Consider the following 48,364-nt stretch of genomic DNA (forward strand, 5'->3'; position numbering starts at 1 on the left):
GCCTAAAGGACAGATGCAACCCTGCGGCAGACCAACCCATCCCAACATCCAAACACGCTAAATAAGACCTCACCACCAAACCCGCAACCAAAACCAAAAAACTCAATCAAGCCAATACCGCAATTGAACGGCTAATGGTTCAGCAGGTTCTTGAGGTATTCGCCGTAGTCGTTTTTGCCGAATCTTTGGGCGCGGGCTTCGAGGTCCTGGTCGCTGATCCAGCCCAGCGTATGGGCGATTTCGTCGGGTGATCCGGTTTGCAGGCCTTGCCTGTCCTGAAGCGTGCGCACGAAGTTTCCGGCGTCCAGCAGGCTTGCATGGGTTCCGGTATCCAGCCAGGCATAACCGCGTCCCATGCGGTTGACGCTGAGCAACCCGGCCTCAAGGTACATTTCAAGCAAGGTGACAATCTCAAGCTCGCCGCGTGCAGACGGTTTTACGGCGCGGGCCCGTTCAGGGGCAGAGCCGTCCAGAAAGTACAGCCCGGTCACGGCGTAGTTCGATGGCGGCACTTGAGGTTTCTCGACAATCTGGGTGACGGCGCCAGCCTCGTCATAGGCCACGACCCCGTAGCGTTCGGGATCAGCGACCCGATAGCCGAAAACGGTGCCTCCCGTCTCTTTGGCGTCTGCCGATTGCAGGATCTCGGGCAGGCCGTGCCCGAAGAAAATGTTGTCGCCCAGCACCATGGCCGAGGGGGCACCATCCAGAAAGTCTTCTGCCAGAATATAGGCTTGCGCTAACCCGTCAGGAGAAGGTTGAACAATCCAGGTCAGGGACAGGCCCCATTGGCTTCCGTCACCCAACAGGCGCTGAAACTGCTCCTGGTCCTGCGGCGTCGTGATCATCGCGATGTCGCGGATCCCGGCCAGCATCAGCACCGAAAGGGGGTAATAGATCATCGGCTTGTCATAGATGGGCAAAAGCTGTTTCGAGACGCCCATCGTGATCGGATAAAGTCGGGTGCCTGACCCGCCTGCCAGAATGATACCTTTGCGTTTCTTGCCGTTCCGGGTCGTCATGTGCCGAGTTCTCCAAGGTCTTCAAGTATGCTATGCAGGCCCGCCTTCCAATCCGGACGGGGCACGCCCAGTTCCGTTGTCAGTGTCGTGCAGTCCAGGCGGCTGTTCAGGGGGCGTTTCGCGGGGGTCGGGTATGCGCTGGACGGGATGTCTTCGACATTGCAGTCAATACCGGCCTGATCGAAGATCTCGCGCGCAAAATCGGCCCAGCTGATATCAGGGCCACCGCTGCAATGGTAAATTCCGGTCTTTTCATCCGGGTTTGTCAAAAGGGCACGGGCCGCGCCGATACAGGCCCCGGCCAGTGCCGATGCCGGGGTTGGACCGCCAATCTGGTCTGCGACGATCGTCAGGTGGTCACGCTCTTTGCCGAGGCGCAGCATGGTTTTGACGAAGTTATGTCCATGTGACGACACCACCCAAGAGGTTCGTATGATGGCATGGGGTCCGCCCGCCGCAATCACACCGGCCTCACCCGCCAGCTTGGTGCGTCCATAGGCGCCCAGCGGGCCGGTCGCGTGGTTGGGTAAGAACGGGGCCGTGCCCGCCCCGTCAAACACATAATCTGTCGAGACCTGAACAAACGGCAATCCGCGCCCGGCCGCAGCTTTGGCCAGCGCCGTGGGCGTGGTTCCGTTGATCAGCAGGGCAAGGTCTTCCTCCGCTTCGGCCTTGTCGACGGCGGTATATGCGGCGGCGTTGATCACCGCATCCGCGTCGGTGTTGCGAACCAGGGCCGCGCACCCTTCAGGATCGGCAAAATCCGCCTTGTCGCGCCCAAGCGCTTCAACCGAGATATCCCCGCCACACCGGGTCAGTTCCCGGCCCAGCTGACCGGTCGCCCCGAAGACCAGAAGTTTCACGCGCTGACCCCCAGCCGTTCGCCAACACCGGACCGGTTCTGTAAAGACCGCCACCAGTCTTCATTGTTCAGGTACCATTCAACCGTTCTGCGCAGACCTTCCTCTACCGTCACGGACGGGCGCCAGTTCATTTCGCTGCGCATCCGCGAGGGATCGATGGCGTAACGCGCATCATGCCCGGGGCGGTCTGTGACAAAGGTGATCTGGTCCGCATAGACCCCCTGCGGTTTCGGGCGCAGGTCGTCCAGGATCGCGCACAGCGTCTGCACCAGTTCCAGGTTGCTGCGCTCGTTCTCGCCACCGATGTTATAGGACCGGCCGACAGTCCCCTTTTGCACCACCAGCAAAAGTGCGTCGGCGTGATCCTCGACATACAGCCAGTCGCGGACATTCGAGCCGTCGCCATAGATCGGCAGCGCCTTGCCCGCGATTGCGTTCAGGATCACAACAGGGATCAGCTTTTCAGGGAAATGATAGGGCCCGTAATTGTTCGAACAGTTGGTCAGCACCACCGGCAGGCCATAGGTCTCGTGCCAGGCCCGGACCAGATGATCGCTGGAGGCTTTCGACGCGGAATAGGGTGACCGCGGATCATAGGGGGTATCCTCGGTGAACTGTCCGGTGGGTCCCAGGCTGCCAAAGACTTCATCGGTCGAGATATGGTGGAACCTGAAAGTGTCCGGTTTTCCTTGTCCGGCCCAATAGCTGCGCGCCGCCTCCAGCATGTTGTATGTGCCCAGGACATTGGTTTCGATGAAAGCCCCCGGCCCGTCGATGGACCGGTCAACATGGGATTCCGCCGCCAGGTGCATCACCGCATCAGGCGCATGTTGGGCAAACACCGCCTTCAGGGCTGCAGGGTCGCGGATATCTGCGTGAACAAAGGCATAGTTCGGGTTCTCTGCAACCTCGGCAACATTGTCGAGGCAGGCCGCATAGGTCAGCGCATCAAGGTTCACGACCTGATGTCCGTCCGCAATGGCACGCCGCACGACCGCGGACCCGATGAAACCCGCACCACCTGTCACCAACAATTTCATATTCTATCCTTCGTAAACAAACGGGCTGTCAAAATCGGCCAGCGCAGGCGCAATCCTGTCCTTGTCGCTCAGCACTGGGTTCCCCTGCAAGGGCCAATCAATACCACAGCTGTCCCAGCGCACACCCCCATCGGCATCCGCATTGTAAGAGCTGGTGCATTTGTAGCAGATTTCGGTGTCGGGCTCTAACGTCACAAAACCATGGGCAAATCCCGCCGGCACCCAAAGCTGCCGCCCGTTCTCAAAGCTGAGCTCGATGCCGAAAGATTGCCCATAAGTTGGCGATCCCTTGCGGATATCGACGGCGACATCATAAAGCGCGCCCCGGCCCGCGCGCACCAATTTGCCCTGCGCATGCGGAGGCGCCTGAAAATGCAGGCCGCGCAATGTCCCCACCGCGGACGACAGCGAATGGTTGTCCTGCACAAATTCCGGCAACACAACCCCAGCCTCCTCCAGCCGCGCCTTGTTCCAGCTTTCGGAAAAAAACCCGCGCAAATCCCCATGCCGCTGCGGGCGAATAACCAACACACCCGACAACCCCGTCTGCTCAATCTCCATAACACCTAACCTCAACAACCTGTTGCCTGTGTTGGGCGAGTATTGTCAGGCTGGGTTTCAATGCAAGGGTGTTGCGCAATTTGCTGCTTAGATGACCGCAGCCGGAGATGGCGGCTCGCTGCCTTCCTGCTCCCTCACCCCACTACGTCACCTGCTGGTCCAGCATCTCAAGCACGGCGTCGCGTTCCGACAGAACCAGCAGCAGTGCTAGATCGCCCGGTTCCACCTGTTTCAGGATCATCGCGGCAGCCTCGGACGGGGATGCGGCCCTTTGGATCTGGGTCTTGTCATACCCTTGTTTCAGGGCCGACTTTTCAATCAGGTCCGGTATCTCTCCCAAAGCGCGGCCCCGTAGATACCCTTCCAGTTCAGCAGCAACGACCACGTCGGGTTGGAAATTCAAGGCGGTTGCGGTGACATCGCGAATGTCCTGGTCCGAGCGGTCTCCGGCATGGCTGAGCATGATGAACCGCCGTTTTGCCGGCAGGGCCGACAGCGCATCGCACACGGCAGAAATCGAATGCGGATTATGCGCGAAATCCACGAAAACCTGAGCGCCGTTGTGCTGGAATTCGTTGCAGCGACCCGGATTGTCCTTGGCATCCGGTTTGAACCCGGCCAACCCATGCCGCACTGCTTCAAGCGGCAGTTTCAAAGCCAGCGCAAGGCACATAGCCGCCAGAGCGTTCAGGATGTTGTATTTCGCGACCCCGCCCATGGTCAGGGGCACGTCGGACACGGCAATGACCGTATGCTCGGACCGGCCGTCAAAGAAGACGATGTTGCCCTGCGAGACATAAGCGCAGCATGTTTCCGCGTCGCGCGCCCGACGGATCAGATCATTCCCGGCATCCAGTGAAAACCACCAGATATTCGCCGCCGTGTTTTCGGCTTCGGCACGGACAAAAGGATCATCGGCATTCAGGGCCAGAACGCCGCCCTTGGTCAGTGTCCGGTGCACGGCGAATTTCGCCTGAGCCAGCTCGGGCACCGTGTTGACGCCGTATTGCCCCAGATGATCGTTCGCCACGTTAGTGACAGTGGCGGCCATGGCGGCACGCGTCGGCAGGCCGCGGCGCAGGATACCCCCACGGGCCACTTCAAGGCATCCGATTTCAAGCCGCTTGTCGCGCAGCAACATCCGCCCTCCGCCGGGGCCGGAATAGTCGCCGCGATCCAGAATATCGTCGCCCACCCGCACAAACTCGGTCGAGGTCAGCCCTGCGACCTTGCCCGAGGCGCGGGCGATCGCCTCCAGCAACCGGGTCGTGGTGGTCTTGCCATTGGTTCCGGTGATGAAGGCGACGGGGATGTTGTGAAAGGCGGGCCAGTCCACGTCATCCGGGGCGGGCAACGCGTCGACAGGCCAGGTTTGGCTGCCGGTTCCATGCCCGATGGAAATCTCATCATCGTCGCACAGGATATCCACACCATGCGCGTTGGCTGCCGCGATCAGGGCGATCAGCGCAGGATTGGCCTCCTTCGCCATGACGCCTTTGACATCCCGGATCATCTGATCAAAATCGCCCGGTGTGGCCTCCAGCAACTCTGCCGCACAGAAATGCCAGGCGGTCTGAGCCGCAAAGATCGCGGAATAAAGCTGATCCATCGGTGCCGAGATCGCCAGATTGACACCACCGGTGAAGGTTCGGTGGGTCAGTGCCTGATCCTGCCAGCCAAGCGCATCCAGAACGCACCGGGCATGTTTTTCCCACAGTGCAATGACTTGCGCGGGGTCGATATCAGTGAAAAACACATCCATCACCGCGCCGGGGTGATCCCATAACAGGCCGGGGCCGGTCAGTCGCCGCGCGTCATCCACCTGAATATGATCAGCGGTCGCGCTTTCGATGGTCAGCGCGGTTTCAAGCTCTTCGATCCGGTCCATTCCGGTGCCTCCGCTCAATCCGCGTCTTCGCTGATTTCACGCGCCAGTCTTACGCCGCGTTCGTCCCGGATCAGGTTCTGGTCGCTGTCGAACATGTCCTCGAACGTGGTATCGGCGGGGCTGGTTTTGGGTGTCGCCTCGGTTTCAGAGGTTTCGCCATCGGAATTGAAGTAGATGATCTGTTTCCAGCAGCGTGTGGTGTCATCTCCGAAGATCACCAGCAGATCGCCCGGTGCCGCCATCTCCAGCGCTGTGGTTACGGCCTCAACCTCATCCGGGATGATCGAGATTGCCTCATCCGGCGTCCCGCAATCGATCAGGGCCTGCCGCATCATTTGCGGCACCTCGTCATGCCCGCGACCCCGGCGGCGGTCGTCTGCCTTGCAGATGAAGTGGTCAAAATGCCCGGCCAGCGCTGCGGCCCCATCAACAATGTCTTCATCGCGCCGATCACCGGGCATCGCAACAACGCACAGCCTGCGGCCCTTGACCTCCAACTGATCGGCCAAAGCGGCCATCGCCTTCAGCGCGGCCGGGTTGTGGCCGTAATCAAGGATCACCTTGAAGGGATGTTCATCATAGACATTCATCCGCCCAGGTGCCTGGAAATAACTGGTGTCGAAAGTGCGCAGTCCATGCCGGATATTGTCCAGATCGACCCCAAAGCTATAGGCCATTGCAGCTGCGACCATGGCGTTTTGCACGTTGAATATCGCCTTGCCTTCAAGCGTGGCGGGGATCAGATGCGACCACAGAACCGGGATGTGAAGCCCTTTGTCATAGATGGTCAGCATGTCGCCATTCATGCCTTTTTCCAGCACGATGGCCTTGCCGCCTGTCTTGATATGTTCCTTGACCAGACTGTGACCGGGGTTGGTCGTGACATAGAAGATCTGATCCGCCCCGGCGTAATCGGCCATCTTCAGACAATTGATGTCGTCAGCGTTCAGCACGGCCGTATCGGTTGCGCTTTCCACCACCACCCGTTTGACGACGGCCAGCTCCTCGACCGTATTGATCCCGCCCAGACCCAGATGATCTGCCGAGACGTTCAGACAGGCCGCCACGTTCGAGCGTTGATAGCCCAGACCCGAGCGAACCAGCCCGCCCCGCGCGGTTTCCATCACTGCAAAATCGACCATCGGATCACGCAGGACGATCTGTGCCGATTTCGGGCCGGTCATGTCCCCCTTGACGCTCAGCTTGCCATCCACATAGACGCCGTCGGTCGAGGTCATGCCAACGATCTTGCCACTGGTTTTCATGATATGACCCAGCATCCGCGACGTTGTCGTCTTGCCGTTGGTGCCGGTGATGGCTGCAATCGGGATGCGGGTCTGTTCATTGGCAGGGAACAGCATGTCGATGACCTTGCCCGCCACATCGCGCGGCTGACCTTCGGACGGGGCCACATGCATCCGGAAACCGGGGGCCGCATTTACTTCGACAATCGCGCCACCGATATCCTTGTAGGATTTGGTGATATCGTCGATCAGGAAATCGACACCGCCCACATCCAGCCCGACCGCCATGATGGCGCGTTCGGCCATGTCGCGGTTGTCGGGATGCACCACGTCGGTCAGATCGATGGCGGTGCCACCGGTTGACAGGTTCGCGGTCGAGCGCAGATAGAAAACCTCACCCTCGGGCAGGACAGTGTCTTCCGTCACGCCCGCATTCTCCATCAGGCGGTTAGCCTGATTGTCCAACTCGAGCCTGGTCAGCACTTTTTCGTGCCCGATGCCCCGGCGTGGGTCCTGGTTCACGATGTCGACCAGTTCGGCAATCGTATGGGTTCCGTCGCCTATTACATGGCCGGGGACGCGTTTGGCCACCGCAACCAGCTTGTCGTTCACGACCAGCATCCGGTGATCAAAGCCGGTGATGAAGCTCTCGACCAGAATGGCGCGGCTGCGCGAATGCTCCTTGGCCTCGGCAAAGCCCGCCTCGACCTCGGCATCGGAATTCAGATTGATCGAAACGCCGCGCCCATGGTTGGCGTCCAACGGTTTGACCACCACGGGAAACCCGATCCGCGTGGCTGCGCGTACGGCCTCGCGGGCCGAATAGACCATGTGCTGCTGCGGAACCGGCAGGCCAAGATCGTTCAGCAGATTATGGGTGTCTTCCTTGTCACAGGAGATCTCGACCGAGATATGCTTGGTCTCGGACGTAATTGTCGCCTGAATGCGTTTCTGAAACTTGCCGTGTCCAAATTGCACAAGCGAGCCGGAATTCAGCCTGATCCAAGGAATGTCGCGTTCCTGCGCCGCCTTGACCAGCGATCCGGTCGATGGGCCAAATTCCTTGCGTTGCGCCCGCAGAACAAAGCTGCGCAGTTCTTCATCCCAGTTGAAGTCCGGGTCGAATTCGTAATCCACCTGATCCTTCAGGGATTGCGGCAGCAGATGCATCAGCAACCGCATCGCCAGATTGCCCGCATCCAGACCGACGTCGCGCTGGCGGTATTCATAGACCATATTGTACTGGCCCGGCTCACCTGTACCACGCGTCCGGCCAAAGGTCACGTCGGACCCAGCCACGTTCTGCACTTCGATGGCACAATGTTCCAGCACATGTCCCAGCCAGGTGCCTTCATCCTCGCGCAGGCGGCGGATGAAGCCGCCGGGTTCGCGATAAGAGCAGCCATGTTCCGCCAGACCGGGAAGCGCCTTGATCAAAGCGTCAATAAACTCGGAACCAATCCTTGCCGAGGGCCACGCTTCCAGAACACCCAGATCGATGACATGGCGAATGACCGGAAAACTTGCCCAGACATTCGGGCCGACAAAGACATTGGTCGAGATTATTTTCATGAGGCTCCCCGCTGGTTAGCTTTTTGTTATCTCCCCGCTGGCGACCTCTTGCCCGGACATGTCCGGCAATGTGCAGAACGCCATATGCTCATCCGGCGGAAAAGCCTGGCGAGCCGTCAGATCATAACGGCACCCTTCGCCCAGAACGTCAAGCCGAAGCCCAAGCAGGCTCAGCGCTTCGCCGCGGCGCGCGTCCCACATCGATGAATGGGTCAGATGACTGGCATCCACGACGGTAACCGATCCGCTGCCCACGACTTCAAGGACATTATCGGGCCCGATGAAGGCTGCCGTGTCTTCGTCGATACCCAGCCCGATCAAAAAAGGGTTGAAAGATGAAGCAGTTAGCAAGCGACCCAGCCGATTGCGCTGTGTGAAGTGCTGGTCGATGATGACGGCGTTGGTCAAACCCATGCCCGGAGCCAGCGTGATATTGCCCTCAGCCGGGGCCGAGTTGCTGCTGCCCCCGGCCACCATATGTTCGGACATGATCGACGCCCCGGCTGAAGTGCCGGCAACCGGCACACCGGCCGCGTTCCGGCGGCGAATTTTCTGCGCCACAAGTGTGCCACCCAGAATCGCCGACAGCCGCAGCTGGTTGCCGCCGGTCATGAATATCCCTGTAGCGCGGTCCAGCATCTCGGCAAAATCAGGATTGTCGCAATCGGCACGCCGCGAGATGGGCAGAAATTCGACCTTGCCCGCACCCAGCTCGGAAAAGATGCGATTGTAATCCGGTCCGGTCTCTTCCAACATCGAGGCCGTCGGGATCACGACAATATCGGCATCAGGACCACCAGACAGCTCAACGAACTTGCGGTGAATCTGCATTTCCTTGACGCGGTCTTCGCCGCCGCCGATCGGGATGATGAACCCGCGCGGGGTCTCTGCATCAACGGGTGCAGGGCACATATCTTACTTACCTTCCGGTATAAAAGCGGCCAGCCGTCGGGGCCGCTCGGACGCTTAACCTGTTCATACATGCCGTGTCGGGCCATCTGACCTTATCGGACATGCCGTTCCCCCCCAGCGACATCACATGCCGCACGGCAGGGATTTCGTCAAGAACCACCGGTTTTGTGCCTGCTTCAGCCTGCCAGTGCCAAACCCTGCACGACAAAAGCGATCCCCCCGAAACATCAAAGCTCCGGGGGGATCAGATTGCCCGTCAGTTTGCGCGCTGGTTCAGATGTCGAATTTGACACCCTGCGCCAGCGGGAGCTCTGCCGAGTAGTTCACTGTGTTGGTCTGGCGGCGCATATAGGCTTTCCACGCGTCCGAGCCGCTTTCGCGTCCGCCACCGGTTTCTTTCTCGCCTCCGAATGCGCCACCAATCTCGGCGCCCGAGGGACCGATGTTGACGTTGGCAATACCGCAATCCGACCCCGCCGCAGTCAGGAATTGCTCGGCCTCGCGCATGTTCAGCGTGAACACACAGGATGACAGCCCTTGCGGCACATCGTTTTGAATCTGGATCGCATCGTCAAAATCGTCATAGCCCATGACATAAAGGATCGGTGCGAATGTCTCGGTTTTCACGACCGCACTTTGGCCGGGCATTTCGACGATTGCGGGCTGCATATAGACACCCGCAGGAAGCCCTTCGGTCACGCGTTCACCGCCAAACACGGTGCCGCCTTCGGCCCTTGCGGCCTCCAGTGCGGATTTCATGGCGGCACCCGATGCCTCATCCACCAGTGGTCCGATCAACGTGCCCTCAGACAGCGGATTGCCGATGGCCAGACCGGCATAAGCCTTTTTCAGGCGGCCCACCAGTTCCTCACGGATCGAGTTGTGCACGATCAGACGGCGCAGCGTGGTGCAACGCTGACCGGCGGTCCCAACGGCCGAGAAGACAATGGCGCGCACGGCCATTTCCAGATCCGCCGAAGGGCCGACGATCATCGCGTTGTTTCCGCCCAGTTCCAGAATGCACTTGCCAAAGCGTGCCGCAACAATGGGCGCAACCGCACGACCCATACGTGTCGAACCCGTGGCCGAGATGATCGGAACATCTTCGCTGGCCACCAGCGCCTCGCCCAACTCCGCGCCACCGATCAGGACCTGAAGCAACCCTTCGGGGGCATCGCCAAACCGCACCAGCGCGCGTTCAAAGATCTTCTGGCAGGCCATCGCTGTCAGCGGGGTCTTCTCGGACGGTTTCCAGATCACCGGATCGCCACAGACCAGTGCCAAAGCGGCATTCCACGACCAGACCGCAACCGGGAAATTGAAGGCCGAGATCACCCCGACCGGACCCGCCGGATGCCAGGTTTCCATCATCCGGTGACCTGGGCGTTCCGACGCGATGGTCAGACCATAAAGCTGACGCGACAGACCAACGGCAAAGTCGCAGATGTCGATCATCTCCTGCACTTCGCCCAGACCTTCGGAGGTGATCTTGCCGGCCTCCCAGCTGACAAGCGCGCCCAGTTCGTCCTTGGCCGCGCGCAGCTCTTCGCCCAGCAGGCGGATCAATTCGCCCCGACGCGGGGCCGGCACAACGCGCCACGCCTTGAACGCGTTTTTGGCGCGGGCAATGATCGCGTCCATTTCGGTGGCCCGAGTTTCGTGCACTTCGGCCAGCAGGCTGCCGTCAATCGGCGACGTCACCTTCAGAGTGCCGCCCTTCAATGCAGCATCCGTCAGATCCAGATTTGCAAGCGTGGTTTGGGCTGTCATTACGATGTCTTTCATATCTCAGGCCGCCTTGTTCTGCCGGGTCACGTCACCAGCACGATACAGCTGGCCAAATTCCGTATTCAGGAAGTCGTTCAGTTTAACCTGTTCCTGCCGGACGAACCCTTTCGAAGGCAGCGTGCCGGTGCGCATCAGGTCAACAACGCCCAGAATACCCGCAGCTGTGGTGACCTGAATGGCACTCCAGACCTGTCCGTTGATGGTGCGGGAAAAGCTCTTGTTGATCAGAGATTTCTCGCGCAGAACGCCGTTGATCATGCCCTTGGCCGTGCAATAGACCAGCACAACGTCCTGATCGGTGCGGGGCAGGGCGGTCTCGAAGATCTCTTTCAGCAGATCGCGGCGGCGTTCCAGTCCCAGATCGTGCAGCAACAGTTTCAGGATTTCACAATGGCCGGGATACCGGATCGTGCGATAAGACACGGCCCGCGCCTTGCCTTCCAGTGTTTCCGGCAGCGTGCCCAACCCGCCCGAGGTGTTGAAGCATTCGTATTCCACGCCATCGTGACCCAGAATCTCGTAATCTTCCAGCGGCGCGGTCTTGACCAGTTTGCCGTTCACAATGGCGTCGCAGGGATTGCAGTACTCGTTGATTAACCCATCGGTCGACCAGGTCAGATTGTACTTCAGTGCATTGGTCGGATAAAGCGGCAGCGCGCCCACCCGCATATGCAGGCTGTCCAGTTCATCAAACTCTGCGGCAAGCGCGGCTCCGGAGATACCCACAAAACCAGGTGCCAGACCACATTGCGGCATGAAAGCCGTCTCACTGCCTTCGGCCAGCTGGCGTACGGCCTCGGTGGCCGCGACGTCTTCGGTTAGGTCAAAATAATGCGCGCCCGCCTCTTTGGCGGCCTTGGCAATGTTTGGGGTAAGAAAGAACGGTGCCGCTGAAACCACGGCGTTAAACCCGGTCAGTTCCTTTGCCAGACTGTCCGCATCCCGGGCATCAATCTGCTTCGTGCTAATACCAAGCCTTGTGATTTCACCCAATGCTTTCAGGTCATGGTCGGCCACAGTCACTGTATAGTTTGGCGAGGCCCTCAGCAGCGTCGCGATCATCTGACCGATCTTGCCAGCCCCGATTACGCAAATATTCCAGGACATCAACGTCTCCGTAAATTTCTGTTCCTGATATTATGGTGCAAGGCTGGCCAGACATTTCATAGGCCGCAATTTGACGAAGTGATCGACTTATCCGACATTATGCCGGAATAATTGTCATTATGGCGTGACCGCCATCAGGGGTTGAAATCGGCCGGCACCCCGAAAGGAGGAGAGCCAACGCCGGTGCCCGTCAAGGAATGCAGAAATGCGACCAGGGCGGCGATTTCCACATCCGACAGCGTCACTGGCACAATGTCGATCCTGCTGCGCTGGCGTTCCATCTCGAACCGGTCGTCCCACACCACGAAATCCACCTCTTGCAACCAGGGGACCTTGGGCAACGCAGCCATGTCGGGTTTCCATTTGGCAAGGCTGGTCTGTGGGTCAAGATGGTGACGGATCATGCTTTCGAGATCCGCAAAAGCGCCGTTATGTCCATAAGGCGCAGTCAGGGCGACATTGCGCAGCATCGGCGTGCGAAAGCGATAGGCGTCTTCCACACGGTTGCTTTCCGCCATCCGCCCAACGTCCCGCGCATATGGATCCCATTGCCGGGTCCGACCCGGCCCGAATGGCGGCAAACCCAGCGCGTGAAACTTTTGGTCCGACATCAACGGACCCGCATGGCATGTCGCACATCGCGCTTTGCCATAAAACAGGTTCATCCCGTCTTTCTGGACGTCTGACAGCGCATCCATGTCCCCGGCCAAGTACTGGTCGAACGGGCTGTCGGTGCTGCGCCATTCAATGGCCATGAAGGCCGCCAGCGCGTTGGCGATCTGGGTGATTGTGATTTCTTCGGTGGTCTCGATATCGTCAAAAGCCGCGACTATGGCAGGGCCATAGCGCGGATCGGTCCGCACGCGTTTGGCAAGGATCGGCCAGCCCTTGTCAATCCTGTCGTGAACCGCGCCGGTCACCTGATTTTCAGCGACATTACCGGCCATCTCGAATTGCGCGGTCAGCGGGAATAAAGCCTGCGCCGCCAGAAGCGAGTTCAATCCGCCGGGCAGCCATTCCTGTGCTGGCGAATTGAACCCGTTGCCATAGAGGTCCGAGATGCTCAGGCGGCCATCGTGGAAAACGGTATGGATGTCCTTGGCCCCGAGGTTCCACAACCCCGGCGCATTTCGGGGAATGCGTTTGCGGATCCTGTCCGCCCCGGTGCCCGGCGTGCGCTCCGGGCCAAGACCCTGTCCGCCTTCGCCGATCCCCAGGGACAACCCGTCAGAGGTGCCGAAATCGGGGTGATGGCAATGGGCGCATGAAATGTTCAGATTGCCTGACAGGATCGGATCGTAAAACAGTTGATGACCGATAGCGGCCTGTTCCATATCAAATGGGATAAAGTCATCATCTGTCAGCGGGCGCGGCAGGTCCTGCGCCACCGCGGCCCCCGCCCAAACGAGGACAATCGCCCAATGCGCCAGTTTCTCTTTACCCTTTGTTTTCTTGCGACCCCGGCTCTGGCTGAGCTGGAACAGGCCCGTGACATGATGGAGGCCGGAGAGTTTGAAGCCGCGCGCGCGGAACTGCTGCCCGCCGCCCGGTCGGGCAATGCCGAGGCCGAGGAACTGATTGGTGTGATGTACGGGCTGGGTCTTGGGGTCGAGCAGGACCATGAAAGGGCGTTTGAATGGTATCTGCGTGCCTCGATGAAGGGGCATCCGGGGGCGCAGTCGGGGGTCGGCTGGTACTATGAACTGGGTCTGGGAATGCCCGCGCCCGATTTGGTGCGGGCCTATATGTGGTACACGCTCAGCGCCATTGGCGGCGATCCCGATGCGGCGATCAGCCTTGAGGAAGTGATCAAGAAAATGTCGCCGGAGCAGATCGAGAAGGCGCATGTTCTGGTCAACGACTACAAAGGGTGGATGTACCCGTTTCGATAAGGGCCGGGCCACAAGGCCCGACCCATCCGTTTAGTTCAGGTCCGCATTGCGCGAGGCGTTCACGTCCGCCTCAGCCGCCGCGACCGCTTCGGTCAGCGCGGCAAAGATTTCATCACCACGGGCAACATTGGTCTGGAACCAGTCATAGACAGGCGAAGCCGCAGCTTTGAACGCTGCCTTCTGCTCGGGCGTCGGGACATAAAGGTCGCCGCCACCTGCGACGAAGTCCTCATATGCCTGGATCGACTTGCGCTTGGGCGAGGCAAAGGTGGCCTGTTGCAGGGCGTAGAACCCATCGACAACGACCCGACGCATATCTTCCGGCATCGCCTGGAACTTGGCGTTGTTCATCCACCACAGCGCACCCATATAGGCGTGCCCGTCCAGGGTGACATACTGCAGGCCGGCATCCGGGAACTTCATGCCCATGATGTCGGTGATGCCGTTCTTTGACCCCTCGACAACGCCGGTCTGGAAGCTGGTGAAGAGTTCCGGCCACGGGATCGGTGTAGGTGACGCGCCCAGGGCCTTGACCAGTTCCTGCGGCAGGTCGGCAACGACGGTGCGGATTTTCAGACCTTCCATGTCGGCAGGCTCGGCGACGCGGTGTTTTGTGTTGGCGAAGTTGCGCCAGCCACCGGTGTTGCCGATGGTCATCAGGCGGATCGCGCCACCGGAATCCTCAAGCGCCATGTCGCGCATGGTGCGGGTGAAATCGCCCGACAGAACATGCTCGGCGATCCGGTCATCGGCCATCAGATAGGGCAGGTCCAGAACCTGCACATAGGGGAAGATGCCCGAGGCCCCGCCCGAGGTAGAGATATAGATATCGATGGTGCCATCCGCCACGCCTTGCAGGCATTCTGCACCGTTCGAACACAGCTGGGTGCCGATGAACAGCTCAACCTCGATGGCGCCGTTCGACGCCGCCTCGACATAGTTCTTGAAAACGATCAGACCGTCGTAATCCTCGTCATTTTCGTTCGAATTGGCTGTGGCGCGCAGCGTATAGTCAGCGGCCGTCGCCGCGACCACAGACGCGGCCACAAGCGATGTGGCAATCGCCGCTGTTTTTATGAAGTTTCCGAGCATGCGTTTCCTCCCTGTGATACTCAGTCAGTTTGCAAATCCCGTTATCCTCGGGATCGTCATGGATAGTGCGGGGATGTAGGTGATCAGAAAGATCACGATGATTTCGACAGCCAGGAATGGCAGGATCGCCTTGGCGATTGTTTCGACCCGCTCCCGCGACACGGCGGCGGCCACGAACAGCACCAGCCCCATGGGGGGCGTGGCAAGGCCGACGGTCAGATTGACGCTCATGATGATGGCGAAATGGATCGGGTCTACACCGAGACTGGTGAAAATCGGGCCAAGGATGGGCCCAAGGATGATGATCGCAGGGCCTGCATCCAGAAACATGCCAACGATGAACAACAACAGGTTAATCAGGAACAACAGGATCAGTGGATTTTCCGACAGGCTGAGGATCAACGAGGCCAATTGTTCCGGGGCGTGGCTCAGGCTGACGACGGTCTTGAACGCCATTGCTGCGCCAACCAGCAGCAGCACCACAGCCGACGTCATACCTGCATTGCTCAGAACATCCGGAATTTCCCTCAGGGTCAGTGTACGCAGAACGAAAAATCCGATGATAAAGGCGTAGCCCACAGCAACAGCGGCGGCCTCGGTCGGAGTAAAGATGCCCCCCAGAATGCCGCCCAGAATGATCACAGGCGTCATCAGCGGGAAGAACGCCTTGAGGCTGGCTTTGCGCCGCTCATCCCATGTGTATTTCCGGCTGGCGACGGGAAAATCGTACTTGTCGGCCATGAACTTGATCATCACCATCAGGCCGACACCCACCATGATTCCGGGCACGATCCCCGCAAGGAACAAGGCGGCCACGCTTTCACCCATGACATAGGCATAGATGATCATAATGCCCGAGGGCGGGATGATCGGCCCGATCACCGAACTTGCGGCTGTGATGGCGGCGGCGAATTTTCGGGTGTAGCCCTGTTTTTCCATCGCCGGGATCAGCATCGACCCCAGGGCGGACGTGTCAGCCACCGCAGATCCCGAAAGGCCCGCGAACAGGATCGAGCTCAGCACATTTACATGCGCCAGCCCGCCGCGCAGATGGCCCATCAGGGCCTGGCTGAATTCGACAAGGCGGATGGTTATGCCGCCACGGTTCATCATTTCCCCGGCCAGCATGAAGAACGGGATGGCCATCAGCGGAAAGCTGTCCATGCCGTTGTAGACATTGCGATAAAGCAGGGTGATGTCATTCGTCTGTCCGTTCAGCCACAGCAGGATGCCGGGCGCCGCCAGAAGCGCGAAAAAGACCGGCAGGCCAATCAGCAGGAAAATCAGGAACGTAGGCAGGAACCAGATCAGCATCTATTCGGCCCCCATCGCTGCGTCGGGAATGTCCGGCAAAAGATGCGCGCCGCCAAGCAAGGTGACCACGGAACGCAGGATAAGCTCGATATTGACCGAGATCAGCAGAATGATGCCCACCAGCAGCGAAGCCATCATCCAGCTGCGCGGAATGCGATACCACTCGTCAAACCCAAGCGATGTCGGCAGGTACAGGGCGGCGGTGGCGAACCTGCCGCCAAAGCCCGTGACCTCGGACCAGCCGATATTGACCGCAACCAAAAGCACGGCCAGCGAGATCAGCAGGAGGAACAGATTGAGCGACAGGCCGAGCATACGCGGCAGAAACCGTTGCAGCATGTCGATAGCTACAAAACCGCCGCGCCGAAAGGCCGTCGGTGCCATCAACCCGGTCATCCACAACATGCAGAACCGCGCGGCCTCATCCGGCCAAGGCAGGGCGTTGCCCAGAACGTATCGGAAGAACACCTGAATCAGGATTGCGATGACCATGAATGCAATCGCAACAACGCCAACCGCGCGGCCCAGACGCAGCACGGTTTCGTTTACAAATGCAATCGGCGCAAGCACCGATGCCAGTCCGCCCATGCGGATCCTCCCTTGTTCAGCCGCAGGTGTGTCCCGCGGTCGTCAGATCGCGCTTAGTGCTGCGCGAATTGGCCCATTTTCCCGGCATAGAACGTCAGCGCGTCGCCGTCGCTCATGCTGGCCTTCAGGACTTTGCCCACCACGATCACGTGATCGCCCGCGTCGTGATAGGCATGTTGTTCGCATTCAAACCGTGCCAGACAATCCGACAGCAGCGGGGTGCCGTTTGCACAGCGCTCGTGCCGGATGTCGCGCAGGGCATGGGCATCTTTCGAGCAGCCAAAACACAGCTCAGCCTGCGCAGACGATAACACATGCACCGTGAAATGCGGTGCCGCGCGAAAATAGGGGAACCGGCGCGAGTTGCGGTCGCCGGCCCACATGATCAGTGGCGGGTCCAGCGACAGCGACGAAAAGCTGTTGGCTGTGATGCAGATCGGGCCATCACCGCTGTCGCATGTCACGATGGTAACGCCGGTTGCAAACCGACCAAAAGCATCCCGCAGGGTCCGGGTGTCGTCCTTATGTGGCACAAAGGTGTGGGTCATGTTTCTTGAGATTGCGTTCATCATGCTACCTCATGCCCCAGCGCCGCCTCGTACAGGCGGAACCAGGTTTCGCGATCAATTGTGACTTTCAGCGCGTCCGAGATGCGTTTGATACGGTTCAGGTTGTTGGTGCCCAGAACCGGCAGAATGCCCGCCGGATGAGCCAGCAGGAAGGCGACGGCCACAGCGGCCCGGTCTACACCGAACTCCTCCGCGATTTCATCAGCAACAACCCCGACGGGCGGGTTTCCGGCCATCAGCAGCCCACCCCCCAGCGGCGACCACGCCATAAGGTGGTGCCCATGCTGCTGGTGAAACGCCAGATCGCCATTGGTGAAAGGGGCGATCGCGCCCGGTGAGATCTCGATCTGGTTGGTGACCAGCCGGGTTTTCATCGCCGATTGCAGCAGGGTCCAGTCCCACGGGCGGAAGTTCGAAACACCAACCGCGCCCACCTTGCCACTGGCGACAGCCTCATCCAGCGCAGCCCCGGTTTCGTGGTGGTCCATGAACGGATCAGGACGGTGGATCAGCAGCAGATCGATGTGGTCGATGGCCATTTCCGACAGGGACATGTCGATGGATTTCAGGATATGCGCGCGTGAGGTGTCATAGTATTTGACCTTCGCATCGGAATGCCGCCCCACAGGTGCGACGATGTCACATTTGGTGACGATCTCCATCTTCTGGCGCAGGCCGGGATTGGCGCGCAAGGCGTTGCCCAGAACGGCTTCGGCCGCGTAACCGCCATAAATATCGGCCTGATCGAAGGTGGTGATGCCCTGATCAAGACAGGCCTGAATCTTGGCCTCGACATGCCCTGCCGAGGTGTCGCTATCGTCACCCAGCCGCCACATGCCATAGACAAGGCGGCTCATTTCCAGCGTCGGGGATAGTTTCACGCGTTGCATCAGCGGCGCACTCCGTTGCCCAGCGGTGTGGCCGGGGGTGTCTTGGGCACACGCCCGTAGGCTTCGGGAAGCGAGCAGGTTTTCAGATGCGGCATCACACGAGCACCGAAATGCATGGCCTCATCCATGTGCGGATAGCCTGAGAAGATGAACGCGCGAATGCCCATCTTCCGGTAATCTTCGATCTTTGACATGACCTGATCGGTTGATCCAACCAGTGCCGCACCACAGCCCGAGCGGGCGCGGCCGACGCCGGTCCACAGACCGGGTTCCACATACCCGTACTTATCCGCCAGATCACGATTCCTGGCCTGATGCGCTACGCCAAGCGACGTTGCATCCAACGCCCGTTCGCGGATCGCGCGGCCATAGTCGTCATCCAGTTTTGAAACGATGTAATCCGCGTATTCCTGCGCCTCGGCTTCGGTATCGCGAACGATCATGTGAACCCGCAAGCCATAGTCGAGCGTACGGTCATAATTTTCGGCCACTGCATGAACAGCTTTCATCCGCTCGGCCAGTTGATCCTTGGTTTCCGGCCACATCAGGTACACATCGCAATGCTCGCCGCACAGCTCCAGCGCCGAGGGCGAATAACCGCCGAAATACAGCAGCGGCCCGCCAGTCTGATAGGGTCGCGCCGGGTCGGTTGTCAGACCTGTAAAGTTGTAGACCTCGCCCGCATGGTTGATTTCCTCCTGCGTCCAGGCCTGTTTCAGGATCTCGACCACTTCGCGCGACCGTTGATAACGATAGGCACTGTCGGCCTTTTCGCCGGGAAAATCGGATGAAATGATGTTGACGGTCAGCCGCCCCTTCAACATGTGATCCAAAGTCGCGATCGTGCGGGCCAGCATGATCGGCTGCATCTCGCCGCAGCGCACAGCGGCCAACAGGTTGATCTTCTGCGTGATCGGCGCGCAACCGGCGACAAAGCTCAGCGTGTCCTGCCCAACCTGATACGATGACGGGCACAGGATGTTGCGGAACCCCTGCGCCTCGGCCTCCTTCACGATGGCCGAGCAATGCTCCCAGCTGGACCGCAGATCACCATCAGGCACACCCAGGAACTGATAATCGTCCGAACATAAGGCGGCGAACCACGAAACCTCGGCCGCATCCAGATCAGGGGATGTGATGGGGACGATGGTCATTTGATTCACGCTCCGTGCATCTTTTACTTTCCTCTTGCGTAGCAATCACATTGATGTAGATCAATAGTGTATCAATTTTTCCTGCGACCGAATGAAGCGCCTGAAATGCCCCCCAACACCCGAAACCCCAATGCCCTGCCTATCTACGTTCAGATTGCCGAGCTGCTGATCCGCGATGTCGCTGCGGGCCGCTTGATCGATGGTGAGCGTCTGCCCCCGGAACGCGATATGGCGGCCGAGCTGAACGTGTCGGTCGGCACGCTGCGAAAATCTCTCGCAGAGCTTGAGAAAAAAGGCATGTTGGAGCGTATTCAGGGGTCAGGAAATTACATCCGCGAGACCGGAACTCAGAACAGCGTCTACGCGATGTTCCGGCTGGAATTGCCCCAAGGGGGCGGGTTGCCGCGTGCGGATATCCTGTCCGTCGATCATCTGAAGAAACCTTCCGATCTGCCGGATTTTGGCACTTCAGACACCGGATCGCGCGTACGTCGGATGCGCTATCTGAATGACACAATCATCGCGGTCGAGGAAATCTGGCTGGACGAATCAGCCGGCCTGATCAAGCGAAGCCTGCTGTCGGACTCGCTCTACCGCTATTATCAGCACCAGCTGGGTTTCTGGATATCACGGGCCGAAGATCGCGTATCGATTGGCCAGTTGCCCGATTGGACGCCCGCGGTGTTCACCAAAGCCGCCGGTGAAACGGTGGGCTATATCGAACGGTTCAGCTGGTCGGACAAGGCCGAACCTGTCGAATTTTCCAAGACCTGGTTCGACCCGGACCGGGCCACCTATGTCCAACGTCTGAAGTAAAAGGAAACGCGCATGACCCGGACCATCAATTACGGGCTGATCGGATGTGGCATGATGGGGCAGGAACACCTGCACAACATCGCCCTGCTGGACGGCACGCGTGTCGCAGCGATATTCGAACCCGATCCCGGGATGGCAAAAGCCGCGCAGGCGATTGCGCCGGGTGCGGTTATGGCACGCTCGGTGCAAGAGGTGTTGGATATCGAAGACCTGGACTGCTTGGTCATCGCCAGCCCAAACCACATGCATGTCGACCAGATCTGTGAAATCGCGCAAACGCGCCCCTTGCCGCTATTGGTGGAAAAGCCCCTGTTCACCAACCCCCAGGACGCCGCAAGGCTAGAGAAGGTTCAGCGCGACTATCCACACCCGATCTGGGTCGCAATGGAATACCGCTATATGCCGCCCATCGCGACCCTGATCGACAAGATCGGGGACACTGGCGGGGTCCGGATGCTGTCGATCCGGGAACATCGCTTTCCGTTTCTGCGCAAAGTCGGCGACTGGAACCGGTTCAACCGCAACACCGGCGGCACTTTTGTTGAAAAATGTTGCCACTTCTTCGATCTGATGCGGCTGATCCTGCAATCCGACCCGGTGCGAATCACCGCAAGCGGCGGGCAGGCAGTGAACCATCTGGACGAAACCTACGGGGGTGAAACACCCGATATACTGGATCATGGCTATGTTCTGGTCGATTTCGCCAATGGCGCGCGCGCGATGCTCGAGCTGTGCATGTTCGCCGAAGGCGCCCGTTATCAGGAAGAGATTTCGGCCATCGGACCCAACGCCAAGGTCGAGGCTCTGGTGCCGGGGCCGGGGCGGTTCTGGCCCGACCATCTGGGAACGCCGCCAGTGCCGCAGGTCATCGTCAGCCCGCGGGACCCCAAGGGGCCAATGTCGCAGGATATCCCTGTCGATCCCCGTTTGCTGGCTGCCGGAGATCACAACGGCTCGACCTATTATCAGCACAAGGGGTTTCTGGATCTGGTGCGCGGGCACAAGGCCGAACCGGATGTGACAGTGCATGACGGTTTGTGGGCGGTGCGAATGGGATTGGCAGCGCAGCAGGCCCTGCAAACCGGCGAAACGGTTCACCTAAAGCACCCTTAGACTGACCCCGGGCAAGTTCAGTGTAGACAGGTCTGCGGCGACAAATGTGTCGCTTGCGGGCCAATCTGTCGTAAATCAGCTAGTGAAGCGGGGCGCAGTAGGGGACAAAACTGTATGACCTGTCAGTGTATTCCCACCCGCCTTGATCGCCGTGCGACCGGCTGTGATCTGGTCACAACGCGCCGGTAACCGCCCTGCGGGGCCGTTCTGCCTGCCTGCTTTCAGACGACAACGGAATACCTCATGACAACCGCTCTGCGCCTCGCCATCGATATTGGCGGCACTTTTACCGACACGGTCCTCGTCTCGGGTGATGAGACGATACTGGCCTCCACCAAAACCCTGACCACCCACCAGAACCCGGCAGAAGGCGCACTGGAAGGCGCGCGGCGCGTCATGGCGCAGACTGGCCGGTCGCTGAAGGATGTCACCGGATTCATTCACGGAACAACTCTGGCAACCAACGCGCTGATTGAACGGCGCGGAGCGGTCGTGACCACGGTCTGCACCGAAGGGTTCCGCGATATTCTCGATATCGGGTACGAGCGTCGGTATTCCCAATACGACATCAACCTTGAAAAGCCGGACATGCTGGTGCCGCGCGAATGCTCGTTGACCATAGGCGAACGCATGTCGGCAGAAGGCAAGGTGCTGATTGAACTGGATGAAGGGAAAGTAGACCGGTTGCTGGCCGAGATTGACGCCAGCGGGGCCGAGGCGGTGGCCATCTGCCTGATGCACTCTTACGCCAACCCGACCCACGAACGGCGCTTGCGCGATCTTCTGGCGCGACACCGCCCAGGTTTGACCGTCTCGATCTCGTCCGATGTCAGCCCCGAAGCGCGTGAGTTTGACCGGCTCTGCACCACTGTGGCCAACGCCTATATTCAGCCGCTGATGGAAAACTATCTGACCCGGTTCGTGGATCAGTTCACGGCCGAGGGCGTAACCTGTCCGATCCTGATGATGACGGCAGGCGGCGGTATGTGCACGATCGGCACCGCAACGCGTTTCCCCATTCGTCTGGTGGAATCCGGCCCCGCCGGAGGGGCCATTCTAGCCGCTCGCATCGCGGCGCGTGCCGGGTTGGACCAGGTCCTGTCCTTTGACGTCGGTGGCACCACGGCCAAGCTCTGCCTGATCGACAAGGCGCGCCCCCAGACCTCGCGCTCATTCGAAATCGCCCGCGCGGCACGGTTCATTAAGGGGTCGGGAATGCCGGTGCGCATTCCGGTGATCGAGATGATTGAAATCGGCGCTGGCGGCGGTTCGATCGCGGGTGTTGACCGTCTCGGGCGTCTGACGGTCGGGCCAAAATCGGCAGGCTCGGAGCCCGGGCCGGTCGCTTTCATGCGCGGCGGAACCGATCCGACCGTGACCGACAGCGACATCACTCTGGGCTATATCGTGCCCGACACCTTTGCCGAGGGGCATATCCAGCTGGACCCCGATAGCGCAAAGGCCGCCCTGAGACGTGTGATCGGGGAAAAACTGGGGCTGGATGCAACAGGTGCGGCAGATGGGGTCAGCCGCATCGTTGTCGAAAGCATGGCCAGCGCCGGGCGAATGCACGCGGTCGAAAGCGGCAAGGACCTTGGCCCGCGCACCATGATTGCCTTTGGTGGCAACGGGCCGCTGCATGCCACCCGAGTCGCCCGGTCCGCCGGGATGTCGCGTATCGTGATCCCGCCCAATCCCGGTGTCGGTTCGGCGGTTGGGTTCCTGTTTGCCCCGGTGTCCTTCGAAATCGTCCGCTCGCGCTATTCCCTGCTCGACAGCATGGACATGGACGGGATGAACGCCCTGTTCGATACGATGATTGCCGAAGCAAAAGAGGTCGTCGCCCAAGGGGTAGGGGACGCACCCACCGAAACCCTGCGCACCGCCTTCATGCGCTATAGCGGGCAGGGGCATGAGATTGAGATTACCTTGCCGGACCGCGCCCTGACACGCCAGGATATCGCCCCGCTGACGGCTGCATTCGAAAGGGAATACCGCAAACAATTCTCACGCCCCGTGCCGGGGATGAAGATCGAGGTTCTCAACTGGGCGGTTCGCGTTGCCACCCCGGACAAGGCGGTGCCCGCGGTGTCGGAAACACCCGCCCAAACCGCATTTCAGGTCACGCAGACACGCCCCATCACCTGTGATCTGGATGGCATAGTAAAACAGGCCGCCTTTGTCGCCCGCGCCGATATGCGCCCCGGAGACTATGTGGCAGGCCCCGCGCTGATCCATGAACCACAAACAACCACACTCGTATCCGCCGATTTCTCGGTTCAGATGGACGCAATCGGCAACCTTGTCCTGATACAGGATCAGAAAGGAGGCGCATGATGACCGCTGATCTGTCCCCCGCCCGTCTGCAAGTGATGTGGAACCGTCTGCTGGCTGTGGTCGAAGAACAGGGCCAGACCCTGATCCGCGCAGCTTTTTCGCCCATCGTGCGTGAATGCGGTGACATTTCCGCCGGGATATTCGACGTGAATGGCCGGATGCTGGCGCAGGCCGTGACCGGAACACCTGGCCATATCAACACCATGGCCGAGGCCGTGCTGCACCTGCGCGCCCGTTTCGCGGTGCAGGACATGCGCCCCGGCGACATCTACATGACAAACGACCCGTGGCTGGCCTCGGGGCATCTGAACGACTTCCTGTTGATGATGCCCGCGTTCAAGGACGGCAAGGTGGTGGGCTTTACCTCCTGCACCTCGCATCTGGTGGATCTGGGCGGTCTGGGTATGGGACCTGAAGGCTCGGACATCTATGACGAAGGCCTGCTGATCCCGCCTTGCAAACTGGTCGAGGCCGGAACGCCCAATGCGCTGCTGATGGATATCATCCGCGCCAACTCGCGCGAGCCTGTGGCCAATGAGGGCGACATCTACGCCCTGATCGCCTGTTGCGAGGCCGGGGTGAACCGCCTTGTTGCGATGATGGAGGAGTTCGGGATCGATGATCTGGACAGGCTTGGCACATATATCATCGACACCTCGCGTAAAGGTGCGTTGCAGGCCATCGCCGAGGTGCCCGAAGGCGTGTACAAAAACGTGCTGCGCATGGACGGCTATGAGGCCGAGCTGGAGCTGCACGCGACACTCACCGTCACCAAAGAGGGGATGCATGTCGATTTCACGGGCACGTCCGGGTGTTCTAAAAAGGGCATCAACGTGCCTTTGAACTATGCCACCGCCTATACGGTCTTTGCCCTGCGTTGCATCGTCGGGCCGGATATCCCGAACAACGCGGGCTCGCTGGAACCTTTCACGGTGGACGGCCCCAAGGGTTGCATCCTGAACGCCCAGCATCCGGTGCCAGTGGCCATGCGGCATACGCTGGGGCAGGTCACACCGGATCTGGTTCTGGGCTGCCTGCATCAGGCGCTGCCCGATCAGGTGCCCGCCGAAGGGGCGTCGTGCATGTTCGACCTGCCAATGCGCCACGCGCCCGAAGTGGCGGCGAATGGCGGGCGCGAATTTGCCATCGAACCCGTTCACAATGGCGGTACCGGGGCGCGGCCCCACGCGGATGGCCTGTCTGCGACAGCCTACCCTTCGGGGGTGTTCGGCTCGCAGGTCGAAATAACCGAAAGTGTCGCACCGGTGATCATGTGGCGACGCGAATTGTTGCCCGACTCGGGCGGCGCAGGCCAGTTCAGGGGCGGATTGGGTCAGCGGATCGAGATGACGTCTGCCAACGATGCCCCCTTCATCGTCTTCCTGTCGGTCGAACGTCTGAAATTCCCGGCTCTGGGTCGTATGGGCGGCCTGCCCGGCGCGCCGGGACGTATCCGGTTTCGCGATGGCGGCGGCGACATTCCGGGCAAGGGCGAGCTACGTGTGGAAAGCGGCGATTACCTGATCTTTGACACCCCCGGCGGCGGCGGCTTTGGCGATCCGGCCGTGCGCGACCCAAAGGCGCTGGCGCTGGACCTCAGGCGCGGGCTGGTCACAGAAGAAGGGGCCAAAGCCTATGGAGGTGCCTCATGATCCGCGCAGTTGATCACATTCGTGCCATGGCGGCCTATGCGCTGGCCGATCTGGGCGCGTCGGACACTGTATCTCTGGCCCAGAATGAAAGCGCTTTCCCGGTCAGCCCTGCCGCAATTGCGGCGGGGCAGGCGGCACTGCACCGGATGCCGCTTTATCCTGATCCCGACTGGTCGGACCTGCGCGCGGCCATCGCTCAGGCGCACGGGGTACCAGCCGACAACATCCTGTGCGGTGCCGGATCGATGGAGTTGATCGGCTGCCTGATCCGCGCCTATTCAGGGCCGGGCGACCATGTATTGGGCACGGATTACGGCTATGCCTATGTGGCCTCAGCCACGGCGCAGGTGCGGGCAGACTATGTAAAAGCGCGCGAGGTTGATCTGACCGTCTCGGTCGATGACATTCTGGCCGCTGTCACGCCTGAAACCCGGATCGTCTTTGTCTGCAACCCCGGCAACCCGACCGGCACCCTGATCCCGAATGCCGAGATCATCCGCCTGCGCAACACCCTGCCCGGGAACGTGCTGCTGGTGGTCGATCAGGCCTATGCCGAATTCGCCGATCGCGATCACGACCCGGCTGAAATCTTTGCCCTCGTTGCACGTGGGGATACCGTGGTCATACGCACCTTCTCAAAGGCTTACGGTCTGGCGGGCGCACGCGTGGGATGGGGTCTTTTCCCGTCAGAGGTCGCGATTGAGCTGCGAAAGCTGCTCAACCCCAACAACGTATCGACCCTCTCTCAGGCCATGGCAACGGCAGCGATGCAGGATCAGCCCCACATGCGCGACACGGTTGCCAGAACCGCCGCCATCCGGGATGGCTTTGCCGATGGGTGCCGGGCGCTGGGATTATCTGTTCCGCGCAGCCACACCAATTTTGTCCTGATCCGCTTTGCCGATGCCGCGACGGCGCAAGAAGCGGATGCCGCGTTGCGCAAAGCGGGTTTGCTCATTCGCGGAATGGGCGGCTATGGCCTCGCGGATTGCCTGCGCGCCACGATCTGCGACACGGCAGTGATGGAGCGCTGCCTGACTGTTCTGAAAGAGGTTACGTCATGACCTTTGAAACCCGGACACGGGCCAAAATCGGGGTGCTTGTGCCCTTTACCAACACCAATCTCGAAGCTGACATGATGCTGATGCGCTGCCCGGACACGACGGTGCATTTTCAGCGAATGGGTGGCTATGACGTGGATGAGATCCCCGGATCGGATCAGATGGCGGGTCTGGGGGCCTCGGATATCAGCCACGACCTCAAGATGATCTCGGGCGTTCGGCCCGATGTGGTGCTCTATGGCTGTACCTCGGCCACGCTGACCCATGGCCCGTCCTTTGACCACCAGCTGGCGCAGGACATCAGGGCCGCGTCGGGGGCCGTGTGTATTACCGCCGCAGGGGCGCTTGTTGCTGCGATCCATGCGCTCGGCGTGTCCCGGGTCGGTTTTTCTTCGCCCTATCTGGGCGAGATCAACACGCAGGCCATGGATTTTCTGACGCAGAACCGGATCACAACGGTGAATTGCGCCGATATCGGCCGCGAGCTGGGCAATTACGGGCAGGGCGAGCTGACCCCGGACGAGGTTTTCGACCTTGCCATGCAGGCCGACCACCCAAAGGCCGAGGCCATCATACTCAGCTGCACCGACATGCGCGCAGTCGAGGCCATAGACCGGATCGAAGCGGCCCTTGATAAACCTGTTGTGACGTCCAATCAGGCCGTGATGTTTGCCCTGATGCGGGCGCTTGACCTGCCAAGGCACGGGACTGTTCCGGGGCGGTTGTTTGATCTGCTATAGCCTTGGGTTAGGCAAAAGCATGGAACCCGCCCCGGTCGGCTGCCCGCATCAAAGGCGGGAGCGCACCGGCATATGGGGCGGGTATTCCAGCCCACCCAACGCGCCGTGTCGCAGACGTGACTGTATTTACGTCGCAAAAGAACAAGATACCGCGCCTTCTACGCCATAGTCGGAATAAGGACCGCTCGGGATTGAAGCACATGTTGAACCAGCCGCAAAGTCACGGGAAATTTGGCCTGCCCCGCGGGGAAACCATCTTAGGCTTGTCTGAAACATCATACGTTCACAAAATACAAAGGTGCCTCTTTTCATGAGCCAAATTTCGGAAAATCTGCTGAACCAGATCCGCGACCGTTTTGCCCAGATCGATCACTGCCCCGAACAGGGCGAGCGGATATTTTTCGAAAACGCCGGCGGGGCTTTGACACTGAAATCCGTGCTGGACAGCTCGGCACGTCACGCCGCAATCCCCGACAATCAGGGGCGCGACAATCCGGGGTCTCATGCGCTGGTTGCCACGATCAACGCTGCCAAGGCTGATATGCGGGATTTCATGAATGCACCCGGTGGTCAGTTCTTTGTCGGTGAAAGCGGCACCGAACTTCTGTTCCGGCTGATCATGAACGCCTGTCTGGGAACCGGTCCGGGGATTGTGCTGGGGTCGACACTGGAACACCCCGCCACACGGTCAGCCTGTGATCGTTGGGCTCGCATCGCCGGGCAGACCCATGTGCTGGTGCCCCACGATGACGATACCGGCACCGTGACAGCCGACGCCTATGCTGCGGCCGTCACCCCCGACACCAAAGTGGCGACAATCCTGCACACCTCACCGGTGACGGGCATGGGCGTCGATGTGGCCGCTGTTTCGCAGGCGATCCGCGCCGTGGCGCCAGACTGTTTCATCATTGTCGATGGCATCCAGCACGCCGCCCATGGCCAGATCGACCTCAGCGCGTATGACGTCGACGGCTACGTGATCTCGCCCTACAAGGTGTTTTCGCGCCATGGCTACGGCGTTGCGTGGATTTCCGACCGGCTGACGCGGCTTGAACACAATGCCCTGTTGGACGGTCCGGCAGATAACTGGGAAATGGGCACGCGCGATACAGGGGCCTATGCGACCATGTCCGACGTTGTGTCTTACTTCGAATGGCTTGGCAGTCAGGTCAGCGACGCCACCGACCGGCGTGCCAGATTTCTGGCAGCGGGCGAAGCCATCCACGCGCAGGAAAAGGCACTGACCGACGCGATGATCCACGGCACCGGCAACCTGAGCGGTCTGGCCGAGATGGAGAAGGTCACGATTCTGGGCGGTGCCGACAACCCCGCTCGCGAAGGGCTGGTGTCGCTGCGCGTTCAGGGTGTGGCCTCGGCGGATGTCGTCAAACGGCTGAACGATGAGGGTATTCGCACCCATTTGCGCAAGGCCGACCATTACTCTGGCAACATATTGACACCGCTGGGTTATGACGCCTGCGTCCGGGTCTCAATGTGCCACTACAACTCAATCGGCGAAGTCGCCAGATTTCTGGCTGTCATGAAAGAAATCGCCGCCTGAGCTACGGCGGACCAAGGGACATGCACTCATGAAAACTCATGCACAAGCTGTCGTGATCGGAGGGGGCCTTGCGGGCTGTTCGATCCTGTACCATCTGGCCAAGCTTGGCTGGACCGACGTTGTCTTGCTGGAACGGAACGAGTTGACCTCCGGCTCGACCTGGCACGCAGCGGCGAATATCCACGGGTTGCACGACAACAACAACATCACCCGCATCCAGCACTATACGATGAATCTGTATAAACAGCTGGAACAGGAAACCGGCCAAAGCTGCGGCGTATTCCAGCCCGGCTCGCTCTATCTGGCCCAGACCGAAGAGCGTGAGCACCAGCTGCGCCTGCAAGAGGCGAAAGCCCGGTTTTATGGTCTGAACTTCTACGAAGTCAGCCGTGAAGAAGCCAAGGAACTGCACCCGCTGGCGCAGTTCGATGACATCCGCTGCATCATGTACGAACCCGATGGCGGCAATGTCGACCCGTCGGGCGTGCCGCATGCCTATGCCGCCGGGGCCCGTGCGATGGGGGCCACTATTGAACGGTTCTGCCCGGTGACAGCGACCGAAAAACAGCCCGACGGCAGCTGGATCGTGCGCACGCCCAAAGGCGACATTCACACGCAATGGGTTGTCAACGCCGCCGGTCTCTGGGGCCGCGAGGTAGCGGCGCTGGCGGGTCTGACCCTGCCGCTGCAACCGACCGAGCATCAGTATTTCGTGACCGAAAGCATCGACGAGGTCGCCAGTCTGGGCCGTCGTTTGCCCTCGATCGCTGACCGCGACGGCGAATATTACTTCCGGCAGGAAGGCAACGGCCTTCTGATCGGGGCCTATGAGAAAGATATGAAGTTCTGGGCCGAGGACGGCACGCCGCTCGACTTCGCGCATGATTTGTTCCCCGACGATCTGGACCGGATCATGGAAAACGTCATCCGCGCCACCGAACGCGTGCCAGTTGCGGCCACTGCCGGGGTGAAACGCGTGATCAACGGCCCGATGATCTGGTCGCCCGACGCCAACATGCTCTGGGGGCCGGTGCCCGAGCTGAAGAACTATTTCCTCTGCGGCGGTCTGATCCCCGGCTTCTCGCAATCCGGGGGCTTGGGTCTGCTGGCGGCGCAATGGATGATCGAGGGCGAGCCGCAATACGACATGTTCGCCTGGGATCTGGCCCGGTTTGGCGACTGGGCCGACAAGAAATTCACCAAGGCCCGCGTTCGGGATGCCTACACCCACCGCTTCAAGATCCATTTCCCCAACGAGGAACGCAGCGCAGGCCGCCCGGCCCGTATACGCCCCGCCTATGAGATGCAGAAGCAGATGGGCTGCGTCTTTGGCCTTAATTGCGGCTGGGAACATCCGCTCTGGTTCGCCGATGAGCCCGAGGTGGAAGAGACCACCGGCTTTACCCGCCAGAACTGGTGGAAGCCCGTGGGCCGAGAGGTGCAGATGCTGCGCGACAGCGTGGGCCTGATCGACATTTCGAACTTCGCCAATTACGTGATCAAGGGCCCCGGTGCCCATGACTGGCTGGACCGTCTGGTGGCCAATCGGGTGCCTGCCGAAGTGGGGCGCAGCTGTCTGACGCCGTTGATCTCGGTTCGCGGTGGCGTGGCGGGCGATTTCACCATCACCAAGCTGGCCGAGGATGAATACATGATGATCGGGTCAGGCATGGCCGAACGCTATCATCAGCGCTTCTTTCAAATGGTGGAAATGCCCGAGGGCACAACTCTTGAGGTCGCCACCGACCGCATCGCAGGGTTCAACATCGCAGGCCCCAGGTCACGCGAAGCGCTGGCACGCCTGACCAATACCGATCTGTCGAACGAGGCGTTCCGCTTCATGCGGTCGCAGAAAATCACGGTTGCTGGTGTCGAATGCGTGGCCATCCGGGTCAGCTTTACCGGCGATCTGGGCTGGGAACTGCACTGCGCCGAGGGGGATCAGGTGGCGCTCTACACCGCCCTGCTTGAGGCTGCCAAAGACTGTGGTGGCGGTCCGGTGGGCGGGCGCGCGCTGGGGGCGCTGCGGATCGAAAAGGGCTATGGCTCGTGGGGGCGCGAGTATTCTCAGGAATACTGGCCGCAAGAGGTCAGGCTGGCAGGTCTGATCAAGCTGGACAAGGATTTCCTGCACAAAGACGCCTATCTGTCCGTCAAGGACAACCCCGCGCGCGAGGTGCTGTCCGTCTTCGAACTGGATGTGACCGAAGATGCCGACGCAACCGGGGGTGAGCCGATCTTTACCCCCGACGGCGCGCCCGTGGGTCGTGTCACGTCGGGGGCGTTCGGCTATTCGGTCGGGAAATCGCTGGCGCTGGGGTTCCGCAATCCAAACAGGGCACAGCCGGGCGATGAGGTGGTCATTCAGGTCATCGGTAAACCGCACAAGGCGCGCGTACTGGCCGAGGCACCGTTTGACCCGACAGGCGCCAGACTGCGGTGTTAACGCTCAAAACCCGTCTACAGGCAGGCAAGGCCAATAAGACGCTCCTAAAGATGTCTCGTCTCGGCCCTTCAGGCGACTTCATCTTTTTCCAAATACTCCCGCCGGAGGCGCCCGAACTCACCCACCAGCGCATTGCGGGCGCCACTCTTGCGCCACCGGGTCACAAATGCGCAGGCAGTCCACCGCGCGTGCAGCGATCTGGGACACGATATCCATCAGGGTGTCGGGCTTCAGATAAAACGCAGGAACCGGGGGCAGGATGATGGCCCCCATTTCTGCCGCCGCCGTCATGTTGCGCAAATGGGCCAGCGTCAGCGGTGCTTCGCGTGTCAGTAAAACCAACGGCCTGCGTTCCTTGAGCTGAACACTGGCGGCGCGCGTCAGCAGGTTATCGTCCAGCCCATGCGCAATCGCGGCAAGCGTTCGCATGGAACAGGGCGCAACGATCATGCCGGATACTGGAACCGACCCGGACGCAATGCTGGCACCGATATCGGCGCTCGGGTGATGCCGCGTCACCAGTTGCCGCAGGTTTTGCAAAGCGTCCGGGCCGCATTCCTGCGCAAGGGTTCGCATCCCGGCTGCGCTGACCACAAGATCGGTCTCGATATCCGATGACGCCAGACACCGGGCCACGGCAAGGCCCAACGCCGCGCCCGACGCACCGGATACCCCCAAAACAACACGGGCGTTTGTCATGCTCTCAGCTCCGGCATCAATCGGTTTACAAGGTCTTCCGCAAAGGTGTGATCGGCATCCGCAGTGCGTATCACCGTCCCCCATTCCCGCAGCGTTTCACTGCCCAGTTTCGTCGTGGCGTCGATGCCGATTTTTCCGGCCAGACCGGGTTCGGGCGATGCAAAATCCAGATAATCCATAGGTGTCCTGTCCAGCACCATCACATCCCGGCCCGGGTCCATGCGTGTGGCAAGCGCCCAGGCTATATCCTCCCAGTTTCGCGGATCGATATCGGCATCGACTGCGATGATCATTTTCGTATAGCTGAATTGCGGCAGCATTCCCCACAGGGCCATCATCACGCGCCGGGCCTGCCCCGGATATCGTTTGTCGATGGCAACGATTGCCATACGATAGGAACAGGCGGCGGGCGGCAGCCAAAGATCGTGGATTTCGGGGATCTGCGCACGGATGGTCGGCAGGGCCAGGCGGTTGAACACCTCCCCAATGATTGACGGTTCGTCCGGTGGCCGCCCGGTATAGGTCGAAAGATACAGCGGCGCGTCCCGATGGGTGACAGCGCTGACCTGCATCACCGGAAAGGGTTCAGCCGGATTGTAATAGCCGGTGTGATCCCCAAAAGGCCCCTCGGGGGCGGTCTCGCTTGGTGAAACCCAACCTTCCAGCACAATCTCGGCGTCGGCAGGGACCAACAAGGGGATGGTTCTGGCCGGGATCAGAGGTGGGCGCTTCTGGTTCAGGGCACCGGCAAATGTCAGCTCGGATACCGTTTCTGGCAAGGGCAAGGCCGCCGATAACAAAGTCGCGGGGTTTGCGCCCAGTACAATGGCGACGGGCATCTTTTCGGCGCACCTCGCCCAGCTTCTGTGATGCGCCGCGCCGCCGCGATGAGGCAGCCAGCGCATGATGACACGGTTCCGGTCCAGCACCTGAACACGGTAAACCCCCGCGTTATAGCCTTGCGCCGCGTTTGCATCGCTGCCGTAGGGCCGGGTAAGGACCACGGGCCATGTGATCAGCGGCCCCACATCACCGGGCCAGTGGGTCTGGACCGGCAGTGCGGTCAGGTCCACATCCACCCCGCTGTGGCAGTGGCTTTGAACCGGGGCCGTTCTGACCAGTTTCGGCCGGGTCGACAGGGCCGCCTTCAGCATCGGCCATCTGGCCAGCGCATCCCGCACCCCGTCCGGCGGCGTCGGGGCTCGCAGCGCGGCCAGAAAGGCGCCCAGATCGTCCAGCCCGTCGGGTGTGACACCCAGCCCGGCAGCAACCCGCTCTGCCGTTCCGAACAGGTTGACGACGACCGGCGTATCGAGCCGATCAGTGGACACGTCTGTCGGGTGGTCAAATTGCAGAACCGGTCCGCCCGCCTCAAGCACGGCGCGGTGAACAGCGGTCATCTGGTGGCGTACGGAAACCGGATCTGGGATGCGCCTGAACTGTCCGGTGTCCTCGCACCATTTCAGAAAATGCCGAAGGCTGGGATATTGCGGCAGGGTGCGAATGGGGTTGCTCCGACGGTGGTGTCCACCCTCTAGCAACGAAAGCGAGGGGTCGAATTGACAACCGTCAAGTCACCCCTATCGCGATCGTCCTAGGAAGGCATCCAAGGTCACAATGTTGAGACAGCAGGAGGTCTTATTGCCCGTTCCTGAGAACACGATACCGCGCTGCCCGGCGGCTTTGGCGGCGATGCTTCGGATAGCGCCGCTTGCCCCCTTGTCACTGTCGCTGACGGTCTTCACGCGCCAGTTGGCAAAGAAAAACCCGGAAATGTTTCAACGGCTTGGCCCATACGGAAGATCAGTTTTCGTTCTTGATCCGACGGATTTGCCTGTTGTCCTGCTGCTTGATCCGAATGGCGGTGCCCCAAAGGTGACACTGACCCGGCGCGGCGGGACAGGGGTTGCGCGTATTTCCGGCCCTCTGGCGGCCCTTCTTGGGCTGGTTCACGGCGCGTTTGACGGCGATGCGCTGTTCTTCTCACGTGATCTGGTGATCGAGGGCGATACGGCTGCGGCGCTGGCGCTGCGCAATGCAATCGACGACGCGGAACTGGACCTCGCGCACGAGGCCGAAGCCCTCTCCGGCCCGCTTGCGCGCCCGCTCAAGCAGCTCATCGCGTTGGTGGAACGTCGAACCGGCCTGTACCTGACCCGACCGGAAGACGCTGTACTATGGTAATGGAAATCGTCTGCCCGGCAGGAACGCCCGCCGCTTTGCGCGCAGCCGTCAAGGCCGGGGCGCATACGGTCTATTGCGGCTTCAATGATGAAACCAATGCGCGCAACTTTCCCGGTCTGAACTTTGACCGGGCCGAAATGCGCGCGGGCGTTGCCTTTGCCCATGACCACGGGGCCAGGGTGCTGGTTGCGATCAACACGTTTCCCCGCGCCGGCAACGAAGCAATCTGGCACCGCGCCGTGGCCGATGCGGAAACCTGCGGCGTGGATGCCGTGATCCTCGCCGATATTGGGTTGCTGGATTATGCCGCGTGCAATCATCCGGGGCTGCGCAGGCACCTGTCCGTGCAGGCCGCAGCCGCAAATGCCGATGTGATCAACTTCTATGCCGAAACTTTTGGCGTCAAACGCGTAGTCCTGCCGCGCGTGCTGTCGGTTCCCGAAATCGCCGCCATCAACGCCGAAACAGAAGTCGAGACCGAGGTTTTTGTGTTCGGCGGGCTCTGTGTGATGGCCGAAGGTCGCTGTTCGCTGTCTTCTTATGCCACCGGGCTGTCTCCGAACATGAATGGCGTCTGTTCGCCCGCCAGCCATGTTGAATACCAGAACGACAAGGGCGCGTTGAACACCCGTCTGGGTGGCTACCTGATCCACCGAGTCGAACGAAACCAGCCTGCACCTTACCCGACATTGTGCAAAGGGTGCTTTTCCGCAGGTGAAAAGACGGGCCACCTGTTCGAAGACCCCGTCAGCCTGAACGCGGAACGGCTGATCCCGCAATTGCAGAAGGCCGGTGTTACCGCGCTGAAGATCGAAGGGCGCCAGCGTTCGAAATCCTACGTCGCGCAGGTGGTTCGGAATTTCCGCGCCGCTGTCGACGCGCTTGAGGCCGGACGCCCTCTGCCCGAGGGGATGCTGGCCCGTTTGTCCGAAGGCCAGGCCATGACAACCGGCGCCTACAAAAAAACCTGGAGATAGCGCGATGGAACTGACCGTTGGCCCCAACCAGTTTTTCTGGCCCGCCGAAAACTGGACATCCTTTTATGAGGATCTGGCCCAAACCCCCGTCGACCGCATCGTGCTGGGTGAGCTGGTTTGTTCCAAGCGCCTGCCGTTTTATCAGGACCGGATTCCCGACGCGATTGCCCGGCTGGTTGAGGCAGGCAAACAGGTTGCGCTGACCAGTCTTGCACTGGTGACGCTCAAGCGTGAACGCAAGCTGACCGCCGATCTGGCGGATCTGGGGGTCACGGTCGAGATCAACGACCTGACCGCGCTGGCGCATCTGCCCGAAAACACCGATTTCGATGTCGGACCGCTGATCAATGTCTATAACGAAGGCACATTTGCATGGCTGGCGTCACGCGGGGCGCGTCGCATATGCCTGCCGCCGGAACTGCCAATCGCCTCGGTCAGGGTTCTGGCACAGGCCGCCGCCAGTTTGGGTGTCGCGGTCGAGGTTTGGGGCCACGGTCGCCTGCCGCTGGCCATCTCCGGCCGGTGTTACCATGCGCGCCTGCATGGGCGCAGCAAGGATAATTGCCAGTTTGCCTGCGAAAACGATCCCAACGGGCTGGATGTGCTGACCGGCGATGGACAGCCGTTCATGGCCATGAACGGTGTGCAGACCCTGTCAGACAGCTATGCCTGCACGGATCACCAGATCGAGTTGCTGCAAAGCGCGGGCGTCTCGGCCCTGCGACTGTCGCCGCAATCTCAGGGGTTCCCAAGGCTTTGCGCGCTCTACCGTCAGCGGCTGGATGGTCAACTTGACCGGGGCGATCTGGAACATGCCCTGCGCACGGACGATCCCGGTATAAGGCTAAGCGATGGGTTCCTGACCGGCGCATCCGGTGCTGAATGGTCGGGTTCGGCACGCGTGTCCACCGAAGCGGCACGCTGATCATTCTGGAAAAGTCCGGCATCCGTGGGCGAATGTTTGAGGCGACCAGAGGAAGCGATCCGAAACATCCACGGATCGTCCTGCGCAGTCAGGTGGTCACTGGCAGACGTTGCCGCACCAGTTCGGCCCACAGGTTTGCCCCCAATGGCAGCAGCGCGTCGTTGAAATCATAATCGTCCGCGTGCAGGGGGCGGCCATTCGACCCCTCGGTTCCATTGCCGATCAGCAGAAAACACCCCGGAACCGCAGCCGCAAATTCCGCGAAATCCTCGGAAAACGACATGGCAGTCCGGTCGCCGTCAACCTCAAGGCCCAGCGTTTTTGCTGCTGAAACCACATGGGTTGCGGCGTCGGCATCGTTGATTGCCTCGATGAATTCGGTCCGGATTTCCACCGTCACCGCGACACCATGGCTTTCCGCCAGGCCCGCCGCGATCTGCCGCATATGGTTTTCAATCCGCGCGCGGTCATCGGGGGACATCGCCCGTGCGTCCCCTTTCAACACTGTTCGACCCGGCAGGACGTTGCGCTGCCCATCGGTGATGAACTCGGTCACGGAAACGACCGCGCCAGACAATGGGGCAAGCTTTCGCGAAACGATGGTTTGCAAGGCCAGAACAAGCTCTGCTGCGGGCGTGATTGTCTCGCGCCCGACATGGGGCATCGAGGCATGGCCGCCCTGACCGGTGATGGTGATCTCGAATAGGCTTTCGCTGCAACAAATGACACCGGCGCGGGTTGAAACCCGCCCGACGGGTTCGCCCGGCAGATTGTGCGCGCCATAGATTTCGTCAATCGGAAAATCCCGCAGGACGCCTTCCTCAATCATCGCCCGCGCGCCCAGCCCGTGCTCCTCGTTGGGCTGGAACAGGAAGACAACGGTGCCGTCAAAGCCCTGATCCCTGGCCAAAAGCTCGGCCGCGCCCAGCAGCATCGTCGTATGGCCGTCATGGCCGCAGGCATGCATCACGCCCGGGTTCCGAGACTTGTAGGCAAAGCTGTTGGCTTCGGTAATGGGCAGCGCGTCGAAATCCGCGCGCAGACCGATGGACCGGTTGCCATGGCCCGCGCGCAGAACACCAACAACGCCGACACCTTCATGCACCTCGATGCCAAGGCTTCTCAGGTGATCGGCGATCCGGGCCTTGGTCCAGTCCTCCTGAAAGCCAAGCTCGGGGTTACGGTGAAACTCATGCCGCAGGGCGCGCAGGTTTTCGGAAAAACTCGTCATGGCAACACTCCTTCATCCTGCTTTCTTGCGCCCTTGCTACAGGATTTTGCAATCTCGCTCAAAGATCGGTTCCGATTGATGCAAGTTGTCCCCGGATGAGCGCCCTGAACAGTTTCGATCCTGTGAACCCACACACCTCAAGACGGGCAGGTCTGTAAACCATTCTGCGCCTACATCCCGTTGCGGGGGATGACATAAGACTGTTCGTCCTCAAAGATCAGATCGTCACCCGACCACGCCTTTAGGCGCGCGGTCAGGTGAAATTCGGTCGCTGTCGCCGTTTGTTCGGAACAGGTCCAGATCTTGGCTGACCAACCCTCGCGGTCGAAACCGGCGGTTTGCTCCATTGTGGCCACTGCCGACAACGGATCACCCGGCTGGATGGTGTAGCGTCGATCCGACATATCGCTCAGCACCGTGCCGATATCGTCAAGGCGAATATCGCCCACCGGCCCAAAGACACCCCCGTCAAGGAAATACCTGTGTGTCACCGCGCCATTGGTCAGATCGGTGTGAACCGAACGCTCCATCGAGCCGGAGCGAACGTTCGTCTTCCGCGGGGCGACGTCGGAACCCTGAGGTTCCGGCAGCGGGCGTGGGGCTGGCGCGTCATCTCGCTGGCTGCGCGTGGGCAGGATCAGCCGCGACGTGCCGGGTCGGATCGTCAGCGTAACCGGCTCCGGCGCTGGCCACAGAACCGGCCAATAGGCAGACGCGATTTGCAGAACGATGCGATGACCCGCCAATACCCGATAACCGGTTCCATAAAGCGGGACAGTCACGTGCAAATCTTCGCCGGGTGTAATCGGTGTCGGTTCAGTGTCGCTGATCCGGTGCGTCAGGTTGCAGAACCCGCGTGCAATCAGCGTCTGTGCGCCGTCCGGGGCCTCATCCACCAGCAGGGCCGCAACAAAGCCCTGCGCCCGATCGGCAGAAACTGTCAGGTCTACCGAGGGCTGGCCCAGAATATCTATGGGCTTTTCCAAGGGCTTTGCTTTGAATTGCAGCGCCCCTGCGGCCTCGATCCGGCAATCTGCTGCCATATCTCCGGGTATTGCAAAGGAACACATGTCGCCCGCTGCGGCCCCGAAATTCTGTGGCGAACAGACCGACATCTCCCCGCCCGACCCGGTGGAGGCGTCCAGCGTTCCGTCATTCAGCCACAAGGGCTGGTCCTTGACATTTGGCGATGGCCAGCTCGGCTCTTCGATCCACCGCCCCTCGCGGTGTACATGAGTTCCGGACGGGGCGGCACTGTCTTGCAGGAAAAACCGCAGCGGCGGCTCGTCCATCAGGCCGGTGTCGATCCCCTTCAGCCAATGGTCCCAGAACCGGATTACCTCGCCGACGAAATCGACCCGGGGCCCCGGCACCCCTTCTTGCGGATACAGATGCGCCCAGGGGCCCATCAGGATCTTGACCGGCCCGCTCAGGTGTTCCGCGATGCGGAACGGCGTGTCGCGATACAGGTCCATCCATCCGCCAAAGAAATACACCGGCACATCGACATCCGCATAGTTTTCGCAGATCGAGCCGCGCCGCCACATGTCATCATGGGTCTGATGTTCCAGCCACATGGCGGGCCAGAATTCGACCCCCTCCAACCGTGCGCGCCACATGTCGATCCAGCGATCCGCGCCCACAATCTCGGGGTCGGGCGGCATGGCATTGTACAGCTGCATGATCGAGCCCCACCAGAAATTGTCATTGGCCAGACAGCCGCCGTAAAAGTGAATATCCTCGCGCCAGCGGTCATCCGTTCCCATCACCGGCGCAATCGCCTTCAGCGCAGGCGGGCGGGTCGCGGCCACCTGAAAGGCGTTATACGCCCCCCAGCTTTTGCCGAACATTCCGACATTTCCGTCGCACCAGTCCTGATCGGCAATCCACTGGATGATGTCGTGCCCATCCTGAATCTCCTGATGCGAATACTCGTCTTCGGGAATCCCGTCGCTGTCGCCATAACCGCGGATATCTACCCGGATCGACGCATAGCCCGCCGCGGCGAAATGCGGATGCATGCTTTCATCTCGCATCCGGGTGCGATCCCGGCGGCGATAGGGGATGTATTCCAGAACACAGGGAACAGGTGTTGTTCGCGCCGATCCGGGCAGCCAAAGCCGGGCCGCAAGTTTTGCGCCGTCCGGCATGGGAATCCAAACGGTTTCGATGACCTCTGTGTTGCTCATGTCCGGTCCTTTGACTGACTGTCAGGTGAAAGGCTGCTTGTGGTGTGCTTCAATGATCTCACCACCGAAGCCCCAAGCGCAGCGCATCATAAATGGCGGCATGCGTGTTACGTGATGAAACGGCATCTCCGATCCGGTACAGATCAAACCCGGCCTCTGGGACAGATTGCGGAAACACGGGGCCGGACCCGCCAACCAGCGCTTCATAATCCACGGCGCCCAGGTTGCGCGACAGCGGTTTCAGGTCGAAGTACAGATCATCCAGCGGCAAAACACCCTGATTAACAACCACCTGATCATACAGGCGCTTTTCTGTCAGGTCCGAGTAGTCCGTTCCAATGGCTGCCTCCAGCTGGTTGCCTGACCGCACCAGTGATTTCAGCGTCCGGGCGACTGTAAACACGGCCCCGGTCTTTTGCAGGGCCCGCATGTAGGGCACCAGGTTCATTCCCATGATTTCGGGGGCAAAACTGCGGTCGCGGGTCATGATTTCTACCCGCCCCCCTGCCTGCGCGATAGCCTCAGCCGCCATCAGGGCCGGGTGATCCCCCGCATCGTCATAGATAAGGACATTGTCGCCGGGGCGCACATCACCGGTCAGGATATCCCAGGCAGTAACCGCCAGATCGTTACCCGTTTCCAGAACCGTCACCTCGGGCAACCCGCCGGTTGCGATCACCACCATGTCCGGCGCAAGCGCGGTTACAGCATCGGCGTCCGCAAAGGTGTTGAACCGAAATGTCACGTCGCACGCCGCGCATTGGGCCATGCGCCAGTCGATGATCCCGATCATCTCGGACCGGCGTCGGGATTGCGCGGTCAGCCGCACCTGACCGCCGGGCTCAGGCGCTGCCTCAAGAACCGTGACGTCATGCCCGCGCTCGGCCGCGACCCGCGCCGCCTCAAGCCCGCCGGGGCCTGCGCCCACAATCACCGCGCGGTGGCGCGTTTCAGCGGCGGGGATCACATGCGGCATCGACAATTCGCGCCCGGTGGCCGGGTTGTGGATGCACAGTGCTTCACCCGCCTGATAAATGCGGTCAAGACAATAGGTGGCACCGACGCAAGGCCGGATGTCCTCTTCCCGTCCGGCCCGGATTTTGGCAACGATCATCGGATCGGCCATGTGCGCGCGCGTCATGCCGACCATGTCCAGCAGGCCCGAGGCCACCGCATGCCGCGCCGTTGCCACATCGGGAATGCGCGCGGCGTGAAAGGTCGGCATCCCAACCTCGGCCCTCACGCGCCCGGCGAAATCCAGATGGGGTGCGCTTTTCATGCCCTGAACCGGGATCACGTCCGTCATGGCCGGGTCGGTATGAATACGCCCGCGAATAATGTTCAGGAAATCGACCTGACCACTGTCACGCAGCCTTCGGGCAATCTCCAGCCCTTCCGCTTCGGTGATGCCGCCCTTTTCCACCTCGTCGGCGGTGTAACGGACCCCTATGATGAAATCGCGCCCGACGCGGTCGCGGATTGCATCCAGAACCATGAAGCCAAAGCGCAACCGGTTGTCCAGATTGCCCCCAAAAGGCGCGTCCATCCGATTGGTCATCGGCGACCAGAACTGATCGATCAGATGGCCATAGGCCTGCAATTCAATTCCATCCAGCCCGGCGGCCTGCATCCGTTCGGCAGCATCGGCGTAATCGGTCACAATCCGCGCGATGTCGAAATCTTCCATCTTCTTGGCAAAGGCCCGGTGCGCCGGTTCCCGGTCGTGCGACGGCGACAGGGATGGCAGCCAGTCACCCTTGTTCCAGCCCGTGCGCCGCCCCAGATGGGTCAGCTGGATCATCACCGCACAGCCATGGGCATGGCAGGCATCCGTCAGCTCCGCCATCCAGCGGACCACCTCGTCCTTGTAAGCTAGGATATTGTTGAACGCAGGCGGGCTGTCGCGGCTGACAACGGCCGACCCCGCCGTCATGGTCATCGCAACCCCCGCTTTGGCCCGCACCTCGTGATAGGCACGATAACGTTCCGTCGGCATCCCATCTTCGGGATAGGCGGGTTCGTGACTGGTCGTCATGATCCGGTTCTTCAGCGTCAGGTGCTTTAGCTGATAAGGTTGCAGCAAGGCATCGCGGCTCATGATAGCGCCTCGTGATCGGTTTGAGTGCGCAAGGCGGCTACAGGGTCGGATGACATGCGGCTCTCCGGTTGTCTGGGGGCAAGAGGTGTGGGTCTTTGCTGATTGAAATCAAACTGGAATTGCCAAGTCAAACTTGTTTTCAATCAGACGTTTTTGACCCATTTTCCTCATGCCTTACGCCCGAGTGGACAAGACAAGCGCGGCCGCGCGCACCCGGTTGGCGCATGCCTTCAGTGAACAAATCCTCTTGCGGGGTGCCACGCGCAAACAGGCGGCGAGGCCGGGCTCAGGGCACGTCGGAATGGACGCTCAGCAGGGTTTCCAGAAACAGCTTGGCCGCACGTGTCGGATCCGGCTGTTTTCGCGTCACCGCCGCAAAGCGCGTTCTGTATTTGATTTCCTGCGGCATCACCTGCCTCATAAGCCCCTGCTCGACAAATTCCTGCGCCAGATGGTCCGGAAGAAAGCCCAGATAGCTGCCTGACAGAATAAGAATTGCAAGGGCCTGTTCGTTTTGCACTTTGGCAGCGCGCCGAAACCCCAGTTGCTGGCCATAGATCAGGTTGGGCGAATTCACGTTCAGGCCCGCATAGTTGTACGCCTGAATGTCCCGTAAACTCAGCGTGTCAGCGGACCGGCTGAACAACGGATTGTCCTGCCCGCAATACAGAAACATGTTTTCCCCATAAAGCGGCGCATAATGCAGGCTTGCCGAGGGGCGGTGCAGGGCGATGATCCCGACATCCAGCTGCCCGCTGATAACCATGGTCTCAATGACGTTGGGCGGTTCGATTGACAACTCGATCTGGATGGCAGGGGCGGCTTCGTTGAACCTGTGAATGGCGCGGGCAAGGCGCGCTTCGGGGTTCGTGGTACACTGATCGAACAGCGCCACGCGGATACTTCCTGCCAGTTGCTGCTTGATCTCGTTGACTTCTGTTCTGAACTGAGAAACCGAAATCAGCAGGTCTTCAGTCGCGGCCAGCACTTTTTCGCCGTCTTCAGTCAGGGAAAAACCCGCCGGGCCACGGTTGCACAGCTTCAAATCCAGCCGAAGCTCCAGATCCGATATGTGTTTCGAGATTGTTGATTTCCCGATGTTGAGCTCATTTTCCGCCGCTGAAAACCCTCCGCTTTCCGCAACGGTTTTGAAAACCCGAAGAAGGCGGATGTCCGTGTCCCCGATGCGGGTGGCCAGTGGGTTTTGTCTCATATTAAAAGTTCGACATTTGTGAAACCTTTCACGCAAATATTAACAACGACGAAACCATGTTGGCAAGATAGCCTCTTGTGGCCGAGGCAGAATCGGACTGGCCACCTTCTCCCCAGGCCATCGCGCACCTCGAAACACGACAAATGGGAGGACATCCATGTCATTTATCAAAAAGCTTGGCACCATCAGCGCCGCCGTTTCCGTTGCTGCACTGATGGTTGCGGGCACGGCTGATGCGAAGAACTTCAAGATCGCGGTGGGCGATAGCGCAGGAAGCGCACAGGAAGCTCTGGGCATCGCCTTCGTCAAGGCGCTGGAAGAGAAATCGGGCGGTGCACATACCGCAACGCTGTTCCTGAACGGTCAGCTGGGGTCCGAACAGGACACCGTGAACGAGGCGGCGATCGGAACGCTGGATATGTCTCTGCTGGCGATCAACAACATCACGCCGTTCTCGCCTTCGGTCGGTGTTTTCACGCTGCCTTACGTGATCCTCAGCCTGGAAGATGCCGAAAAGCTGACCCAGGGCCCAATCGGTCAGGAACTGGTCGAAAACACCATCCGTGATGCCGGCGTGCGCATCATCGGCTGGACCTATACCGGTTTCCGCCGCCTGACCAACTCGAAAAAACCGGTCAAATCGGTTGCTGACCTTCAGGATCTGGTCATCCGCGTTCCTAAGAACGAGATCATGATCGAAACCTACAAGGCATGGGGCATCAACCCGACGCCGATGGCATGGTCGGAAACCTTCACCGGTCTGCAAACCAAGGTGGTCGACGGGCAGGACAACCCTTACCTGACCATCAACGCGATGAAGTTCTACGAGGTTCAGGACCATGTCACCAACCTGCGCTACATCTTCTCGATTGAACCGCTGATCGTTTCAGAAGCGGTCTTCCAGGACCTGTCCGCAGAAGATCAGGCAATCCTCCTTGAAGCAGGACAGGAAGCCACCCTGGCATCCGCACAATTCCTGCGGGATTCCGAGGCCGCCATCAAGGAAGAGCTGACCGCCAAAGGCATGGAGATCATCGATCCCGAAAACGACGAAGCCGAGTTCATCGAACTGGCGACCGGTGCCGTATGGCCCCAGTTCTACGACTCCATCGGTGGCGTCGAAAAATTGAACACCGTGCTTGAAGCCATCGGCCGCGAGCCGGTGCAGCAATAATCGCCGCAGAGCGATACCGGGAAGAGCGCCACGGCGCTCTTCTCATCTCAGGGAGGAGTGAAACCACATGTTCTGGAAATTTCTGGACAACATAGAAAGTGTCATCTGCCGGATACTCTTATCCGGCTTTGTCTGCCTTTTGTTCGTGCAGATCATCGCGCGCGAGGTCTTCGGCTTTTCGGTCAGCTGGATCGAAGAACTCTCGGTCTACATGTTCGTATGGTTCGTCTATTTCGGTGCAAGTTACGCCGCCCTGAAAGGGGCGCATAACCGCGTGACGTTCCAGTTCAAATTCCTGCCTGACGGGTCGATCAAATATGTCGAAGCCTTTGCCGACCTCTTCTGGCTCTTCTTCAATGTCTACTTCCTCTATCTGGCGACAGACTTTGTTTTCAACAAGATGAACAAGTTCTGGAAATCCCAGACACTGGGCATCGAGATGAAGTATATCTACATGGTGCTGCCCATCGCATTTGCGCTGATGACCTTCCGCATCATTCAGGTGAATTACCTCCGCCTTGTCAAAGGCGAGGACATTCACGATCCCGACCAGATCGATCTGGACGAGATCAAGGCCGCTGCCGAAGCGGCCAAAGACCACTGAGACCGGGAGGGGTAACCATGGAATCCGAAATCGTCACGGTCCTGTTTGGATCATTTCTGTTCTTGCTGCTCATTGGCGCGCCGATCACGGTGGCGCTGGGTGTCGCGTCGCTGATCTCGTTTCTCTATCTGGGCGACAACCCGATCAAATTCGTGCAGATCGCCTTTACATCCGTGGGCTCGTTCCCGCTGATGGCGCTGCCAGCCTTTATCCTTGCCGGGGCCCTGATGGAGGCCGCCGGTATCTCAAAACGCCTGATTAACGTTGCCGAAAGTCTGGCCGGTCCCTTCACCGGTGGTATTTCGGCGGCAACGGTCATGGCCTGCCTGTTCTTTGGTGCAATTTCGGGCTCGGGCCCGGCAACAACCGCGGCTGTTGGGATGCTGATGATCCCGGCAATGATCGACCGCGGCTATGAGCGCGGCTATGCCTCGGCGATCACTGCGTCCTCTGGCGGCCTCGGGATTATCATTCCTCCCTCCATCCCGATGGTGATCTTCGGCATTGCCGCGCTCGGTATGGCCCCGCCGCCCGAAGCGGTCGAGAAATTCGGCACCTTCCAGTCGGTTTCGATTTCGAAACTGTTCATTGCCGGGTTCGTACCCGCCTTCCTGATCGCCACAAGCCTGCTGATCCTGAACTATTTCATGTCGAAAAAGCGTGGCTACAAAGGTGTCGCCGAGGGCTGGTCGATCCGCAATGTCGGGTGCGAGATGTATCGCGGGTTCTGGTCGCTGATGGCTCCGCTGGTGATCCTGGGCGGTATCTATACCGGCTTCTTCACCCCGACCGAGGCTGCAATCGTCGCGATCTTCTACACCCTGTTCGTGGGTGTTGTCATCTATCGCGAACTGACCTGGCAGTCGCTGTTCCAGTCGCTTGAAGCCACCACATGGCTAACCGGCCGCGTTCTGCTGATCCTGTTCACAGCAACGGTGTTTGGTCGTCTGCTGGTGGAAAACCAGATCCCGGCAATCATCGCAGAAGGGATGCTCAGCTTTACCGACAACCTCTATGTGATCTGGGCGCTGATCATCTTCTTCCTGCTCTTCGTCGGCATGTTCATGGAAACACTGGCCACCATCCTGATCCTTGTTCCGGTGATGCTGCCGGTGGCCTATTCGGTGGGTATTGACCCGATCCATTTTGGCGTGGTGATGGTCTGTACGCTGGGCATCGGGTTCCAGACCCCGCCGCTGGGTGAGAACCTGTTCATCGCATCCGGTATCTCGAACATCTCGATCGAACAGATCTCGCTGCGCGCGCTGCCTTTTGCGGCGGCCAACACGGTGGCGATCTTCATCATCGCCTTCTTCCCTGAACTGTCGCTGTGGCTCCCACGGCTGTTTGGCTACTGATCTGAAAGGATGACGACATGAAACAGATGGTCACCAACATCCTGTTTGCCACCGACCTGTCCGAAAACTCGGGTCACGCCATGCGCCATGCCGCCAGCATCGCGCAGGCCACCGGGGCGGAGATTCACGTGCTGCATGTGAATGAACCCCTGTCGGAGGATGCCAAGATCACGATGGAAATATTCATCATGAACGAAGAGACCCGCAAGACCGCGATTGAGCGTCGTCACGAGATGGTGCGCAAGGTTCTGGCCGAACGCCAAGCCAAGTTCTGGGCGCAGTTCGACGGCGACGACGGGAAAATTCGCGATCAGGTTACCTCGGTCGAGGTGACTGATGGCCATCCGGCCGAAGTGATCCTGCGCCGCTCGGTCGAACTGGGCTGTGATCTGATCGTGCTGGGCGCGCATGATCACGGCTTTTCGCACACCTTTCTGGGCACGGTCGCAAAACGCGTTTTGCGGCGCTCGAGGATCCCGACACTGATCGTTCCGAACCCGGACGAAATGTAACAACCCCACTGACAAGGAAGTACAAAATGAACAAAACCCTGACCGCGCAGGACCTGGCGGATACGTTTGACGCGTTTAACCGCCACGACATCGACGGCGTGATGACCCACTTCGCCGACGACTGCGTGTTCTACACCGTGGCCGGTGACGAGAAATACGGCAACAAGGTTGAAGGTGCCGCCGCCATCGCCGCCGCGTTTTCGGGCGTCTGGGCAGGCATGAAAGACGCCCATTGGGATCATCACAGCCACTTTGTCCACGGTGATCGTGCGGTGTCCGAGTGGACCTTCTCGGGAACCGATGCAAACGGTATGCGGATCGAAGCTGAAGGTGCGGATCTGTTCACCGTTCGTGACGGTAAAATTGTTGTAAAACAGGCGCTTCGCAAAACGCGCCCAATGTTCAAAGCCTGATCCGCCGCCCTGCGCGCAGCCTCGGAGAAAAACAAGAATGGTGGATAACAGCATCCCGCGTCACTGGCCCAAGGCCAGCTATGACCCTAAATATGACCCGATCATTGATGCGGGTCCGGGTCACAATCGCGACCACGCGCCCACATATTGGATTGGAACGGCCGGAACACCTCCGGCCGATGAGGGACCTGTGTCCAGCGATATGGATGCAGATGTGGTGGTGATCGGATCGGGGTATACCGGCCTGTCCACCGCCATCCATCTTGCCAAGGAACACGGCATTCAAGCCATTGTTTTAGAAGCAAATACCGTCTCTTGGGGCTGCTCCACCCGCAATGGCGGGCAGGCCCAGATCTCATCCGGGCGGCTCAAGCGGTCGCAATGGATCGAACGGTGGGGAACGGACGTGGCCAAGCGCATGCATGCCGAGGTCACAGAAGCGTTTCAGCTGTTCAACGATCTGATTGCGTCCGACGATATCGATTGCGACCCCCAGCCGGGTGGCCACTACTACATCGCGCATCGCGACAAGGTCATGCCGTCCCTCAAGAAAGAGAGCAAGCTGCTCAACGATGTGTTCGGCTATGGCTCGCGCATCCTCTCTCGGGAAGAGCTGCATGAAAAACACGTGCGCGATATGGAGGCCGCAGGTGCCATGTGGGAACCTGACGGGACCTGTATCCATGCGGGTAAACTGGCGTTCGGATATGTCAACATGGCACGCCGTCTGGGGGTGAAAATTCACACCGGTAGCCCGGTCATGGGATGGCAGACGAAGAACGGTGTGCATCACCTGCGAACACCGGGCGGCATCGTCCGCGCCAAAACAGTGGCCCTGGCAACCGCGGGCTATACCCCGCCGGGCCTGAACACGCGCACAAAGCACCGCCTGATGCCCATCCTGTCGAACTCGATGGTGACACGGCCGCTAACCCAGGCCGAACTGGATGAGTGTGGCATTCAGACCAAATCACCCCTGACGGACACCCGCACCTTGCGCCATTACTATCGTTTGTTGCCCGACAACCGGATGCAGATCGGCAGCCGCAGCGCGGTAACGGGGCGGGACGCCGAGAACGAAAGACATCTGGAGCTTCTGAAAAAGGGTCTCGCCCGAAAGTTCCCGGCGCTGACGGATATCAACCTCGACTATTCGTGGTGGGGCTGGGTCGATGTCAGCCACGATATGATGCCGCGTATCTTCCAGCCGGACCCGGAACAGCGCGTGTTCTACGCGATGGGATATGGTGGCAACGGCGTGATGTACTCAGCTCAGGCCGGGCGTCGTATGGCACAGCTGATTGCGGGCAAGAAAGACAAGGCCTTTGCCCTGCCGATCTTCACGTCCCCGCTGCCCAGCCATGGCATCCTGACACCCTTCCGCCGCCTGGGTCAGCGTATAGCCTACGTCGGCTATTACCTCCGTGACGAAATACTGTAATTTACCAACGCTTTGGCGTTCCGAAGATAAGGAAACACCCCTATGAAGATGACGACGGAAGAGGCCTTTGTTAAGGTTTTGCAGATGCATGGTATTGAACATGCGTTTGGGATCATTGGCTCTG

The 48,364-nt window shown here is 60.1% G+C and carries 40 protein-coding genes; 18 read left to right on the forward strand and 22 right to left on the reverse strand.

Annotation, left to right across the window (positions count from 1 at the left end):
- Window positions 1-131: 131 nt before the first annotated feature.
- The 10 genes from rfbA to ACR0AD_RS18820 all read right to left on the reverse strand — a co-directional run bounded on the left by rfbA (window position 132) and on the right by ACR0AD_RS18820 (window position 13,385).
- Window positions 132-1,022 carry a glucose-1-phosphate thymidylyltransferase RfbA gene (gene rfbA, locus ACR0AD_RS18775; RefSeq protein WP_480484785.1) on the reverse strand — a complete coding sequence of 297 codons (891 nt, stop codon included), beginning with the start codon at window positions 1,020-1,022 and terminating at the stop codon, window positions 132-134.
- Window positions 1,019-1,885 (reverse strand): dTDP-4-dehydrorhamnose reductase, encoded by an 867-nt coding sequence (gene rfbD / locus ACR0AD_RS18780; RefSeq protein ID WP_480488987.1) that lies wholly within the window; start codon window positions 1,883-1,885, stop codon window positions 1,019-1,021. The genes rfbA and rfbD overlap by 4 nt, the downstream gene beginning before the upstream one ends.
- Window positions 1,882-2,925, reverse strand: coding sequence for a dTDP-glucose 4,6-dehydratase (rfbB, locus tag ACR0AD_RS18785; protein ID WP_480488986.1), 1,044 nt, complete (start codon window positions 2,923-2,925; stop codon window positions 1,882-1,884). The genes rfbD and rfbB overlap by 4 nt, the downstream gene beginning before the upstream one ends.
- 3 nt (window positions 2,926-2,928) lie before the next feature.
- A complete protein-coding gene (rfbC, locus tag ACR0AD_RS18790; RefSeq protein ID WP_480488984.1) occupies window positions 2,929-3,486 on the reverse strand; it encodes a dTDP-4-dehydrorhamnose 3,5-epimerase in 558 nt (185 codons plus the stop codon).
- Between the two features lie 142 nt (window positions 3,487-3,628).
- Window positions 3,629-5,374: a Mur ligase family protein gene (locus ACR0AD_RS18795; protein ID WP_480488982.1), complete on the reverse strand. Its 1,746-nt coding sequence runs from the start codon at window positions 5,372-5,374 to the stop codon at window positions 3,629-3,631.
- A gap of 14 nt (window positions 5,375-5,388) precedes the next feature.
- Window positions 5,389-8,190: a cyanophycin synthetase gene (cphA, locus tag ACR0AD_RS18800; protein ID WP_480488980.1), complete on the reverse strand. Its 2,802-nt coding sequence runs from the start codon at window positions 8,188-8,190 to the stop codon at window positions 5,389-5,391.
- A gap of 15 nt (window positions 8,191-8,205) precedes the next feature.
- Window positions 8,206-9,102 (reverse strand): cyanophycinase, encoded by an 897-nt coding sequence (locus ACR0AD_RS18805; RefSeq protein ID WP_480488978.1) that lies wholly within the window; start codon window positions 9,100-9,102, stop codon window positions 8,206-8,208.
- A 273-nt stretch (window positions 9,103-9,375) separates the two neighbouring features.
- Window positions 9,376-10,887, reverse strand: coding sequence for an L-piperidine-6-carboxylate dehydrogenase (gene amaB / locus ACR0AD_RS18810; RefSeq protein ID WP_480488976.1), 1,512 nt, complete (start codon window positions 10,885-10,887; stop codon window positions 9,376-9,378).
- 3 nt (window positions 10,888-10,890) lie between these two features.
- Window positions 10,891-11,997 carry a saccharopine dehydrogenase family protein gene (locus tag ACR0AD_RS18815; RefSeq protein WP_480488974.1) on the reverse strand — a complete coding sequence of 369 codons (1,107 nt, stop codon included), beginning with the start codon at window positions 11,995-11,997 and terminating at the stop codon, window positions 10,891-10,893.
- A gap of 134 nt (window positions 11,998-12,131) precedes the next feature.
- Window positions 12,132-13,385: a cytochrome-c peroxidase gene (locus tag ACR0AD_RS18820; protein ID WP_480488973.1), complete on the reverse strand. Its 1,254-nt coding sequence runs from the start codon at window positions 13,383-13,385 to the stop codon at window positions 12,132-12,134.
- Window positions 13,386-13,418: 33 nt separating this feature from the next.
- Here ACR0AD_RS18820 and ACR0AD_RS18825 point away from each other — a divergent pair, with 33 nt between their 5' ends.
- Window positions 13,419-13,889: a tetratricopeptide repeat protein gene (locus tag ACR0AD_RS18825; RefSeq protein WP_267365609.1), complete on the forward strand. Its 471-nt coding sequence runs from the start codon at window positions 13,419-13,421 to the stop codon at window positions 13,887-13,889.
- 30 nt (window positions 13,890-13,919) lie between these two features.
- Here the strand turns inward: ACR0AD_RS18825 and ACR0AD_RS18830 are convergent, their stop codons facing one another.
- From ACR0AD_RS18830 to ACR0AD_RS18855, 6 genes are read right to left on the reverse strand one after another with little or no spacing between them, the layout of a single operon-like run.
- On the reverse strand, window positions 13,920-14,981 hold the full coding sequence (locus ACR0AD_RS18830; protein ID WP_267365607.1) for a TRAP transporter substrate-binding protein: 1,062 nt from the start codon (window positions 14,979-14,981) through the stop codon (window positions 13,920-13,922).
- Window positions 14,982-15,005: 24 nt separating this feature from the next.
- Window positions 15,006-16,295, reverse strand: a complete 1,290-nt coding sequence (locus ACR0AD_RS18835; RefSeq protein WP_209599366.1) for a TRAP transporter large permease — start codon at window positions 16,293-16,295, stop codon at window positions 15,006-15,008.
- A complete protein-coding gene (locus tag ACR0AD_RS18840) occupies window positions 16,296-16,883 on the reverse strand; it encodes a TRAP transporter small permease (RefSeq protein WP_480484795.1) in 588 nt (195 codons plus the stop codon).
- A gap of 53 nt (window positions 16,884-16,936) precedes the next feature.
- Window positions 16,937-17,452 (reverse strand): flavin reductase family protein, encoded by a 516-nt coding sequence (locus tag ACR0AD_RS18845; RefSeq protein WP_480484813.1) that lies wholly within the window; start codon window positions 17,450-17,452, stop codon window positions 16,937-16,939.
- Window positions 17,452-18,342, reverse strand: coding sequence for an aldo/keto reductase (locus ACR0AD_RS18850; RefSeq protein ID WP_480488970.1), 891 nt, complete (start codon window positions 18,340-18,342; stop codon window positions 17,452-17,454). Before ACR0AD_RS18850 ends, ACR0AD_RS18845 begins: the two co-directional genes overlap by 1 nt.
- The gene (locus ACR0AD_RS18855; protein WP_480488968.1) at window positions 18,342-19,496 is read right to left on the reverse strand and encodes an LLM class flavin-dependent oxidoreductase; all 1,155 of its coding nucleotides are present in this window, start codon (window positions 19,494-19,496) and stop codon (window positions 18,342-18,344) included. The genes ACR0AD_RS18850 and ACR0AD_RS18855 overlap by 1 nt, the downstream gene beginning before the upstream one ends.
- A 105-nt stretch (window positions 19,497-19,601) precedes the next feature.
- Between ACR0AD_RS18855 and ACR0AD_RS18860 the strand changes: the two genes are divergently transcribed.
- The 8 genes from ACR0AD_RS18860 to ACR0AD_RS18895 all read left to right on the forward strand — a co-directional run bounded on the left by ACR0AD_RS18860 (window position 19,602) and on the right by ACR0AD_RS18895 (window position 31,222).
- Window positions 19,602-20,312: a GntR family transcriptional regulator gene (locus ACR0AD_RS18860; protein ID WP_480488966.1), complete on the forward strand. Its 711-nt coding sequence runs from the start codon at window positions 19,602-19,604 to the stop codon at window positions 20,310-20,312.
- A 12-nt stretch (window positions 20,313-20,324) separates the two neighbouring features.
- Window positions 20,325-21,425 carry a Gfo/Idh/MocA family protein gene (locus ACR0AD_RS18865; RefSeq protein WP_480488965.1) on the forward strand — a complete coding sequence of 367 codons (1,101 nt, stop codon included), beginning with the start codon at window positions 20,325-20,327 and terminating at the stop codon, window positions 21,423-21,425.
- A 243-nt stretch (window positions 21,426-21,668) separates the two neighbouring features.
- Window positions 21,669-23,762 (forward strand): hydantoinase/oxoprolinase family protein, encoded by a 2,094-nt coding sequence (locus tag ACR0AD_RS18870; RefSeq protein WP_480488963.1) that lies wholly within the window; start codon window positions 21,669-21,671, stop codon window positions 23,760-23,762.
- Window positions 23,762-25,414: a hydantoinase B/oxoprolinase family protein gene (locus tag ACR0AD_RS18875; protein ID WP_480488961.1), complete on the forward strand. Its 1,653-nt coding sequence runs from the start codon at window positions 23,762-23,764 to the stop codon at window positions 25,412-25,414. Before ACR0AD_RS18870 ends, ACR0AD_RS18875 begins: the two co-directional genes overlap by 1 nt.
- Window positions 25,411-26,478, forward strand: a complete 1,068-nt coding sequence (locus ACR0AD_RS18880) for a pyridoxal phosphate-dependent aminotransferase (protein ID WP_480488959.1) — start codon at window positions 25,411-25,413, stop codon at window positions 26,476-26,478. Before ACR0AD_RS18875 ends, ACR0AD_RS18880 begins: the two co-directional genes overlap by 4 nt.
- Window positions 26,475-27,215 carry a maleate cis-trans isomerase family protein gene (locus ACR0AD_RS18885; protein WP_480488957.1) on the forward strand — a complete coding sequence of 247 codons (741 nt, stop codon included), beginning with the start codon at window positions 26,475-26,477 and terminating at the stop codon, window positions 27,213-27,215. Before ACR0AD_RS18880 ends, ACR0AD_RS18885 begins: the two co-directional genes overlap by 4 nt.
- 310 nt (window positions 27,216-27,525) lie before the next feature.
- On the forward strand, window positions 27,526-28,776 hold the full coding sequence (locus ACR0AD_RS18890) for an aminotransferase class V-fold PLP-dependent enzyme (protein WP_480484804.1): 1,251 nt from the start codon (window positions 27,526-27,528) through the stop codon (window positions 28,774-28,776).
- A gap of 28 nt (window positions 28,777-28,804) precedes the next feature.
- Window positions 28,805-31,222 carry a GcvT family protein gene (locus ACR0AD_RS18895; protein WP_480488955.1) on the forward strand — a complete coding sequence of 806 codons (2,418 nt, stop codon included), beginning with the start codon at window positions 28,805-28,807 and terminating at the stop codon, window positions 31,220-31,222.
- 117 nt (window positions 31,223-31,339) lie between these two features.
- On the opposite strand, the gene ACR0AD_RS18900 is transcribed toward ACR0AD_RS18895, so the two are convergent.
- Complete coding sequence (locus ACR0AD_RS18900) at window positions 31,340-31,921, reverse strand: UbiX family flavin prenyltransferase (protein ID WP_480488953.1); 582 nt, start codon at window positions 31,919-31,921, stop codon at window positions 31,340-31,342.
- Window positions 31,918-33,426, reverse strand: coding sequence for a UbiD family decarboxylase (locus ACR0AD_RS18905; protein WP_480488991.1), 1,509 nt, complete (start codon window positions 33,424-33,426; stop codon window positions 31,918-31,920). Before ACR0AD_RS18905 ends, ACR0AD_RS18900 begins: the two co-directional genes overlap by 4 nt.
- A 136-nt stretch (window positions 33,427-33,562) precedes the next feature.
- On the opposite strand from ACR0AD_RS18905, the gene ubiT reads away from it, so the two are divergent.
- Genes ubiT through ubiV form a run of 3 tightly spaced genes read left to right on the forward strand, consistent with a single transcriptional unit; the run spans window position 33,563 to window position 36,007 of the window.
- Window positions 33,563-34,105, forward strand: coding sequence for a ubiquinone anaerobic biosynthesis accessory factor UbiT (gene ubiT, locus ACR0AD_RS18910; RefSeq protein ID WP_480488951.1), 543 nt, complete (start codon window positions 33,563-33,565; stop codon window positions 34,103-34,105).
- A complete protein-coding gene (gene ubiU, locus ACR0AD_RS18915) occupies window positions 34,105-35,082 on the forward strand; it encodes a ubiquinone anaerobic biosynthesis protein UbiU (protein WP_480488989.1) in 978 nt (325 codons plus the stop codon). The genes ubiT and ubiU overlap by 1 nt, the downstream gene beginning before the upstream one ends.
- A gap of 4 nt (window positions 35,083-35,086) precedes the next feature.
- On the forward strand, window positions 35,087-36,007 hold the full coding sequence (gene ubiV / locus ACR0AD_RS18920; protein ID WP_480484808.1) for a ubiquinone anaerobic biosynthesis protein UbiV: 921 nt from the start codon (window positions 35,087-35,089) through the stop codon (window positions 36,005-36,007).
- An 88-nt stretch (window positions 36,008-36,095) separates the two neighbouring features.
- On the opposite strand, the gene ACR0AD_RS18925 is transcribed toward ubiV, so the two are convergent.
- The 4 genes from ACR0AD_RS18925 to ACR0AD_RS18940 all read right to left on the reverse strand — a co-directional run bounded on the left by ACR0AD_RS18925 (window position 36,096) and on the right by ACR0AD_RS18940 (window position 42,738).
- Window positions 36,096-37,238, reverse strand: a complete 1,143-nt coding sequence (locus ACR0AD_RS18925) for an amidohydrolase (protein ID WP_480477513.1) — start codon at window positions 37,236-37,238, stop codon at window positions 36,096-36,098.
- Between the two features lie 170 nt (window positions 37,239-37,408).
- Entirely contained in the window at window positions 37,409-39,427 is a 2,019-nt protein-coding gene (locus tag ACR0AD_RS18930) for a CocE/NonD family hydrolase (protein ID WP_480484809.1), read from the reverse strand.
- A 58-nt stretch (window positions 39,428-39,485) separates the two neighbouring features.
- Window positions 39,486-41,525 (reverse strand): oxidoreductase, encoded by a 2,040-nt coding sequence (locus ACR0AD_RS18935; protein ID WP_480488949.1) that lies wholly within the window; start codon window positions 41,523-41,525, stop codon window positions 39,486-39,488.
- A 286-nt stretch (window positions 41,526-41,811) separates the two neighbouring features.
- Window positions 41,812-42,738: a LysR family transcriptional regulator gene (locus ACR0AD_RS18940; RefSeq protein ID WP_480488948.1), complete on the reverse strand. Its 927-nt coding sequence runs from the start codon at window positions 42,736-42,738 to the stop codon at window positions 41,812-41,814.
- A 157-nt stretch (window positions 42,739-42,895) separates the two neighbouring features.
- Between ACR0AD_RS18940 and ACR0AD_RS18945 the strand changes: the two genes are divergently transcribed.
- The 6 genes from ACR0AD_RS18945 (at window position 42,896) to ACR0AD_RS18970 (ending at window position 48,240) form a co-directional block, all read left to right on the forward strand.
- Window positions 42,896-43,912 carry a TRAP transporter substrate-binding protein gene (locus ACR0AD_RS18945; protein ID WP_267366014.1) on the forward strand — a complete coding sequence of 339 codons (1,017 nt, stop codon included), beginning with the start codon at window positions 42,896-42,898 and terminating at the stop codon, window positions 43,910-43,912.
- Between the two features lie 67 nt (window positions 43,913-43,979).
- Window positions 43,980-44,516: a TRAP transporter small permease gene (locus ACR0AD_RS18950; RefSeq protein WP_209599380.1), complete on the forward strand. Its 537-nt coding sequence runs from the start codon at window positions 43,980-43,982 to the stop codon at window positions 44,514-44,516.
- A 17-nt stretch (window positions 44,517-44,533) separates the two neighbouring features.
- Window positions 44,534-45,874 (forward strand): TRAP transporter large permease, encoded by a 1,341-nt coding sequence (locus ACR0AD_RS18955; RefSeq protein ID WP_480477501.1) that lies wholly within the window; start codon window positions 44,534-44,536, stop codon window positions 45,872-45,874.
- Between the two features lie 17 nt (window positions 45,875-45,891).
- Window positions 45,892-46,386 (forward strand): universal stress protein, encoded by a 495-nt coding sequence (locus tag ACR0AD_RS18960; protein ID WP_209507926.1) that lies wholly within the window; start codon window positions 45,892-45,894, stop codon window positions 46,384-46,386.
- A 26-nt stretch (window positions 46,387-46,412) separates the two neighbouring features.
- Window positions 46,413-46,799, forward strand: coding sequence for a nuclear transport factor 2 family protein (locus ACR0AD_RS18965; protein ID WP_480488946.1), 387 nt, complete (start codon window positions 46,413-46,415; stop codon window positions 46,797-46,799).
- 37 nt (window positions 46,800-46,836) lie between these two features.
- Complete coding sequence (locus ACR0AD_RS18970) at window positions 46,837-48,240, forward strand: NAD(P)/FAD-dependent oxidoreductase (RefSeq protein ID WP_480488944.1); 1,404 nt, start codon at window positions 46,837-46,839, stop codon at window positions 48,238-48,240.
- The last annotated feature ends 124 nt before the right edge of the window (window positions 48,241-48,364 follow it).

This window comes from Ruegeria sp. BH8, assembly GCF_056538065.1.

Coding starts and splice junctions, on each gene's coding strand:
- ACR0AD_RS18860 (WP_480488966.1), top strand. CDS start 19,602: ATGCCCCCCAACACCCGAAACCCCAATGCCCTGCCTATCTACGTTCAG.
- ACR0AD_RS18855 (WP_480488968.1), bottom strand. CDS start 19,496: ATGACCATCGTCCCCATCACATCCCCTGATCTGGATGCGGCCGAGGTT.
- ACR0AD_RS18900 (WP_480488953.1), bottom strand. CDS start 31,921: ATGACAAACGCCCGTGTTGTTTTGGGGGTATCCGGTGCGTCGGGCGCG.
- ACR0AD_RS18970 (WP_480488944.1), top strand. CDS start 46,837: ATGGTGGATAACAGCATCCCGCGTCACTGGCCCAAGGCCAGCTATGAC.
- ACR0AD_RS18875 (WP_480488961.1), top strand. CDS start 23,762: ATGACCGCTGATCTGTCCCCCGCCCGTCTGCAAGTGATGTGGAACCGT.
- ACR0AD_RS18925 (WP_480477513.1), bottom strand. CDS start 37,238: ATGACGAGTTTTTCCGAAAACCTGCGCGCCCTGCGGCATGAGTTTCAC.
- ACR0AD_RS18795 (WP_480488982.1), bottom strand. CDS start 5,374: ATGGACCGGATCGAAGAGCTTGAAACCGCGCTGACCATCGAAAGCGCG.
- ACR0AD_RS18935 (WP_480488949.1), bottom strand. CDS start 41,525: ATGAGCCGCGATGCCTTGCTGCAACCTTATCAGCTAAAGCACCTGACG.
- ACR0AD_RS18950 (WP_209599380.1), top strand. CDS start 43,980: ATGTTCTGGAAATTTCTGGACAACATAGAAAGTGTCATCTGCCGGATA.
- amaB (WP_480488976.1), bottom strand. CDS start 10,887: ATGAAAGACATCGTAATGACAGCCCAAACCACGCTTGCAAATCTGGAT.
- ubiV (WP_480484808.1), top strand. CDS start 35,087: ATGGAACTGACCGTTGGCCCCAACCAGTTTTTCTGGCCCGCCGAAAAC.
- ACR0AD_RS18930 (WP_480484809.1), bottom strand. CDS start 39,427: ATGAGCAACACAGAGGTCATCGAAACCGTTTGGATTCCCATGCCGGAC.
- ACR0AD_RS18885 (WP_480488957.1), top strand. CDS start 26,475: ATGACCTTTGAAACCCGGACACGGGCCAAAATCGGGGTGCTTGTGCCC.
- rfbC (WP_480488984.1), bottom strand. CDS start 3,486: ATGGAGATTGAGCAGACGGGGTTGTCGGGTGTGTTGGTTATTCGCCCG.
- ACR0AD_RS18945 (WP_267366014.1), top strand. CDS start 42,896: ATGTCATTTATCAAAAAGCTTGGCACCATCAGCGCCGCCGTTTCCGTT.
- ACR0AD_RS18805 (WP_480488978.1), bottom strand. CDS start 9,102: ATGTGCCCTGCACCCGTTGATGCAGAGACCCCGCGCGGGTTCATCATC.
- ACR0AD_RS18835 (WP_209599366.1), bottom strand. CDS start 16,295: ATGCTGATCTGGTTCCTGCCTACGTTCCTGATTTTCCTGCTGATTGGC.
- ACR0AD_RS18890 (WP_480484804.1), top strand. CDS start 27,526: ATGAGCCAAATTTCGGAAAATCTGCTGAACCAGATCCGCGACCGTTTT.
- ACR0AD_RS18865 (WP_480488965.1), top strand. CDS start 20,325: ATGACCCGGACCATCAATTACGGGCTGATCGGATGTGGCATGATGGGG.
- ACR0AD_RS18895 (WP_480488955.1), top strand. CDS start 28,805: ATGAAAACTCATGCACAAGCTGTCGTGATCGGAGGGGGCCTTGCGGGC.
- ACR0AD_RS18845 (WP_480484813.1), bottom strand. CDS start 17,452: ATGAACGCAATCTCAAGAAACATGACCCACACCTTTGTGCCACATAAG.
- rfbB (WP_480488986.1), bottom strand. CDS start 2,925: ATGAAATTGTTGGTGACAGGTGGTGCGGGTTTCATCGGGTCCGCGGTC.
- ACR0AD_RS18830 (WP_267365607.1), bottom strand. CDS start 14,981: ATGCTCGGAAACTTCATAAAAACAGCGGCGATTGCCACATCGCTTGTG.
- ACR0AD_RS18965 (WP_480488946.1), top strand. CDS start 46,413: ATGAACAAAACCCTGACCGCGCAGGACCTGGCGGATACGTTTGACGCG.
- ACR0AD_RS18850 (WP_480488970.1), bottom strand. CDS start 18,342: ATGCAACGCGTGAAACTATCCCCGACGCTGGAAATGAGCCGCCTTGTC.
- ACR0AD_RS18940 (WP_480488948.1), bottom strand. CDS start 42,738: ATGAGACAAAACCCACTGGCCACCCGCATCGGGGACACGGACATCCGC.
- cphA (WP_480488980.1), bottom strand. CDS start 8,190: ATGAAAATAATCTCGACCAATGTCTTTGTCGGCCCGAATGTCTGGGCA.
- ACR0AD_RS18960 (WP_209507926.1), top strand. CDS start 45,892: ATGAAACAGATGGTCACCAACATCCTGTTTGCCACCGACCTGTCCGAA.
- ACR0AD_RS18870 (WP_480488963.1), top strand. CDS start 21,669: ATGACAACCGCTCTGCGCCTCGCCATCGATATTGGCGGCACTTTTACC.
- rfbA (WP_480484785.1), bottom strand. CDS start 1,022: ATGACGACCCGGAACGGCAAGAAACGCAAAGGTATCATTCTGGCAGGC.
- ACR0AD_RS18840 (WP_480484795.1), bottom strand. CDS start 16,883: ATGGGCGGACTGGCATCGGTGCTTGCGCCGATTGCATTTGTAAACGAA.
- ACR0AD_RS18955 (WP_480477501.1), top strand. CDS start 44,534: ATGGAATCCGAAATCGTCACGGTCCTGTTTGGATCATTTCTGTTCTTG.
- ACR0AD_RS18880 (WP_480488959.1), top strand. CDS start 25,411: ATGATCCGCGCAGTTGATCACATTCGTGCCATGGCGGCCTATGCGCTG.
- ACR0AD_RS18815 (WP_480488974.1), bottom strand. CDS start 11,997: ATGTCCTGGAATATTTGCGTAATCGGGGCTGGCAAGATCGGTCAGATG.
- ubiU (WP_480488989.1), top strand. CDS start 34,105: ATGGAAATCGTCTGCCCGGCAGGAACGCCCGCCGCTTTGCGCGCAGCC.
- ACR0AD_RS18825 (WP_267365609.1), top strand. CDS start 13,419: ATGCGCCAGTTTCTCTTTACCCTTTGTTTTCTTGCGACCCCGGCTCTG.